The organism is Klebsiella sp. HMSC09D12 (genome assembly GCF_001808475.1).
Classification (GTDB): Bacteria; Pseudomonadota; Gammaproteobacteria; order Enterobacterales; family Enterobacteriaceae; genus Klebsiella; species Klebsiella oxytoca.
Window position 1 is genome coordinate 173,469 of record NZ_KV793511.1, and the last position, 57,284, is coordinate 230,752.

At 43.7% G+C, this 57,284-nt stretch carries 56 protein-coding genes, 3 tRNA genes and 1 pseudogene (1 of these 60 only partly in view); 17 read left to right on the forward strand and 43 right to left on the reverse strand.

All coding sequences use genetic code 11. From position 1 onward, the window contains the following. The 4 genes from HMPREF3178_RS27785 to uvrY all read right to left on the reverse strand — a co-directional run. Window positions 1-33: transfer RNA gene (locus HMPREF3178_RS27785), tRNA-OTHER, on the reverse strand; it reaches 54 nt to the left of the window's first position. Window positions 34-184: 151 nt separating this feature from the next. After that, the gene (pgsA, locus tag HMPREF3178_RS27790) at window positions 185-733 is read right to left on the reverse strand and encodes a CDP-diacylglycerol--glycerol-3-phosphate 3-phosphatidyltransferase (protein ID WP_004113831.1); all 549 of its coding nucleotides are present in this window, start codon (window positions 731-733) and stop codon (window positions 185-187) included. A 57-nt stretch (window positions 734-790) separates the two neighbouring features. Next, window positions 791-2,623: an excinuclease ABC subunit UvrC gene (uvrC, locus tag HMPREF3178_RS27795; RefSeq protein WP_017145624.1), complete on the reverse strand. Its 1,833-nt coding sequence runs from the start codon at window positions 2,621-2,623 to the stop codon at window positions 791-793. After that, window positions 2,620-3,276 carry a UvrY/SirA/GacA family response regulator transcription factor gene (uvrY, locus tag HMPREF3178_RS27800; RefSeq protein ID WP_004122102.1) on the reverse strand — a complete coding sequence of 219 codons (657 nt, stop codon included), beginning with the start codon at window positions 3,274-3,276 and terminating at the stop codon, window positions 2,620-2,622. The genes uvrC and uvrY overlap by 4 nt, the downstream gene beginning before the upstream one ends. A gap of 463 nt (window positions 3,277-3,739) precedes the next feature. On the opposite strand from uvrY, the gene HMPREF3178_RS27805 reads away from it, so the two are divergent. Further along, the gene (locus HMPREF3178_RS27805) at window positions 3,740-3,964 is read left to right on the forward strand and encodes a DUF2594 family protein (RefSeq protein WP_004103455.1); all 225 of its coding nucleotides are present in this window, start codon (window positions 3,740-3,742) and stop codon (window positions 3,962-3,964) included. Between the two features lie 67 nt (window positions 3,965-4,031). Here the strand turns inward: HMPREF3178_RS27805 and sdiA are convergent, their stop codons facing one another. The 5 genes from sdiA to tcyJ form a co-directional block, all read right to left on the reverse strand. Then, the gene (gene sdiA / locus HMPREF3178_RS27810; RefSeq protein ID WP_004113835.1) at window positions 4,032-4,754 is read right to left on the reverse strand and encodes a transcriptional regulator SdiA; all 723 of its coding nucleotides are present in this window, start codon (window positions 4,752-4,754) and stop codon (window positions 4,032-4,034) included. Window positions 4,755-5,046: 292 nt separating this feature from the next. Next, the gene (tcyN, locus tag HMPREF3178_RS27815; RefSeq protein ID WP_004113836.1) at window positions 5,047-5,799 is read right to left on the reverse strand and encodes an L-cystine ABC transporter ATP-binding protein TcyN; all 753 of its coding nucleotides are present in this window, start codon (window positions 5,797-5,799) and stop codon (window positions 5,047-5,049) included. Further along, window positions 5,796-6,464 carry a cystine ABC transporter permease gene (gene tcyL / locus HMPREF3178_RS27820; protein WP_004103458.1) on the reverse strand — a complete coding sequence of 223 codons (669 nt, stop codon included), beginning with the start codon at window positions 6,462-6,464 and terminating at the stop codon, window positions 5,796-5,798. The genes tcyN and tcyL overlap by 4 nt, the downstream gene beginning before the upstream one ends. A gap of 15 nt (window positions 6,465-6,479) precedes the next feature. Then, entirely contained in the window at window positions 6,480-7,466 is a 987-nt protein-coding gene (gene dcyD, locus HMPREF3178_RS27825; RefSeq protein ID WP_017145623.1) for a D-cysteine desulfhydrase, read from the reverse strand. Window positions 7,467-7,561: 95 nt separating this feature from the next. Beyond that, on the reverse strand, window positions 7,562-8,362 hold the full coding sequence (tcyJ, locus tag HMPREF3178_RS27830) for a cystine ABC transporter substrate-binding protein (RefSeq protein ID WP_017145622.1): 801 nt from the start codon (window positions 8,360-8,362) through the stop codon (window positions 7,562-7,564). 202 nt (window positions 8,363-8,564) lie between these two features. Between tcyJ and amyA the strand changes: the two genes are divergently transcribed. Then, window positions 8,565-10,052: an alpha-amylase gene (amyA, locus tag HMPREF3178_RS27835; RefSeq protein WP_017145621.1), complete on the forward strand. Its 1,488-nt coding sequence runs from the start codon at window positions 8,565-8,567 to the stop codon at window positions 10,050-10,052. Window positions 10,053-10,090: 38 nt separating this feature from the next. Here amyA and yedD read toward each other — a convergent pair whose 3' ends face one another. Beyond that, entirely contained in the window at window positions 10,091-10,507 is a 417-nt protein-coding gene (gene yedD, locus HMPREF3178_RS27840; RefSeq protein ID WP_160885925.1) for a lipoprotein YedD, read from the reverse strand. A 456-nt stretch (window positions 10,508-10,963) separates the two neighbouring features. On the opposite strand from yedD, the gene rcsA reads away from it, so the two are divergent. Further along, window positions 10,964-11,587 (forward strand): transcriptional regulator RcsA, encoded by a 624-nt coding sequence (gene rcsA / locus HMPREF3178_RS27845; protein ID WP_004103465.1) that lies wholly within the window; start codon window positions 10,964-10,966, stop codon window positions 11,585-11,587. Between the two features lie 41 nt (window positions 11,588-11,628). On the opposite strand, the gene dsrB is transcribed toward rcsA, so the two are convergent. Beyond that, window positions 11,629-11,817 carry a protein DsrB gene (dsrB, locus tag HMPREF3178_RS27850; protein ID WP_004103466.1) on the reverse strand — a complete coding sequence of 63 codons (189 nt, stop codon included), beginning with the start codon at window positions 11,815-11,817 and terminating at the stop codon, window positions 11,629-11,631. Window positions 11,818-11,949: 132 nt separating this feature from the next. On the opposite strand from dsrB, the gene yodD reads away from it, so the two are divergent. Further along, entirely contained in the window at window positions 11,950-12,165 is a 216-nt protein-coding gene (gene yodD, locus HMPREF3178_RS27855; protein WP_004103467.1) for a YodD family peroxide/acid resistance protein, read from the forward strand. Between the two features lie 329 nt (window positions 12,166-12,494). Here the strand turns inward: yodD and dgcQ are convergent, their stop codons facing one another. From dgcQ to HMPREF3178_RS27870, 3 genes are all read right to left on the reverse strand, one after another. Continuing rightward, window positions 12,495-14,162 (reverse strand): cellulose biosynthesis regulator diguanylate cyclase DgcQ, encoded by a 1,668-nt coding sequence (gene dgcQ, locus HMPREF3178_RS27860; protein ID WP_017145620.1) that lies wholly within the window; start codon window positions 14,160-14,162, stop codon window positions 12,495-12,497. A 107-nt stretch (window positions 14,163-14,269) separates the two neighbouring features. Next, window positions 14,270-14,449, reverse strand: a complete 180-nt coding sequence (locus HMPREF3178_RS27865; RefSeq protein WP_017145619.1) for a YodC family protein — start codon at window positions 14,447-14,449, stop codon at window positions 14,270-14,272. A 75-nt stretch (window positions 14,450-14,524) separates the two neighbouring features. Then, complete coding sequence (locus HMPREF3178_RS27870; RefSeq protein WP_017145618.1) at window positions 14,525-15,436, reverse strand: DUF808 domain-containing protein; 912 nt, start codon at window positions 15,434-15,436, stop codon at window positions 14,525-14,527. A 183-nt stretch (window positions 15,437-15,619) separates the two neighbouring features. Here HMPREF3178_RS27870 and yedA point away from each other — a divergent pair, with 183 nt between their 5' ends. Further along, window positions 15,620-16,531, forward strand: a complete 912-nt coding sequence (gene yedA, locus HMPREF3178_RS27875; RefSeq protein ID WP_017145617.1) for a drug/metabolite exporter YedA — start codon at window positions 15,620-15,622, stop codon at window positions 16,529-16,531. On the opposite strand, the gene HMPREF3178_RS27880 is transcribed toward yedA, so the two are convergent. From HMPREF3178_RS27880 to drpB, 4 genes are read right to left on the reverse strand one after another with little or no spacing between them, the layout of a single operon-like run. Beyond that, on the reverse strand, window positions 16,506-17,000 hold the full coding sequence (locus tag HMPREF3178_RS27880) for a very short patch repair endonuclease (protein WP_016808328.1): 495 nt from the start codon (window positions 16,998-17,000) through the stop codon (window positions 16,506-16,508). The two genes, yedA and HMPREF3178_RS27880, sit on opposite strands and share 26 nt — an antisense overlap. Next, the gene (locus HMPREF3178_RS27885; RefSeq protein WP_017145616.1) at window positions 16,981-18,414 is read right to left on the reverse strand and encodes a DNA cytosine methyltransferase; all 1,434 of its coding nucleotides are present in this window, start codon (window positions 18,412-18,414) and stop codon (window positions 16,981-16,983) included. Before HMPREF3178_RS27885 ends, HMPREF3178_RS27880 begins: the two co-directional genes overlap by 20 nt. A gap of 56 nt (window positions 18,415-18,470) precedes the next feature. After that, complete coding sequence (locus tag HMPREF3178_RS27890; protein ID WP_017145615.1) at window positions 18,471-19,166, reverse strand: phosphohydrolase; 696 nt, start codon at window positions 19,164-19,166, stop codon at window positions 18,471-18,473. 42 nt (window positions 19,167-19,208) lie between these two features. Next, the gene (gene drpB, locus HMPREF3178_RS27895) at window positions 19,209-19,490 is read right to left on the reverse strand and encodes a cell division protein DrpB (RefSeq protein WP_017145614.1); all 282 of its coding nucleotides are present in this window, start codon (window positions 19,488-19,490) and stop codon (window positions 19,209-19,211) included. 638 nt (window positions 19,491-20,128) lie between these two features. Between drpB and HMPREF3178_RS27900 the strand changes: the two genes are divergently transcribed. Further along, entirely contained in the window at window positions 20,129-21,184 is a 1,056-nt protein-coding gene (locus HMPREF3178_RS27900) for a porin (RefSeq protein ID WP_004103512.1), read from the forward strand. A 229-nt stretch (window positions 21,185-21,413) separates the two neighbouring features. On the opposite strand, the gene HMPREF3178_RS27905 is transcribed toward HMPREF3178_RS27900, so the two are convergent. Next, window positions 21,414-21,503: transfer RNA gene (locus HMPREF3178_RS27905), tRNA-Ser, on the reverse strand. Window positions 21,504-21,593: 90 nt separating this feature from the next. Between HMPREF3178_RS27905 and mtfA the strand changes: the two genes are divergently transcribed. The 3 genes from mtfA (at window position 21,594) to HMPREF3178_RS27920 (ending at window position 24,025) form a co-directional block, all read left to right on the forward strand. Next, entirely contained in the window at window positions 21,594-22,394 is an 801-nt protein-coding gene (gene mtfA / locus HMPREF3178_RS27910; protein WP_160885917.1) for a DgsA anti-repressor MtfA, read from the forward strand. A gap of 100 nt (window positions 22,395-22,494) precedes the next feature. Beyond that, window positions 22,495-22,570: transfer RNA gene (locus HMPREF3178_RS27915), tRNA-Asn, on the forward strand. Window positions 22,571-22,750: 180 nt separating this feature from the next. Next, entirely contained in the window at window positions 22,751-24,025 is a 1,275-nt protein-coding gene (locus HMPREF3178_RS27920) for a tyrosine-type recombinase/integrase (protein WP_001554195.1), read from the forward strand. A 46-nt stretch (window positions 24,026-24,071) separates the two neighbouring features. Here the strand turns inward: HMPREF3178_RS27920 and HMPREF3178_RS27925 are convergent, their stop codons facing one another. After that, window positions 24,072-25,460 carry a SpnT protein gene (locus HMPREF3178_RS27925; protein WP_070585631.1) on the reverse strand — a complete coding sequence of 463 codons (1,389 nt, stop codon included), beginning with the start codon at window positions 25,458-25,460 and terminating at the stop codon, window positions 24,072-24,074. A gap of 194 nt (window positions 25,461-25,654) precedes the next feature. On the opposite strand from HMPREF3178_RS27925, the gene HMPREF3178_RS27930 reads away from it, so the two are divergent. After that, window positions 25,655-27,631 carry a site-specific DNA-methyltransferase gene (locus HMPREF3178_RS27930; protein ID WP_070585633.1) on the forward strand — a complete coding sequence of 659 codons (1,977 nt, stop codon included), beginning with the start codon at window positions 25,655-25,657 and terminating at the stop codon, window positions 27,629-27,631. 9 nt (window positions 27,632-27,640) lie between these two features. After that, entirely contained in the window at window positions 27,641-30,601 is a 2,961-nt protein-coding gene (locus tag HMPREF3178_RS27935) for a type III restriction-modification system endonuclease (protein WP_070585635.1), read from the forward strand. A 419-nt stretch (window positions 30,602-31,020) separates the two neighbouring features. Here HMPREF3178_RS27935 and HMPREF3178_RS30585 read toward each other — a convergent pair whose 3' ends face one another. From HMPREF3178_RS30585 to HMPREF3178_RS30595, 5 genes are all read right to left on the reverse strand, one after another. Beyond that, the gene (locus HMPREF3178_RS30585) at window positions 31,021-32,556 is read right to left on the reverse strand and encodes a prepilin-type N-terminal cleavage/methylation domain-containing protein (RefSeq protein ID WP_077270138.1); all 1,536 of its coding nucleotides are present in this window, start codon (window positions 32,554-32,556) and stop codon (window positions 31,021-31,023) included. 253 nt (window positions 32,557-32,809) lie between these two features. After that, window positions 32,810-33,379 (reverse strand): type 4 pilus major pilin, encoded by a 570-nt coding sequence (locus HMPREF3178_RS30590; protein ID WP_077270139.1) that lies wholly within the window; start codon window positions 33,377-33,379, stop codon window positions 32,810-32,812. A gap of 337 nt (window positions 33,380-33,716) precedes the next feature. Continuing rightward, window positions 33,717-34,040, reverse strand: coding sequence for a conjugal transfer protein TraD (locus HMPREF3178_RS27940; RefSeq protein ID WP_070585637.1), 324 nt, complete (start codon window positions 34,038-34,040; stop codon window positions 33,717-33,719). Window positions 34,041-34,123: 83 nt separating this feature from the next. Further along, window positions 34,124-34,639: a hypothetical protein gene (locus tag HMPREF3178_RS27945; protein WP_070585639.1), complete on the reverse strand. Its 516-nt coding sequence runs from the start codon at window positions 34,637-34,639 to the stop codon at window positions 34,124-34,126. A 46-nt stretch (window positions 34,640-34,685) separates the two neighbouring features. Next, complete coding sequence (locus HMPREF3178_RS30595; RefSeq protein WP_077270140.1) at window positions 34,686-35,195, reverse strand: hypothetical protein; 510 nt, start codon at window positions 35,193-35,195, stop codon at window positions 34,686-34,688. A 1,656-nt stretch (window positions 35,196-36,851) separates the two neighbouring features. Between HMPREF3178_RS30595 and mobQ the strand changes: the two genes are divergently transcribed. Continuing rightward, window positions 36,852-38,354: a MobQ family relaxase gene (gene mobQ / locus HMPREF3178_RS27955; protein ID WP_070585641.1), complete on the forward strand. Its 1,503-nt coding sequence runs from the start codon at window positions 36,852-36,854 to the stop codon at window positions 38,352-38,354. A 76-nt stretch (window positions 38,355-38,430) separates the two neighbouring features. Here mobQ and HMPREF3178_RS27960 read toward each other — a convergent pair whose 3' ends face one another. The 5 genes from HMPREF3178_RS27960 to HMPREF3178_RS27975 form a co-directional block, all read right to left on the reverse strand. Further along, the gene (locus tag HMPREF3178_RS27960) at window positions 38,431-39,531 is read right to left on the reverse strand and encodes a reverse transcriptase family protein (protein ID WP_070585643.1); all 1,101 of its coding nucleotides are present in this window, start codon (window positions 39,529-39,531) and stop codon (window positions 38,431-38,433) included. Further along, entirely contained in the window at window positions 39,524-39,805 is a 282-nt protein-coding gene (locus tag HMPREF3178_RS30600) for a helix-turn-helix domain-containing protein (RefSeq protein ID WP_000884144.1), read from the reverse strand. Before HMPREF3178_RS30600 ends, HMPREF3178_RS27960 begins: the two co-directional genes overlap by 8 nt. 90 nt (window positions 39,806-39,895) lie before the next feature. Further along, window positions 39,896-40,111 carry a hypothetical protein gene (locus HMPREF3178_RS27965; RefSeq protein WP_000655891.1) on the reverse strand — a complete coding sequence of 72 codons (216 nt, stop codon included), beginning with the start codon at window positions 40,109-40,111 and terminating at the stop codon, window positions 39,896-39,898. A gap of 454 nt (window positions 40,112-40,565) precedes the next feature. Then, window positions 40,566-40,841: a hypothetical protein gene (locus tag HMPREF3178_RS27970; RefSeq protein ID WP_001515492.1), complete on the reverse strand. Its 276-nt coding sequence runs from the start codon at window positions 40,839-40,841 to the stop codon at window positions 40,566-40,568. 9 nt (window positions 40,842-40,850) lie between these two features. Further along, a complete protein-coding gene (locus HMPREF3178_RS27975) occupies window positions 40,851-41,402 on the reverse strand; it encodes a lipoprotein (protein ID WP_070585661.1) in 552 nt (183 codons plus the stop codon). Window positions 41,403-42,037: 635 nt separating this feature from the next. Between HMPREF3178_RS27975 and HMPREF3178_RS27980 the strand changes: the two genes are divergently transcribed. Then, window positions 42,038-42,415, forward strand: a complete 378-nt coding sequence (locus HMPREF3178_RS27980) for a hypothetical protein (RefSeq protein ID WP_004864346.1) — start codon at window positions 42,038-42,040, stop codon at window positions 42,413-42,415. 82 nt (window positions 42,416-42,497) lie between these two features. Here HMPREF3178_RS27980 and HMPREF3178_RS27985 read toward each other — a convergent pair whose 3' ends face one another. The 4 genes from HMPREF3178_RS27985 to HMPREF3178_RS28000 form a co-directional block, all read right to left on the reverse strand. Beyond that, window positions 42,498-44,126 carry an endonuclease NucS domain-containing protein gene (locus HMPREF3178_RS27985; protein WP_004864347.1) on the reverse strand — a complete coding sequence of 543 codons (1,629 nt, stop codon included), beginning with the start codon at window positions 44,124-44,126 and terminating at the stop codon, window positions 42,498-42,500. Between the two features lie 63 nt (window positions 44,127-44,189). Then, on the reverse strand, window positions 44,190-44,501 hold the full coding sequence (locus HMPREF3178_RS27990) for a hypothetical protein (protein ID WP_004864349.1): 312 nt from the start codon (window positions 44,499-44,501) through the stop codon (window positions 44,190-44,192). Window positions 44,502-44,594: 93 nt separating this feature from the next. After that, entirely contained in the window at window positions 44,595-44,864 is a 270-nt protein-coding gene (locus HMPREF3178_RS27995) for a hypothetical protein (RefSeq protein WP_049100094.1), read from the reverse strand. A 162-nt stretch (window positions 44,865-45,026) separates the two neighbouring features. Further along, window positions 45,027-45,791, reverse strand: a complete 765-nt coding sequence (locus HMPREF3178_RS28000; RefSeq protein ID WP_070585644.1) for a hypothetical protein — start codon at window positions 45,789-45,791, stop codon at window positions 45,027-45,029. A 1,297-nt stretch (window positions 45,792-47,088) separates the two neighbouring features. On the opposite strand from HMPREF3178_RS28000, the gene HMPREF3178_RS28010 reads away from it, so the two are divergent. Further along, window positions 47,089-47,637 (forward strand): replication/maintenance protein RepL, encoded by a 549-nt coding sequence (locus HMPREF3178_RS28010; RefSeq protein WP_004864357.1) that lies wholly within the window; start codon window positions 47,089-47,091, stop codon window positions 47,635-47,637. A 104-nt stretch (window positions 47,638-47,741) separates the two neighbouring features. Here HMPREF3178_RS28010 and HMPREF3178_RS31985 read toward each other — a convergent pair. Beyond that, window positions 47,742-48,197: pseudogene (locus HMPREF3178_RS31985) on the reverse strand (DDE-type integrase/transposase/recombinase); the annotation flags it as partial. 158 nt (window positions 48,198-48,355) lie between these two features. On the opposite strand from HMPREF3178_RS31985, the gene HMPREF3178_RS28015 reads away from it, so the two are divergent. Both HMPREF3178_RS28015 and HMPREF3178_RS30615 read left to right on the forward strand, forming a co-directional pair. Beyond that, on the forward strand, window positions 48,356-50,338 hold the full coding sequence (locus tag HMPREF3178_RS28015; protein ID WP_004864359.1) for a DEAD/DEAH box helicase: 1,983 nt from the start codon (window positions 48,356-48,358) through the stop codon (window positions 50,336-50,338). Next, complete coding sequence (locus tag HMPREF3178_RS30615; RefSeq protein WP_004864361.1) at window positions 50,335-50,973, forward strand: hypothetical protein; 639 nt, start codon at window positions 50,335-50,337, stop codon at window positions 50,971-50,973. The genes HMPREF3178_RS28015 and HMPREF3178_RS30615 overlap by 4 nt, the downstream gene beginning before the upstream one ends. 256 nt (window positions 50,974-51,229) lie before the next feature. Here the strand turns inward: HMPREF3178_RS30615 and HMPREF3178_RS28020 are convergent, their stop codons facing one another. The 7 genes from HMPREF3178_RS28020 to HMPREF3178_RS28050 all read right to left on the reverse strand — a co-directional run bounded on the left by HMPREF3178_RS28020 (window position 51,230) and on the right by HMPREF3178_RS28050 (window position 55,317). After that, a complete protein-coding gene (locus HMPREF3178_RS28020) occupies window positions 51,230-51,472 on the reverse strand; it encodes an H-NS family histone-like protein (protein WP_004864362.1) in 243 nt (80 codons plus the stop codon). A gap of 62 nt (window positions 51,473-51,534) precedes the next feature. Next, entirely contained in the window at window positions 51,535-51,831 is a 297-nt protein-coding gene (locus HMPREF3178_RS28025) for a hypothetical protein (RefSeq protein WP_004864365.1), read from the reverse strand. A gap of 70 nt (window positions 51,832-51,901) precedes the next feature. Continuing rightward, on the reverse strand, window positions 51,902-52,138 hold the full coding sequence (locus tag HMPREF3178_RS28030) for a hypothetical protein (RefSeq protein ID WP_049100099.1): 237 nt from the start codon (window positions 52,136-52,138) through the stop codon (window positions 51,902-51,904). A 65-nt stretch (window positions 52,139-52,203) separates the two neighbouring features. Continuing rightward, window positions 52,204-52,521: a hypothetical protein gene (locus tag HMPREF3178_RS28035; RefSeq protein ID WP_000030115.1), complete on the reverse strand. Its 318-nt coding sequence runs from the start codon at window positions 52,519-52,521 to the stop codon at window positions 52,204-52,206. 139 nt (window positions 52,522-52,660) lie between these two features. After that, window positions 52,661-52,879 (reverse strand): helix-turn-helix transcriptional regulator, encoded by a 219-nt coding sequence (locus tag HMPREF3178_RS28040; protein ID WP_032737122.1) that lies wholly within the window; start codon window positions 52,877-52,879, stop codon window positions 52,661-52,663. Between the two features lie 187 nt (window positions 52,880-53,066). Beyond that, window positions 53,067-53,930 (reverse strand): DUF6387 family protein, encoded by an 864-nt coding sequence (locus HMPREF3178_RS28045; RefSeq protein WP_004864372.1) that lies wholly within the window; start codon window positions 53,928-53,930, stop codon window positions 53,067-53,069. A gap of 460 nt (window positions 53,931-54,390) precedes the next feature. After that, on the reverse strand, window positions 54,391-55,317 hold the full coding sequence (locus HMPREF3178_RS28050) for a LysR family transcriptional regulator (protein ID WP_017145611.1): 927 nt from the start codon (window positions 55,315-55,317) through the stop codon (window positions 54,391-54,393). Window positions 55,318-55,444: 127 nt separating this feature from the next. Between HMPREF3178_RS28050 and HMPREF3178_RS28055 the strand changes: the two genes are divergently transcribed. Beyond that, on the forward strand, window positions 55,445-55,852 hold the full coding sequence (locus tag HMPREF3178_RS28055; RefSeq protein WP_017145610.1) for a cupin domain-containing protein: 408 nt from the start codon (window positions 55,445-55,447) through the stop codon (window positions 55,850-55,852). Window positions 55,853-56,189: 337 nt separating this feature from the next. Here the strand turns inward: HMPREF3178_RS28055 and HMPREF3178_RS28060 are convergent, their stop codons facing one another. Beyond that, a complete protein-coding gene (locus tag HMPREF3178_RS28060; RefSeq protein WP_004113863.1) occupies window positions 56,190-57,152 on the reverse strand; it encodes an alpha/beta hydrolase in 963 nt (320 codons plus the stop codon). Between the last annotated feature and the right edge of the window lie 132 nt (window positions 57,153-57,284).

Here is a 57,284-nt window from a genome sequence, read left to right on the forward strand (position 1 = left end):
AAGGTCGTGCTCTACCAACTGAGCTATTCCCGCATCATCAAGCTAATTTGCTAATTAGTTGATTTTGTTATCGTCTGCCAGACTGTGCTGCCGTTCGATGCGATGCATTCTACTTACCTGGCGCAATGAGTCAACGATATTTTTCAAAACCTTGTGTTGTTTGCTGAAAATTGCGCCGAAACGATCACTGATCAAGCAAATCCCCGCGCGCGGCGTTCAGATATTGCAGCATCGACCACAGCGTCAGCACCGCCGCCACGAGGAATAGCCCAATCCCCGCCCATTCAACCCAGATATTTGGCCGCCACAGCATCCACACCAGCGCCGCCATCTGGGCCGTGGTTTTTACTTTACCAATCCATGATACCGCTACGCTGCTGCGCTTACCCAGTTCCGCCATCCACTCGCGCAGCGCGGAGATGATGATTTCGCGCGCGATCATCGTAGCGGCCGGTAACGTTACCCACCAGGTATGATAATGCTCGGCCACCAGCACCATCGCAATCGCCACCATGACTTTGTCCGCAACCGGATCAAGGAAAGCGCCGAAACGAGTGCTCTGATTCCAGCGACGCGCCAGGTAGCCATCAAACCAGTCGGTCACCGCCGCGATGAAGAAAATCAGGGCGCAGGCAAAAGGAGCCCAGCTAAACGGGAGATAAAACGCCAGTACAAAGAATGGAATAAGAATGACGCGAAACAGAGTAAGCAACGTAGGGATATTAAATTGCATGGTAACGGGTAACTATCTGTTGTAAGTAAAAATTAGCCCTATGTTGCTACAGAGCCCCTAATGTTTCAACGAGTAGAAGATCTTTTCTGCCAGACCGTGAGATATACCCGGTACTTTCGCAATCTCTTCGACGCTGGCCTTCTGCAGTCCCTGCAGACCACCCATATATTTCAGCAGCATCTGTCGGCGTTTTGGCCCCACCCCTTCGATGGTTTCCAGCGTGCTGGTGCTTTTTACTTTTGCCCGTTTTTTACGGTGGCCGGTAATGGCGTGATCGTGCGACTCGTCGCGAATATGCTGTATGACATGCAGCGCGGGGGAATCCGGCGGCAGGCTAAAGCCCTCGCCTTCCGGTTCGAAGAACAACGTCTCCAGGCCCGCTTTGCGATCGCTGCCTTTTGCCACGCCTAATAACAGCGGATGACTTTTATCCCACGGCACGTCCAGCTCGGCAAAGACCGTTTTCGCCTGGCCAAGCTGGCCTTTACCGCCGTCGATCAAGATGACATCGGGGATCTTACTCTCTTCTATTGCCTTGCCGTAGCGACGACGAAGCACCTGATTCATTGCCGCATAATCGTCCCCGGGCGTGATGCCAGTGATATTGTAGCGGCGATATTCCGCACGCAGCGGTCCGTTGCTATCGAAAACCACGCACGACGCGACGGTCTGTTCGCCCATCGTATGGCTGATATCAAAACATTCCATCCGATTGACGGCGGGGAGTTTGAGTAGCGTCGCGAGCGCCTGCAGGCGCTGAGTTATCGTTGAATGCTGAGAAAGCCTGGTGGTCAGCGCCGTCGCGGCGTTAGTCCGCGCCAGTTTCAGATAGCGGGCGCGATCGCCGCGAGGTTTGGTCTGTACGTTAACCCGGCGTCCGGCCAGTTCTGAGAGCGAATCTGCCAGCAGGGTTTTGTCGCCGAGGTTGAAATCCAGCAGGATCTCGCTCGGCAGCGTCCGCATCTGGCTGCCCTGTAAATAGAACTGCCCGACAAACGTTTCCACCACTTCACCCAGTTCGGTACCATTCGGCACTTTGGGGAAATAGCTGCGGCTGCCAAGGACTTTTCCCTGGCGTATAAACAGCACGTGGACGCATGCCATTCCGGCATCAAACGACACGCCGATAACATCGAGATCGTCCCCGGTATTGGAGACGAACTGCTTCTCCGTTACCCGACGGACGGCTTGAATCTGGTCGCGGATCCGCGCAGCCTCTTCAAACTCCAGCGCCTGGCTGGCTTTTTCCATGCGGGCAATCAGCTGAGTCAGTACCTGATCGTCTTTACCCGCCAGGAACAGGCGTACGTAGTCGACCTGCTGAGCATACTCTTCCTCACTCACCAGCCCGGCAACGCATGGCCCGAGACAACGGCCAATTTGGTACTGCAGGCACGGCCGCGAGCGGTTGCGATAAACGCTGTTTTCGCACTGGCGGACAGGAAAGATCTTTTGCAGCAGCGCTAACGTCTCGCGAACGGCGTAGCCGTTGGGGAACGGACCGAAATATTCGCCTTTCGCATGCTTGGCTCCACGATGCGTCGCCAGGCGGGGATGCGTATCGCCGCTAAGAAAAATAAAGGGGTAGGATTTATCATCGCGCAGCAGCACGTTGTAGCGCGGCTGATAAAGCTTAATATAGTTATGCTCAAGCAGCAGCGCTTCCGTTTCGGTGTGGGTCACGGTAACGTCAATCTGGGCAATAAGCGCCACCAGCGCTTCGGTTTTACGCGAAGCCAGGTTGCTGCGAAAATAGCTGCTAAGCCGCTTTTTCAGATCTTTTGCTTTGCCTACATAGATAACAGTACCGCCAGCATCATACATACGATAGACGCCCGGCTGGCTGGTTACGGTTTTCAGGAAAGCTTTTGCATCAAAAACATCATTCACTGACTTGCTAACGACTCCGCATTGCACAGGCCATGGCGAATTGCCAGGTGCGTCAGCTCCACATCGCCGTGAATGTTCAATTTACTGAACATGCGATAGCGGTAGCTGTTCACGGTCTTGGGACTCAGATTTAACTGCTCTGAGATCTCGTTGACCTTCTGACCTTTAGTAATCATTAGCATAATCTGCAATTCTCGCTCAGACAAACTGGCAAACGGCGATTCGGCCTTTTCCGGTTCAATCTGGCTGAGCGCCATCTGCTGAGCGATATCGGATGCGATATAACGCTGACCCGAAGCCACGCAGCGAATCGCATTGACTACCTCCTGCGGCGCAGCGCCTTTACTGAGGTAGCCAGCGGCGCCGGCCTGCATGACTTTCGCCGGCAGCGGATTTTCCGTATGCACGGTCAGCATAATCACTTTGGCATCAGCAACGGAACGGGCAATTTTTCGCGTAGCCTCAAGGCCGCCGATTCCCGGCATGTTCATATCCATCAGGACTACATCAACGGGATTTGCGCGGCACCATTTCACGGCATCCTCACCGCAGCAGGCCTCGCCGGCAACTTTAATCCCTTTTATATCTTCCAGAATGCGTCGTATCCCTGCGCGCACTAGTTCGTGGTCATCAACAAGAAGGACGTTGATCAAAGGAATATTCTCCAGAATTAGGGATAACGCCACTGATAGCTTATCTCCTACATATTACCGGGTTTTAGCGTAACTTTAAAAGTCAAAAAATGTCCTGGAAAAGATTTCTTAGGCAATTATGGAAATCTGCCTGCACACCTGCTGGAAAGCCATACTTAACATAGAGTTGCGAAACGGTTGTTTTTTAACATTCATCACACAGATTACGTAAAAACACAACACTCTGCGTAGATGAGAAATACGCGCCTGAATATGTAACAAATATTAACAGTGAAACGGCGTCATGGAAAAAATTAAGCTGCTTACATCTCATGATTACGTATTATTCAGCCAATTAAAACATTCACCATTCAAATGAGAGAACGAAAACCAAGCACTCCTTTTTTTTCCTTTGCTTGTGGTATACTGCGCCGCCTTCACTTTTAGACATGCGCATTTGCGCAGAAAGCAAACGAGGATATCGATGAGCACACCAGATTTTTCCACTGCGGAAAATAATCAAGAACTGGCACAGGAAGTTTCGTGCCTGAAAGCGATGATGACGCTGATGCTGCAGGCCATGGGTCAGGCGGATGCAGGCCGAGTGATTATTAAAATGGAAAAGCAAATTGCGCAGATGGAAGATGTGGCTCAGGCTGCCGTATTCTCCAGCACCGTTAAGCAAATTAAGCAGGCATATCGTCAGTAATGATTCACCGGCTGAAGGTATGACTAACAGCCGGTCTTACGTCTGGCACGCAGAACAACCTATAAGATCAAATTAATCCCGTCGCTACCGCGTAGCAGGCAATTTGCGTTTTGTTTGGCGCATTGAATTTTCGCTGCATATTCTTCTGATGAAAATTGACGGTATTTTCTGAGATAGACAGAATCATTGCGACCTCAGCCGAGGTTTTGCCTTCCGCTGTCCATTTCAAAATCTCCAGTTCACGTCGACTAAATTTCATTTCCGGCGGCATAACCATTTCGTCCTCCAGCCGCAAGAGCGTCAGCAGACTCAGTTCGGTCAGGGTTCTTAAGCGCATCTCCAGTTCATCTTCCTCAAAGGGCCCCTGGCTGTGGCTGGTTCCTGAGACGGATAAGAATCCGTGTGCATGGTTAGGCAGCGTCAGGCACTGCGTTACCCCCTTTCGTAAGCCATGATCGCGCGCACCGTCCCATAATTCAGGGGTGTCGTGGAATAGCTTATCGTTCCAGGGTAGATGCCCGCGAAGGAAATTCTCCTTGCGCAGTACCGGGTCAATCGCGAAATAATTCTCGGCTTGATAATGCGACATCCAGGCCGGAGGATAGGTCGATTGCAGGGTTACCCTGGGGCGAGTGAAAGGCACGGGATGCCGTACGCAGAGCGCGAAGTAGTCATATTCCAGCGCTTGTGCCTGCTGCTGGAGTAGATGAAAAACTCCTTCGCCTGCAGAAGCTGACTGAAATTGTTGCAGCATTTCCCGCCGCCAGCTGAAAAAATCATTGTCCCTCATAACTGACCAAATAACTCCTGAGTGATAATCATTATTATAAATACATAAAACTAACACATAAATCCTGCTTATATGTATAAAATATGGTAGCCATCGCATTTATTAGATGGCGACTGGCAACAGCGCCTGATGCGTGAAAAGTATGCCCGCAGTTGTGGCACAAAACCTTGACAGATATATCGGCGTTGATTATGTCCTGAGGCTGGACTTTTAACTTTTACCGAAACTCGGTTAAGCGTCGTTTAGCAGGCCGCTCCCCTCAGCCTTAGCGGAAGCGGCCTGGGCACTGAGATTATTGCATCAGAAATTTTTCGAGGAACTGGCGGGTACGCGCCTGCTGAGGATTGGCAAAAAGAGATTTCGCGTCTCCCTGTTCAACGATACGCCCTTGATCCATAAAAATAGCGCGGTCCGCTACGTCGCGGGCAAAGCTCATCTCATGGGTAACGATAACCATCGTACGCTTCTCCTGCGCCAGCTGACGTATGGTGTTCAGCACCTCCCCCACCAGCTCGGGATCCAATGCCGAGGTTGGTTCATCAAACAGGATGACATCGGGGCGCATCGCCAGCGCGCGAGCAATTGCCACGCGCTGCTGCTGCCCGCCGGACAAACGACGCGGGTAGCTGTTTTCTTTACCGGTAAGCCCCACCTTGGCCAGCAGCTCACGCGCCCGGGCGATGGATTCATTTTTATCCTCCCCTTTGACGATCACCGGCCCTTCAATGATGTTCTCCATCACCGTACGGTGGGGAAAAAGATTAAAGTTCTGAAACACGAAGCCCACATGCTGACGCAAACGGCGGATGTCCGCTTTTTGCTGACCGAGGCTGCGCGCGGTATCGATGGTCACGTCGCCGACGCGAATGGTACCGTTTTCCGGCTGTTCCAGCAGATTAATACTGCGCAGCAGCGTGGTTTTCCCTGAACCACTGGGTCCGATAATCGCCACCACTTCGCCCTGTTGAACCTCAAGGTCGATACCGTGAAGCACCGTTTGGCCATGGAATTTTTTCACCAGGTTTTTTACTTCAATCGCACTCATTTTGGATCACGCTCCTGGCGGTTCAGCTGATTTTCAAAATAGTTTTGCAGCGTAGAAAGCACCGTTGCCATTACCCAGTAAATCAGCGAAGCAGCCAGGTACATGGTGAAAACTTCCAGCGTGCGCGAGGTGATTAGCTGAGCCTGGCGGAACAGCTCCGGCACCTGGATAGTCGCGGCCAAAGAGGTATCTTTGACCAGGCTGATAAAGCTGTTGGAAAGCGGCGGCAGCGCCACCCGCGCGGCCTGCGGAAGAATCGCGCGGCGCATCGCCTGCCAGCGCGTCATACCAATACTCGCCGCCGCCTCCCACTGCCCTTTATCAATGGAGGCGATCGCCGCGCGCAGCGTTTCTGCCGCGTAGGCCGCGGTGTTTAAAGACAGGCCAATCATCGCTGCGGGAATAGGATCCAACTCAATACCGAACTGCGGCAAGCCGTAATAGATCATAAACAGCTGCGCAATCAGCGGCGTTCCGCGAAAGATGGAAATATACATCCGCGCCAGCCATTTAATCGGCCAGACGGGTGACATGCGCATCAGCGCCAGGATAAACCCCAGCACCAGGCCAAAAAACATGCCGCCGATGCTGAGCTGTAGCGTAAATACCGCGCCCTTAAGCAAAAAAGGCGCGGAATCGATAACCAGTTGGATACTCTCTTGCATTCTATGTGTTCTGCATCAGATATGAGGATGATAGGCGAACAGCGCAGGCGCGCCGCCGGTATGAACAAACAGGATTGGGCCTTCATCCTTAAAGCGCTTCTGGCTGATACCGTCAATCAGTCCGGCCATTGCCTTTCCGGTATAGACCGGATCCAGCAGGATACCTTCCAGCTGCGCCAGCAGCTTGACCGCCGCCATTCCTTCGTCGTTCGGTATCCCGTAACCCGGCGCAAAGTAATCATCCCATAGCTGGATACCGGCCTTTGCTTCCAGCTCCAGGCTATTTGCCACCGCCTGCTGCAGCGCGGCGACTTTTGGCAGCTGGTCGGCTACTTTGCGCGACACCGTTACGCCGATAAGCTCGACATTTGGCATCAGCTGTTCAAGTCCCACCGCAAGACCGGCATGCGTACCGGCGCTGCCGGATGCGACGACCACGGAGGAAAGCTCAACCGCCCCTTCGCACTGCTGGGCAATTTCCAGCGCGCTCTCCACATAGCCCAACGCGCCCAGCGCGTTCGAACCGCCCACCGGGATCACGTAGGGACGATAGCCCTGAGCTTCAATGCGGGTCGCCAGCTCTTCCAGCTGAGCATCAGGATCGGTCAGCGCGTCGCACATTTCGACCTGGGTATTGAACAGATCAAGCAGCAATCGGTTACCGTTAGTCAGATAGTTCTCAGCCCGGGTACCCATTGGGTTTTCCAGCAGCGCCACGCAGTGCAGGCCAAGTTTTGCCGCCACCGCTGCCGTCTGACGGACATGGTTCGACTGGATGGCTCCGGCGGTAATCAGCGTATCCGCACCTTCCCGCAGCGCATCAGCCGCGAGAAACTCAAGCTTGCGCAGCTTATTACCACCCATTGCAAGCGGGGTGACGTCATCACGCTTGATGAAGATTTCACGACCGAGATAATCGGAAAGGCGCGGCAGATATTCAAGCGGCGTCGGCGCGCCGATCAGCTCCAGACGCGGGAAAAGGGTTAAATTTTGCAGTGACATAAAACCTCCTGACTGAATTATCCTTAATTATGCACGCTGTGAGGCGCGAAATAAAAAAAGGCGCTATCAGGAGCGCCTTTTTTCACCGCCGACCGTTACTTCGTGACGTCAGCGCCAAACCATTTTTCCGATAGCGCCTTCAGGCTGCCATCTTTTTGCATCTCTGCAATGGCGCCATCAACCGCTTTCAGCAGGTCTTCGTTACCTTTACGCAGCGCGACGCCGGACTCCTGGCGGGAGAAGGCTTCACCAGTGACAGCAAGGGTATTGCCGGTTTTCTTCACCAGATCCAGCGCCGCCAGGCGGTCAACCAGGATGGCGTCGATACGGCCCACGCGCAGATCCTGATATTTCGTCGGGTCATCATCATAAGTACGAATGTCGACGCCCTGGACGTTCTGACGCAGCCACTCTTCATAGTTAGTGCCCAGACCCACGCCAACTTTCTTACCTTTCAGGTCAGCGGCGGTTTTAATCACGCCCTCGTTCCCTTTTTTCACCAGCGCCTGAATCCCTGAAACAGTATAGGGCGTCGAGAAATCATATTTTTTCTTACGTTGATCGGAAATGGTAACCTGGTTTATCACGACATCGATACGTTTAGAATCCAGCGAAGCCAGCATGCCGTCCCACTTGGTGGGCTTAAGGTCAGCCTTTACGCCCAGATGTTTCGCCAGTTCGTTGGCAAAATCCACCTCGAAACCAGTCAGCTTACCGTCATCTCCCTGATAGCTGAACGGCGGGTAAGTCCCTTCCAGACCCACGCGTAAAGTACCACGCTCTTTGACCTGATTAAGCAGGTTTTCAGCCGCAAAGGTTTTTGCGCTGACGCCAGCCATTAAAACGACGGCCATTGCGCCCATCAGCGCCTGACGACCCAGAAGTGCTAATTTCATTAGATACCCCTAACAGAGTGATATTTTGCTGCAGTGTAAGGCGTTTAGCCTCAGTCACCAACATCGATATGCTACATCTTATTCCGAATTATTATATATGGTGCCGTTTAGGGCATAGCGAAAACGTATCGAAAACATCTCCGTTTTGCTGGATATCTCTCATACTGCAATGGTCAGCTTGATGACGTCTGGAGCAAGGAAGATGAAAAACCCCACGTTACTGCAGTGCTTTCACTGGTACTACCCAACCGGCGGCGAATTATGGCGTGAAGTCGAAGCCCTCGCGCCAAACCTTAACGAAATCGGCATCAACATGGTTTGGTTGCCTCCTGCCTACAAGGGCGCCTCCGGCGGCTACTCTGTCGGCTATGATTGCTACGACCTGTTTGACCTCGGCGAGTTTGACCAAAAAGGTTCAGTCGCCACCAAATATGGCGATAAAGACCAGCTCCTTGCCGCAATCTCCGCGCTGCGCCAGCACGATATCGCCGTGCTGCTTGACGTTGTGGTTAACCACAAAATGGGGGCCGATGAAAAAGAGCCGGTACGCATTCAGCGCGTTGATCAAAACGATCGTACGCAAATCTCTGATGAGATTATTGAGTGCGAGGCCTGGACGCGTTACACCTTCCCCGCCCGCGCCGGTAAATACTCTGAATTCATCTGGGACTATAAGTGCTTCAGCGGGATCGATCATATAGAGAATCCTGATGAAGATGGCGTGTTTAAACTCGTCAATGACTACACCGGCGACGGATGGAACGATCAGGTCGATGATGAAATGGGCAACTTCGACTATCTGATGGGCGAAAATATCGATTTTCGCAATCGGGCGGTTACCGAGGAGATTAAATACTGGGCGCGCTGGGTAATGGAGCAGACCGGGTGCGATGGCTTCCGCCTTGATGCGGTTAAACATATCCCCGCCTGGTTTTATAAAGAGTGGATCGAACACGTCCAGGAGGTGGCGACAAAACCGCTGTTTATCGTCGCGGAATACTGGTCGCACGAAGTTGATAAGCTTCAGCAGTATATCGCCATGGTTGACGGCAAGACGATGCTGTTCGACGCCCCTCTGCAGATGAAATTTCATGAAGCTTCGCGGCAGGGTCGCGATTACGACATGAGCCAGATTTTCAGCGGCACGCTGGTTGAAGCCGACCCATTCCACGCCGTCACCCTGGTGACCAACCATGATACTCAGCCGCTGCAGGCGCTCGAGGCGCCGGTTGAGGCCTGGTTCAAGCCGCTGGCGTATGCGCTGATTCTGCTGCGTGAAAACGGCGTTCCCTCGGTCTTTTATGCCGATCTCTTCGGCGCCAGCTATGAAGATACCGGTGGCGATGGCGAGAGCTACGCTATTGAGATGCCGGTAATCGAACAACTACACGAACTGATCGACGCCCGCCAGCGTTTTGCCCACGGTGTACAAACGCTCTGGTTCGATCATCCGAACTGTATTGCCTTCAGCCGGAGCGGCACCGAGGATGATCCGGGCTGCGTGGTCGTACTATCCAACGGCGACGATGGGGAAAAAACGCTCCCTCTGGGCGAAAATTACCGCAATAAACGCTGGCGAGATTTTCTCGGCAACCGCGATGAGGTTATTGAAACCGACGATGAAGGAGACGGGACTTTCACCTGTAATGGCGGCAGCGTAAGCGTGTGGGTGATTGAGGAAGCACTATAAAACTTCGCGGGCTGAGAAGGATTCAGCCCGCATCAAGCTTACCGTCCGCTTTTATCAGCCGACGCTTTTTTCCACGCCAGTTCACACTCCGGAGTGAGGCGATCCACCCGTTTAAGCGTCATACGATCGTAGCGCAGCGTATTGCCTTCACGCTCAAGCGGATAGACATCTAACGCGGAGGTAACGTTATAGATCACATCATCACGCTTCATTAATTTCCCCGGCAGGACGATCACCCGTTGCCACTGTCGACAGTCAAGCGTATCACCCTCTTTGGTCACGATAAGGCTCGCTATCGCGTCAGGACTCATCATTTCACTCTGCGGGCCTGCCGATTGCCAGTATCCCTCCAGCCCTGCAGGCGCCGGCGCTTTAACAACATCGCTGTAGCTATCAACCTGCACGCACCCGGTCAGGGCTAGCAGCGCGCCAGCCAGTACCATCTTTTTCATCATTCATCCCACAAACCGATAAAAAAAGCATTGTGGCATTAAAGCGGTAAGCCCGCCACTCTTCCGGGATCGAGTACAGGCTAAGCAGAGCGCCCGCCTGCACCGCGTTATATGGCAAAAAATAGCCATGGAATGTTAAGTTATTCTCATCCATCCCATTAATGCCATTAATTCGAAGACGTTATTTTAACCACTCAATATAAGGATAATCCTATTTTAAAAAAGCGTAAAAATGGCAAACTTATATATGACGGGTATTTAATGTTTTTATTTCCTCCACATAGCCTTTTGTAGTCTTTACTTTGAGAATATTCCTGGCAAATTAGGGGCATATTAAGGAATAGTTCAGGCTGCCTAATGGTTCCACGGCAGCGGTCGTTTTAATTGCTAACAAAATGGACTTCATCGCGCTTGTCGGCGAGGGATAAATTATCGTTACGTGTTGATTGAGGATGGGTCATGTCAACGATTATCATGGATTTATGCAGCTTCACCCGGCTGGGATTAACCGGGTACCTGACAAGCAGGGGGGTAAAGAAGCGTGAGATCGCAGAAGTACAGAGTGCGTCAAACCTGAAGGCAATGTGTGAGGCCAGCCGCCCTGCCGTAGTATTTATCAATGAAGATTGTTTTATTCATCATGAAGAGAGCAACCAGCTTGTCCGACAAATCATCAGCCAGTATCCCGCCACGCTATTCATTATCTTTATGTCGCTGGCCAATATTCATTTCGACCATTACCTGCTGGTGCGCAAAAACTTACTCGTGTGCTCGAAATCGCTGACCGAAAAAGACCTTGATGACATTCTCGCCAACCGTCTTAAATATGAGAACTATCGTGCTGCCCGGATTAATATTCCCACGCTGACCTTAAGCCAGACCGAATCAAATATGCTTCAGATGTGGATGGCCGGACACGGAACCTCGCACATATCAGCGCAGATGAACATTAAGGCCAAGACCGTGTCCTCGCACAAGGGCAATATTAAAAAGAAGATTCAAACCCACAATAAACAGGTGATTTATCACATCGTCCGCCTGACCGAAAACATCACATCCGGAATTCACGTCAACCTGCGTTGAAAAACGCTGGCGGCCGCTGCCGCCAGTTCACTCGCGGCGAATCACTCTTCCCGCTCAACGAATATACCGTCAGGATGGCCGTGCTCGTTAAAAAACCAGATCCCCAGCGGATAATCCTCCAGCGAAACCAGATACATGACCCCTTCGCTAAACGACTCTATTGCCAGCACAACGCCCGACCGACGTGGGCCACCATCGGTCTTCACCGTGACACGATCGTTTACCTGCATAACTCATCTCCTCTATTTTTGAGCCAGTGTAGAACAAAACTGCCGATCGCGCAGTGTCCGGCCGGGCAACTGCTGTTTTTGTAGACCGTCTATACTTAAGGAGCCCTGTCTGAGTTAAGCGAGGTAGCCGAAATGAAAATCGCCAAAGAGCACAAAGGCACGGGAAGCGTTGATGTTGACGCCCTGCTGGCGGCGATTAATGAAATCAGCGAAAGTGAAGTCCAGCGAACGCAAGACGATCCTCATCACGTCAGCATTGATGGCCGGGGTTACCATACCTGGCGCGAGCTGGCCGAGGCCTTTGAACTCGATATCCATGACTTTAGCGTTACCGAAGCTAATCGCTGATCGTTGCGTGAAAAAAATCCCGACTCGCAGGAGTCGGGATGAAACTTGCTAATGCAAGAAGCACTTGAAAATTCGTTACACCAGGATATCCGATGCGCTACAAACATTACCCTCAATTATTTTGCATGACAACAAACATTCATGGAGTAAATTATTGAAAAATGGGGTCAAGAAAGCCGCCTGCGCTGGCAACGCTCGCCAGGCAAGGACTCTCGCTATTTATTCTTCCACGAACGTTTGCGCATCGCTCAATGTTTTTAAGAATAATCTCACTAAAATAGCCAAAACGGATGATTTAAATTCATTTTATTCACACGATAAATGATACATCACCCGTCCGCACATACCTGATTGCGCCCGTTTTGCTTGGCAAGATACAAACGATGATCGGCAACCGACTGCAGGTTCTCAAAGCTGTAGTCGCTGGAATCCTCACTGCAGCTCACTCCAAACGACGCGGTGATACGTAAAGAGGCGCTGTTGCCGAGTAAAATTTCACGACTATTGACCCGTATACGGATCCGTTCTGCAATGGCCGTCGCCTCTTTTAGTCTGGTATCAGGCAGGACGATGCAGAATTCTTCTCCGCCAACCCTCCCTGCAAAATCGCCTTCGCGAATATGGCTGGCGATAGTACTGGCCACCAGCGTCAGCACGCGATCCCCCGCATGATGCCCGTACCGATCGTTAACGCTTTTAAAGTAATCAAGATCGAGTTGAATCACCGCCACTGGACGCTTCAGGCGTTCGCTCTGGCGAGCAGCTGCCGTGGCGCGTTCAAATAACGCCCCCCGATTTAACAGGCGGGTCAACGCATCATGCCAGGCCTGCCATTCGAGGGAGGTCTGCAGCATACTCATATTGCGCACCATTCGCCGAATAACGAACCACGAGATCATCAACATCAGGGTGAACATTAACCACATCAGCATCAGGGCAATAGTGATGCTGCCAAAGTCGCCGCGTACCCCCTCCTGAATAGTGTGAATACGGATTAGCACCCCATCAAAATTGCGGATCTTCTCCCAGCTGATATAACGGGTAACCAGGCGAATCCCCCCCTGATTCTCACCAGCAAAAGCGCGCTTCAGCATCTCCTGTTCATGCGCAGACAGCAGCGTCAGCACGTTGCCCGGCGCAGAAGAAGCTATCAAATTAAGTTGATTATCATAAAGCTGATACTCGCCTTCCTCACCCGTCTTTATCGCATTGACCAGAAACGCCTTCATCTCCTGTACCGAGAAGTCCATCGCCAGGACACCGAGCCAGAAACGCTGGAAATCAAGCGGAATAGACGCCGTTATCACCGGTATTTCACGCGGCGATTCATCGCCGGGAAACGTTTGCCATACGATACCGCGAGCAGGGTTATTACGCTGCGTTTGGCGGGTAAACCAGGCATCGCTCGTAGCCTGAGAATAGAGCGCCAGCGCCTGCGTCGAATTTTTCAGCGGCTCAGTGGTGATAAAAAAGCCGCTGCGCGACACGTACAGCATACGCTTAGCGAAACCCCGGTTGTTATTGGCCAGGCGCAGCATATAACCGAGTTCAAGGGTAGCCATCAGCTCGTTCCCGGAAAAGGGAGTGTCGCGGGAAAGAAGTTCGTTGCCGTCGATAAAGGCATCGGCAACACCGTAGACCGGCAGCGTTCGTCGATTGTGAATCTCAACTGACCAGATCGGATCGTGTCGCTTCGCTAAATAACTCTCTTCGGCCTTGCGCAGCACGGCAAAATCTAACGGCGTCTCCAGCGCGGAATGCATGCCGTTACGAAAAAAAATCATTCTGTCGATATTAAATTGCAGCAGGCTGTCAAATTCATGTGCCACGTTTTCAAGGTTGTTGCGCTGGTTAGCGACGTAGGCTTCTTCCAGAACCTTGATCTCACGCCATATCAACAGCGTAGAGAAGCAGAAGACGATAAAAAAACAGAGGTTAACCACATATCCGGGGCTTAAAATCTGGCGCAGCTTTTTCACCCACATCAGCTTATCCATCGTTTTCTCGCAGCACGGTTAAAGAAGCAAACTTCATCCACGCTCCCTGTTGGTAAAATAATTCACAATATGAAAACGCCCGACGGATGCCGGGCGCTGATGGAGGGTCAGGTGCGGCTCAGCTTCCCTCCTCCTCCACGGATAAGTTCATCCTCACGAAATGCCTCGCGCTTTACGCCGTAACCGTCATACCAACGACATTCCACCATGCCGCTGGCGAATCCGGTAACGACCATGCGGGGGCCGCCGTTTTTGCGTCTCACTTCATCACTGACCAACAAGACCATTTTTGCCTCCGGTATCAGGAAGAAACAGATTTACCTTAGACGAAGGTGAACCACTTTGCATGATAGATAGCACATTTACTTCGTAGAACCGCGAAGAGCGGCTATCGCTTTCACCACGGCCAGCACGATGGCGCCAATAATGAATCCCAGCACCAGATTTGCAGCCGTTGGCAGCAGCGAGGCAATGACGCCATTCTGCCCCTGAGCCAGATTTTCAATGGCATGGTGCAGCGGCGTGAGACCGTGGACCACAATGCCGCCGCCGACCAGGAACATCGCCAGGGTGCCGACGATGGACAGCACCTTCATCAGACGAGGCGCAATCGCCAGTAAAGCTTTCCCCGTCCACTGCGCCAGCGCACTGCTTTTCTCCGCCAGCCAGTAGCCCATATCATCAAGCTTGACGATAATCCCCACCAGACCGTACACCCCCACCGTCACCAGCAGCGCAATGCCGGACAAAATCAGAATCTGATTTAATAACGGCGCTTCAGCTACAATCCCGAGGGTAATCGCGACAATTTCCGCAGACAGAATAAAATCTGTGCGCACCGCGCCTTTTACCTTATCTCGTTCAAACGCCATCGGGTCCTGATTGGCCAGGGCTTCAAGCCGCTGCTGGCGAACCTGCGGATCCTCTTTATGTTTACGCGCCTGCAGAGTGTGCACCACCTTCTCGACGCCTTCAAAGCACAAGAAGGCGCCACCCAGCATCAGCAGTGGCGTAATCGCCCACGGGATAAAAGCGCTAATCAACAGCGCCAGCGGCACCAGAATCACTTTATTGATCAATGAGCCTTTAGCTACGCCCCATACCACCGGCAATTCACGGTTGGCCCGCACGCCGGTTACCTGCTGAGCATTAAGCGATAAATCATCACCCAATACGCCTGCCGTTTTTTTTGCCGCCAGTTTCCCCATGACCGAAATATCATCGAGTAAAGTGGCAATATCATCCAATAAGGTTAATAGACTACTTCCCGCCAAAATTGCATTCCTTCATTTATGATTGTTCCTCATGAAGTATGAAGCAAAAGCGCTTTTTCGCCCACTGGCGTCCTTAGTCAACATAAATTTAACCGCGGCAGGCTAACTAAAGCGCTCGCCAGCACGATAGTTTTCACGTTTACTATACGTCTCCTTTCTATCTCTGCACCGTCGTGAGGAAGTATGTCTACCCGTCAGCTGTTGCCGCTCATCGGGGCGTTGTTTGCGCTGTATATCATCTGGGGTTCCACCTATTTCGCTATCGCCGTTGGCGTCGCCAGCTGGCCTCCGCTGATGATGGCTGGCGTGCGCTTTCTTTCCGCTGGCGCGGTGCTGCTCGCCTGGTTGCTGGCCACGGGCCATAAGCTCCCGTCGCGCAAACCGCTGCTCAACGCGGCGCTGATCGGCGTTTTGCTGCTGGCCGTAGGCAATGGTTTTGTGACGCTTGCCGAACACCAGCACGTCCCCTCAGGTATTGCGGCAGTCATGGTCGCGACGGTACCGTTGTTTACCCTATGTTTTAGCCGTTTTTTTGGTATAGCGACCCGCAAGCTTGAGTGGTTAGGGATCGCGATAGGTCTGGCAGGTATTGTTCTGCTTAACAGCGGCGGCAACCTGAATGGTAACCCCTGGGGAGCGCTGCTGATTCTGATCGGCTCGATGAGCTGGGCCTTTGGTTCGGTCTACGGTTCGCGGATTGAGCTCCCCACCGGTATGATGGCGGGCGCGGTTGAAATGCTGGCGGCAGGGATTGTGCTGATGATTGCCTCCGCGCTGAGCGGTGAAAAGTTAACTCAGATACCCTCGTGGTCCGGCATTTTTGCCGTCGCCTATCTGGCTATCTTCGGATCGCTTATCGCCATCAACGCCTATATGTATTTAATTCGTAACGTGACGCCAGCCGTGGCGACCAGCTATGCCTACGTCAACCCGGTAGTCGCCGTCCTGCTGGGCACCTGTTTTGCCGGGGAAAGCTTATCTCCCGTAGAGTGGCTGGCGCTCGGCATCATAATTTTTGCGGTCATTCTGGTGACGCTCGGCAAATACCTGTTCCCGGTTCGTCGCGAAATTACGTCCTGTAAGGCGCAGAAGTAACGTCTATCAGACCTATGCCTTGAGTATCGATCTGCGCGCACCGATCGCCGCCGCAGATCCACTCTTCCAGTCGTTCGCCCAGCGCTTCGTCGTTAAGCTTCTTTCGCCCGCGCAGCGCGCATTCCCAGACCACCAGCACCCGCCATCCCTGCTCCACCAGTCGCCCGATATCCCGGCGATCGCGCGCCACGTTTTTGGCTATCTTGTCGAGCCAGAATTCGGTTCTCGTCGCGGGCACCTTAAACAGATAGCAGTCGTGATGGTGCCAAAAGCAGCCGTGAGTAAAGATTACGCACTGATAGTCTGATACCACAAAATCCGGACGGCCAGGGAGCGCGGCGTCCTGTACGGTAAAGGAAAAACCGGCACGCGCCAGCAGCCCCGCCAGCCGTTTCTCAATTGCCGTATCGCGGGTGCCGATCGCGCGCATGTTTTTACTGCGGGTGGCTTTATCGTGGACGTCGGCCATGGTTGATCTCTTGCTCACGCATGGCTACCGCTTTTTCGATTCGCGGTGCCAGCAGCTTCGCTACCGCAGCAAATACCGGCACCACGACCGAGTTGCCGAACTGGCGATAGGCCTGAGTGTCCGAGACCGGGATACGAAAACGATACCCCTGCGGCGTCTCAAAACCCATCAGACGCGCGCACTCCCGCGGCGTCAGCCTGCGCGGACGACGCAACTGATTCTCCGGGTCATCAAAATATTTTTCGCCTAATGGCCGATCCCAGCCGCGATCGATGAGGATTTCCGCGCCATCTTTGTAATAGCGGGCAGAGAGCGTGCGCGCCACGCTGTGCGGATTCGTTGGATCAACCAGCCCGTAGCCAAAACCGTTCCCTCGCTCCTGATGCTTACGCGCATAGCGATAGAGATACTTCCACAGCACCCTGGTGAGGATAAACTTGTCGTCAACCGTGGGTTCCAGCAGCTCGCCAAAAGTAGGTCTGCTGGCAGGATAGAGGTGGGCAATATCGCGCAGGGTAAAACCCTCATGGAGCTGGAGGTCGCGCCGGAAACCCACCAGCACAATCCGTTCCCGATGCTGAGGTAAAAAATGGCGTCCATCAATCACCTTAGGATCGTCCGCGCCGGTATGCGCCGCATCGGCAACCTCGTAACCCAGCTCATCGAGCGTTTGCATAATGATACGAAAGGTCCGCCCCTTGTCGTGGCTCTTCAGGTTTTTGACGTTCTCCAGCACAAAAATTGGCGGCTGGCGGGCGGTGATGATCCTTACCACGTCAAAGAACAGCGTTCCCTGGGTTTCACAGGCAAAACCATGAGCGCGTCCAAGGGCATTTTTCTTTGAGACGCCGGCCAGTGAAAAAGGCTGGCAGGGGAAGCCGGCCAGCAGTACGTCATGCTGCGGGATTGCCTGGCGTATATGCTGCGCGGCTTCTTCATCGCTCACCTCAGGGAGATGGCTCAGCGTGACGTCGCGGATATCTTCATTAAAGCGATGCTGCTCAGGATCGCAGTACCAGTTGGCTTTATAGGTGCGCACCGCATGTTTATTCCATTCGCTGGTAAACACGCATTGCCCGCCAATCGCCTCAAAACCGTGACGAATACCACCGATGCCGGCGAACAGGTCGACGAAGCGGAATCCATAGTGGGGATGATGCGCTGGAGGCTGCGGCAGGAGCGAACGAAGATGTGCCTGCTCCTGCGCGCTTATGCGCCCTGCCGCGCGCGATACCGTCGCAACGCGTTTGAGGATAGCCGGGCTCCAATGCTGCTCACCGACGGCAACCAGCTGCGCCACCAGCGTTTTAACGTCATAAATTGCCATTAGCTGGCGCAATAACGTCTGCGCGTCTTCTTCGGTATGCTCAACCTTAAAAGACGGGGGATTTTCCTTGGATAAATTTTGCGCCATAACCTCAACCAGCCCGACTATTTTTGCAGAGGTTACCATAAATAGCGCGGGCAGTTTTATGCTAGTGGATCAAAGCGCTGCAAAACCTTGTCATCAAGGGACATCGAGTCTCCGCGAAGTTCGGCGCTGAGCTTGGCCATATACTGAACCAGAAAGCGCGCATTGTGCAGCGCCATCGCCCTACCCTTTTCTGTCTGCATCGTTTCCGGTAAACGCAGCAGCTTGCACTGGAAGTGATCCAGCGCGTATTTTTTATCATCCAGTTCACGCCGATCGGCAAAGGGATCGTCGGCATCAAACAAGATATTGTTCAGCGCACCGGATACCGCGAATACGCGCGCCAGGCCAATCGCCCCCAAAGCCTCCAGCCGATCGGCATCCTGGACAATTTTCGCTTCTTCACTGCGGGGAGCCATCCCCGCGCTAAAACTATGCGCTTCAATGGCGTGCAGAACCGCCGCATAGCGCTCCGGCGGAAAATCGGGAAAATCTGACTGCAGGATAGTCAGCGTTTGTTCCGCAGCCATCGCCGAAGAGCGGCTACGCTCAGGATGGTTCTTCGCCAGGCTGACAATATCGTGAAAATAGCAGGCGGTGAGGATCACCAGCCGGTCAGCATCACTCTCTTCGGCCAGCCGCTGCGCGGTGGCCCATACCCGGCGGAAGTGTGAAATATCGTGAGCGGCATCCCCTTGCGAGTGATGTTCACTTAGCCAGGCTTCAAATCGTTGCTGCCATTGATAAAGATCCATGCGCGCTCCTTTGAGATCAGGTCAGCAACGAGCATAGCAACTTTATTCGTGATGTTCATACATCTGCGGGTCAGGACGCGTATACCAGGCAATTGCGCCGAGAATAGCGCCGACAATGCCCAATACCAGAAATCCCAGCAGCGCGCCGATCCATTTCCCTGTCGTTGAGCCGAGCTCACCGTCAATCGTCGCGCCGGGTACGCTTTGGATCTGCCCGACAACCCACCAGTAACGCGCCATCGCCCACAGGAAATAGCCGCAAAAAGCGTAAAACGCCCATAGTGCCAGCTTCCCGCCAGGGCTTCTTTTCGCTTTCTCTTCCATTAATTTGTTCTCCATATATTCAACAACCAACATCACAGACGCAGTGAAAAATAGTGATATTCATCACATTATATAATGAAAATTCTTGCAAGGTAGCAGATCTTACTGACCGGGACGCCCGAGTGCGTGAGTTTTGTTCAATACCAGAGAGGCCGCCATATATACTTAATCAATTCGTTGCCGTTTGAAATAATACAAAATAATGATAAAAAATATATTCTCGCGGTCATTTTTGCCGGCATCAGCATTGCATTTACAATATTTAATTTTATTAAACCGCGTACATGAAAACGCCTTCTCGTTGCACGAAATTGCTCCTTGCGAGTCATTTAAATAATACATTAAATATATAAATACAAAAAAAACAATCATAGCCCTCACGCAACTTATTTGTAACAAGAATAATTCAACCAAAACACATAAGCTATTGTTATTGATAAGCATAAAAACAAAATATAAGTCATCACAAAATGATAGAATTTAAATATAATGAATATAACAGAAACATTTTGTAATATTAGATATAATTTACTTACATATTTCACTTAAAGAAAAATGAACTTAATCGCTAGTATCAAATAGTCAACCCGGAGGGAGTGACACAATTCATATTAATTATGATTAAAAGGGAATATATAATGAAAAGAAAAGTACTGGCAATTCTGGTTCCAGCTTTATTAGTCGCTGGCGCGGCTAATGCAGCAGAAATCTATAATAAGAACGGCAACAAACTCGATTTCTACGGCAAAATGGTTGGCGAGCACATCATGACCCATGATGGCGACAACAACAACTCCGACGATACCTCCTATGCGCGTTTCGGTATTAAAGGCGAAACCCAGATCAGCAGCGAACTGACCGGTTACGGCCAGTTTGAATACAATATCAAAGCAGACAAACCAGAAGGCCAGCAGGCTGATGATACCCGTCTGGCGTTTGCTGGTCTGAAATTCAGCGACTACGGCTCATTTGACTATGGTCGTAACTACGGCGTGGTTTATGACGCGGCAGGTTACACCGACATGCTGGTTGAATGGGGTGGCGATGGTTTGATCGCAACTGACAATTTCATGACTCAGCGTACCAACGGCGTAGCAACCTATCGCAACACCGATTTCTTCGGCATGGTAGATGGCCTGAACTTTGCTCTGCAGTATCAGGGTAAAAACAACGACACTGACCGCGCTAAAGCCAACGGCGACGGCTTCGGTTTCTCCGTTAACTATAACATCGACGGCTTCGGTTTCGTTGGCGCATACAGCAACTCTGACCGTACTGATGAACAGGCTGCGGACCGCAGAGGCGAAAACGCTGAAGTCTGGAGCCTCGCCACTAAATATGATGCTAATAACGTCTACGCATCTGTCATGTACGGTGAGTCCCATAACATGACTCACATGGAGTATGGTGGCTTTGCTAACAAGACTCAGAATATTGAAGCCGTTGTTCAGTATCAGTTTGACTTTGGCCTGCGTCCGTCCCTGGGCTACGTCTATGCCAAAGGCAAAGATCTGAACGGTAACCGTGATGCCGATATCATGAACTACGTTGAACTGGGTACCTGGTACTACTTCAACAAGAACTTCAACGTTTACACCGCATACAAATTCAACCTGGTGGATGACGAAGATTCTTATATCACTGGCGCATCAACTGACGATCAGTTCGCTGTAGGTATCACCTACCAGTTCTAAGATTGTTTAGTGCATTTATCTCAAGCCCGCCTCGTGCGGGTTTTTTGTTTTTTAACGGCGAACCTCATCTGTAAACCGTTGGCATCGCGACGAGTCAAACACACAATGTTGCGATCTCTAACGATTGCCAGAGCAGTAAACCAGGAAGATGATGATTGTATCCTTAAAAAGGCACAATACCATTTGTGACGGGAGTCGTTGAAAGGAAATCACGTAAGTGTTTGAATAGTGGCGGAGAGAGGGGGATTTGAACCCCCGGTAGAGTTGCCCCTACTCCGGTTTTCGAGACCGGTCCGTTCAGCCGCTCCGGCATCTCTCCGCTGTTGAGGTTGCTATAATGCCAGGTTCTTTGGCATTTTAATAGTTCCTGTCTCTTTAAATCAGTTCAAGTGACGACTTTGCGAGCAATATGATGTTTAAATGGCCCTGGAAAGTAGATGAAGAGTCCGGCAACGCGGAAATCCCCTGGGAAAAGGCGCTTGCCATCCCTGTGTTAGCCAACCTCTCCGACCATGAGCAGCAGCAGCTCGTGCAAATGGCTTCCCGCTTTTTGCAGCAAAAGCGTCTGGTTGCATTACAGGGGCTTGAGCTCACTCACCTGCAGAGCGCGCGTATTGCGCTACTGTTTTGCCTGCCGGTTCTCGAACTGGGGATCGAGTGGTTAGATGGTTTTCACGAGGTGCTCATCTACCCTGCTCCGTTCGTTGTCGACGACGAATGGGAAGATGATATCGGCCTGGTGCATAGCCAGCGAATCGTACAATCAGGGCAAAGCTGGCAACAAGGGCCGATCGTTCTCAACTGGTTGGATATTCAGGACTCCTTCGACGCTTCTGGCTTCAATCTGATTATCCATGAAGTGGCGCATAAGCTGGATACCCGCAATGGCGATCGCGCAAGCGGCGTCCCCTTCATTCCGCTACGCGAAGTCGCTGGCTGGGAACACGATCTCCATGCAGCAATGAACAATATTCAGGATGAGATCGATCTGGTCGGCGAAAGCGCCGCCAGTATTGACGCTTACGCGGCCAGCGACCCTGCCGAATGTTTTGCGGTGCTCTCTGAATATTTCTTCAGCGCCCCTGAGCTGTTTGCCCCACGCTTTCCCGCGCTTTGGCAGCGTTTCTGCCATTTCTATCGCCAGGATCCGCTGGAGAGATTACGCGAGAATAGCCCGCAGGAGGATGGCGATAGCCCTGCAGTACACTAAAACAACGACCTGCACTAAATTTAGCCATTTGAATCAGCAAGTTAAATTTAGTGTTGACACAAAAATACGAGACCAGTAGTATTCGCCTCGTTCACACGATTCCTCTGTAGTTCAGTCGGTAGAACGGCGGACTGTTAATCCGTATGTCACTGGTTCGAGTCCAGTCAGAGGAGCCAATTTAAGGGAAGCAGACGTTCACTGACGTCTGCTTTCTGCGTTTCTATCAATTGGTTATCCCTCTTCAGTAGTTCACCCTCGTTCACTAAAAACCACTCGAAGCCATATCATTTTGATGGTAAAAATGCTGGTAATGCTGGTTCGATTTCCCTTTTACCAACAAACGAGGGGATATTTTCATGTCACTGACTGATATCAAAGCAAAAAATGCAAAACCCCTTGAGAAGGAATACAAGCTGACTGATGGCTTTGGTATGTTCCTTCGCGTTACCCCGAAGGGTTCCAAATACTGGCAAATGGCTTACCGCTTCGAAGGGAAACAAAAACTCTTCTCTATTGGTGTTTACCCTGCAGTTTCTCTTTCTGACGCAAGACAACGCCGTGACGAGGCCAGAAGGCTTCTGGCTCAGGGTATTGACCCTAATGCAAAGAAACAGGCAGAGGTTAAAGAGCTTAAAGCCAAACGTGATAATACACGCTCCTTCAGAACAGTAGCCAAAGCGTGGTTCTCCACGAAAACAAAATGGTCTGATGATTATGGTGATGCCGTATGGAAGCGCCTTGAAACTTATGTCTTCCCGGTAATCGGTGACAAAGATGTTGCCGAACTGGATACGGGTGATCTGCTGGTTCCGGTGAAAAAAGTTGAGGCTCTTGGTTATCTTGAAGTTGCCATGCGCATTCAACAATACATTACCGCGATCCTACGTCATGCCGTCCAGCAAAAGCTGATACGCCATAACCCAGCCTATGATATGGAAGGTGCAGTTCAGAAACCACAAACTGAACACCGCCCTGCACTTGAGCTGGAAGAAATACCCCAGCTACTGAACAAAATTGCCGAATACAAAGGCCGCAGGTTAACCATACTGGCAATACAGCTCAATCTGATGATTTTCATTCGTTCCAGTGAGCTTCGTTTCGCTCGCTGGTCTGAAATTGATTTCAAAAGTAAGTTATGGGTGATACCCGAACAGCGTGAAGCAATTGAAAACGTCAAACATTCGACTCGTGGTGCCAAAATGAAGCGTAAGCACTTCGTTCCCCTTTGTAAGCAAGCTATGAGGATACTAAAAGAGATCCGACAACTTACTTATGAAGAAGGCCATGATGATGGATTAATCTTCACTGGCTGTTATGACTCGTTTAAACCCATGAGTGAAAACACCATCAACAAAGCCCTGCGTAATATGGGATATAACACGAAGCAGGACATCTGTGGACACGGTTTCCGCACTCTGGCCTGTAGTGCCTTAATTGAGTCCGGCCTATGGTCAGAAGACGCTGTAGAGCTTCAAATGAGCCATAAGGAAAGCAACAGCGTCCGTGCTGCTTATACCCACAAGGCAAAACATCTTGAGCAGCGTCGCCTGATGCTCCAATGGTGGGCTGACTACCTTGATGCAAGCAGAAACGGTATGGTAAGGCCGTTTGAGTTTGCTACAAATAAATAAAGGGAAAGGCCGTTCGCGGCCTTTCAACTTCATACTTAATTACAGTCTATGCTGAATATGATACTGAATCTTTTTCTATCGCTAAACCAGCGATTTTTTCCAGCATTATTTCCCAGAGTGCGTATTTTCTTTTGTGCTCAATAAACAGAGATTTTAAATACTCTTCTGTTGAAGGGATTTTTTCAGTCCATGCAATATCTTTACTGTAATCAATGCTTTTTTTCATATCAGATGCCGCATAGGTGTAGTATTTACTCTGAGAACGACTGATACTGTCCTCTGCCAGCACTCTACGGAGCAGAGTTGCAGAACATGCATAACCATGCCTGTAAAGCTCACTCGATAAGGTACGAACAAAAGAACCGCGTAATAAAGACATCATCTCTGCGATTTCATTTTCACTCGCATTCATGACTTCAGAATCAAGTTTTCCATAACTATCTGTCCCGGACAAGAAAAGAATAACAAACGGAAAGCCTTTTTTCTTTGCTATGCCAGAGAACAAATCCAGTGAGTCATTATTTTTCTCTACCCGATTATAGATATTATAAAAAATAACATCACACCTGTTCTTAAATCCGTCTATACAAATTGTTTTTGCCTGCTGAATCTCGCCTTCTTCAATCAACGCCAGAGCCAACACCTCAGTCCATTTATCACGAAGCCCTGCCTGATCAACTGATTTATCTTCTTTGATTTTATTGAGAACCTGAATGGCTTCCTCAGTGCACAGTTCATCAACCAGCAACTCAGCAAACTTAATGATGTATTCTGGCTGGTTCAGTTTTCTTTTCTCAAAGCATTGCCTGATGAAATCAACATCCCTGATATACAGACTTAACTCAACAGCATAATTAACATCACCTGTCTTAAGAAGACTTTCCCTTAAAGCACGAATAACATTGTATCCAAGCTCTTTTTTATACTTATCAAAAATATCAAAGTTAAAATATACATCACCTTTAAGCACGGAAAGTATTTTATCCGCTATAACATCAATGCTTTTGTCTTTTTGTAGGGACAGGGATTTTAACCATATTTCGACAGCACCATTATAATAGTCCATCCATGATCCATCTGATGTATCTGCAATTTCGCTGACTTTATCAAATGAGAGCAGTAAATCATGGCAAAACGCCTCGGTTTTTTCAGGCAGCGTTGATACCGTCTTTTCAAGTGGAAATATGACATTCCTGTATAGCCCCTCAAAAAAAATCGCTGCTTCATAATAATCATAAAAGCGTTTTGTTTTAATTACCCTTTTGTATTCAGCCTCAGCCTTTTTCAGTGATTCTTCTGGAGTTAACAGATATTTATTAATAAGAAAGGATTTTGCCTGACCATTATCCTCTGCAATATCACAAATTATTTGCATGAGTTGATCAGCAGGTATTTCTTTGAGTAAAGCAAGTTGTTTCTTGTTCAGTTTAGCCATCATCACATCCTGATAATGTTTGGTAGACGCAGAAAAGCTAATTGTACTAACACGAGGACAGAACATTCAATAAAAGCATTAACATAATGATTTAAAAAGAAATCTGTAGCACGCTGTTCATTGATGAAATGCACTATTTACCGTAAAATATCCCCCATCACACAGTAACCTGATACAGATACGTGGAATGGTCAATGAACAAACTTTCGCCTGAAATGCCCGAACTGCAATCAATGAATATCACTGCTGATAACATCACCAAGCTTAAATCATTGTTTCCTGAAGCTTTTAATGAAGACAGTGTTGATTTTGAGGTTTTAAAGCAGCTTTTGGGTGAGAATGTAGACGACAAAGAAGAACGCTATGGCCTGAACTGGCATGGTAAGCGTCAGGCTCGCCAGCTTGCTCTCACCCCTTCCCGTGGCACCTTACGTCCATGTAAAGGTGAAAGTGTTGATTGGGATAACACCAAAAACCTAATGATTGAAGGTGATAACCTTGAAGTATTGAAGCTTCTTCAAAAAAGTTATGCCGGGAAAGTTAAGCTTATTTATATCGATCCGCCTTACAATACCGGTAAAGATTTTGTTTATCCTGATAACTTCCAAGATAACATGAAAAATTATCTTGAAATGACAGGACAAACAGAAGATGGGGTACGAATCACCACAAACGCAGAAACCAGTGGGCGTTATCACACAGACTGGTTGAATATGATTTATCCACGTTTAAAACTTGCTAAAAATTTATTAAGTGAAGATGGCATTATTTTTGTTTCAATAGATGATATTGAAGCATCGAAACTTAAAATTATAATGGACGAAATATTTGGCGAGGAAAATTTCTTAGCACAATTTGTATGGCGTACAGATGGCAATTTTGATAACCAAGCTAAAATAAAAAACTGCCATGAGTATATATTACTATATGCAAAAAAAGAAGTTAATTTTTCATACCCTCCTGTAGTTGATCCTAACATACCAAAAGGGAGCAAATTATTTAAATCAGAGATTAGAAATACCATTGTAAAGAATGGGCCTAAAAACCCACCAAGTAAGATAACGCTACCTAGTGGATTCCCCTGCGATATTATAAGTGGAAGGCTTAACTGCGCTAAGAATACGTGGCCAGTTTACCATTCAGAAGCAGAAATTAGTGATAACAAATTAACAAAGCCATTAGTTATCGAAAGTGGATGGAGTTCGAAAGAACTACTTTTGGATTTTATAAAAAATAATTGTAATCCGATCAATGATAGTAAAGGACAAGAAACCAGTTTTGTACTAAGTCAAACTGGAACTATTGAAGTTGTGAAAAAACGCTCCGATTCACAAAGCCATGTAGTTTCCGTTCTAAATGGATTTGGTGGTACTCAAAAGGCAACAGCGCAACTTGATGAGATAGGAGCTTGCTTTGCCGGTTATCCGAAACCTCTTGATTTAATAAGTTACATTATTCAGATGATAGCTAAGGGTGACGATATTATTCTTGACTTTTTTGCAGGCTCAGGTCCAACTGGTCATGCAGTCATGTTACAAAATGCGAAAGATCGCTGCCACCGTAAATATATTTTAGTACAAATTCCAGAAGCACTGTCAGCCGAAAAGGAAACTCAAAAAACCGCAGTAGAATATTGTAGAAAAAATAATTTAAAACATAATGTTGCCGAACTAACAAAAGAACGCCTCCGCCGCGCGGGTAAAAAGGTTCGTGAAGACAATCCAGAATGGAATGGTGATGTCGGTTTTCGTGTGTTTAAACTCGATACATCTAACATTCGTCCGTGGGAAGCCTCTGCCGAAACACTTTCACAACAGCTTGATGCTTATGTAAGCCCAATCCTTGAAGGTCGTAGTGAAGAAGACTTGCTGACTGAACTGATGCTTAAGCGTGGTATTGATCTGAGTGTAAACGTTGAAACCCGTCAGTTTGATGAATTAACTGTTTCTTGTGTTGATGGTGGCAAATTGTTTACCTGCTTTACCAGTCAAATCCCTGCATCTTCAGTCGAAGAACTGACCAAGGGGATCCTTGACTGGCATAAGAGTCTGAAAGCTGGCAAAGATACTGTCTGCTATTTCCTTGATGACGCATTTGAAAATAATATTGCTAAAACTAATCTTTGCGCCATTCTGGAACAACACGGCCTGACTAACCTGCATAGCCTTTAAGGGATTGAGATGAAACTACATTTTGAATCTGACCTTAAATATCAACACAACGCTATAACATCAGTCTGCGATCTGTTTGAAGGGCAGGAAAAATGGGAGAGCGAAATGACTGTGCTGGCCCCAGCTCAGGGTGCACTCTCATTTGAAGGCGCAACAGGTTCAATGCCTGTTAACCCACAAATACCCGAAGATGATGTTCTCCTGAAAAACCTAAACAATGTTCAGTTGAAAAATCAGCTTCCTCCCTCGCCCATTCTCGATAGCCATGATTTTACTGTCGAGATGGAAACAGGGACTGGTAAGACGTATGTTTATCTTCGCACCATGCTTGAGTTGAATAAACGTTATGGCATGAGCAAATTTATCATCGTAGTTCCTTCCGTTGCCATCAAGGAAGGCGTTTATAAAACACTACAGATCACGGAAGAGCATTTCAAAAGCCTGTATGCGGGTATTCCATACGAATACTACCTATATGATTCTGCAAAACCTGCTGATGTGCGAAATTTTGCGACCAGTTCTGTTATGCAGATCATGGTAATGACGGTGGGTGCGATCAACAAAAAAGACGTTAACAAGCTATATCAGTCCAGTGAAAAAACAACTGTGGACGATCTGGATAAGCCCATTGATTTAATCCGTGCTACACGTCCAATTATTATTGTCGATGAACCGCAAAGTGTTGATGGTGGCTTGAACGGTGCGGGTAAAACCGCACTTGATGCTATGCACCCCATGTTCACCTTACGCTATTCAGCAACACATATTCATAAACACCATATGGTGTACCGCCTTGATGCCATTGATGCTTACAACCAAAAACTGGTCAAACAGATCGAGGTTGCCGGGCTTGAAGTCCAGAATGCAAGTAATAGCCCCTATGTAAAACTGGTCAGTATTAACAATAAGAAGAATAGCATTAGCGCGACTGTTATTGTTGATATAGCCGATAAAAAAGGGGGCGTAAATCGTTCTGAAATTACCGTGCATGACGGTATGACACTTGATGACGAAACGGGGCGTGATATTTATCAGGGATACAGGATAAGTGAGATCCGCACGGGCAAAGAATGCTATCTGACACTGGAAACGCCTTCTAATACATATTATATGAAAGTAGGTGATGTCGTAGGTGATATTGACCCAATGCTTATCCAGCGGCATATGATTAGACGTACAATCCGTGAACATCTGGATAAAGAGCTTCGCCTTAATCCTCAGCAAATCAAGGTTCTTACCCTATTTTTCATTGATAAGGTTGATTTCTATCGCCAGAATAACGAAGAAGGGCTTCGTGAACCGGGTGAATATGCTCGTATATTTGAAGAAGAATATCTCAAAGCGATCAAAAGCCCAGCATATAAAGATTTGCTCCCTTCTCATCCAGAACATGCTAAAGATATTCATGATGGTTATTTCTCTATTGATAAAAAAGGCGGATGGGCTGAAACAACCGAAAGCAATAATGCAGGCCGCGAAAATGCGGAACGCGGTTATAACCTCATCATGAAAAATAAAGAGAAGCTTTTGAGTTTCTCGAATCCGGTGAGGTTTATTTTTTCACACTCTGCTTTGAAAGAAGGCTGGGATAACCCCAATGTATTCCAGATCTGTACCCTTCGAGAGATGGGAAGTGAACGAGAACGTCGTCAAACATTAGGCCGTGGTCTTCGCCTGTGCGTTAACCAAGAGGGGGAACGTGTTCGTGATGACAGCATTAACATTCTGACTGTCGTTGCCAGTGAAAATTATGAAGCCTATGCCGAACGACTACAGAGCGAAATTGAGAACGAAACAGGCATCCGTTTTGGTATCATCGAAAAAGATGCGTTTGCCCATCTGATCTTCTCTGATTCCTCACAAGCTGTGGGTATTGCCGGTTCACATGAGATTTGGGCTGAACTACAGACCGAAGGATATCTGGAAAAATCGGGGAAAATCACAAAAGCCCTGAAAAACGTGTTATTCGAAGACACTTTTGTTGTTAGTGAGAAGTATGCGTCACTACAGGAACAAATTGAAACTATCCTGCGTAAATCAGCAGGGCGACTCAATATAAACAATGCTGATGAGCGTAAAACAATCAAATACCGGAAAGAAGTCTTAAACAGCCCTGAATTCGAAGCGTTATGGCAGCGCATTTGTCAAAAAACGCTGTACCGACTGGCATTTGATGAAGAAGAATTGATTAAATCCTGTACGAAATCACTTTCTGAAATGCAGCCTGTAGCAAAAGCAATGGTCAGTTTCAGCAAAGCAACAATCAAACAAAGTCAGTCAGGTCTTGATGTTAAAGTGCAGTCTAATGGTACAACAAGTTCTGTTATTGATGTTGAAGAACAGCCACTGCCAGATGTTCTTGGTGTTCTACAGGAAAAAACAGGCCTGACAAGACGCAGTTTATGCACCATCCTTAAAGAGAGTGAAAAACTTGCTGATTTTGCTAAAAACCCACAGCAGTTTATCAGTGACGCTATAGGCCGAATCAACTACTGCAAACGCCTGTCAATTGTGGACGGTATTAAATATTATCCACTAAAAGGAGAGGTGTATGCGCAAAGCCTCTTTATGGATAAGGAGCTAACAGGATATGCCCGCAATCTTTTCGAAACCTCGTCTAAGTCAGTTTACGAATATGTTCCTAAAGATTCTGAAGTCGAAAGTCGTTTCGCTCAGGAACTCGAAGAACAGGATGAAGTTAAGCTTTATGTGAAGCTGCCCGGTTGGTTTAAAATTCCGACTCCACTGGGAACCTACAATCCTGACTGGGCCTTAGTTATTGAAGACAATGGTGAAGAACATATTTACTTTGTTGTAGAAACAAAAAGTAAACACATTGGTCTTGGTAATGAAGAAGATGCGAAAATTACTTGTGGTAATGCTCACTTTATCTCACTCAAAGATCAGATGAGTAATCCTGCGAGATATATGCGTGCTACAAATATAAATGAAGTTTTAAGTGGCAAATAAAAGAGAAAAGGGCCAAAAGGCCCTTTCTTTTACCGTTAAGGGAACTACACATTGGGTAGAGTACATATCCCATATATGAAGCATATCAGACAATTCATGAAGTAAATATTCGAAAGTATATTTTACTGGATGTAATATTAAACATTGATCATCAAATATCTTATTCATATAAATAAAAATATCATCATAGTTACTCACCCTAAATAAATTTAATCCTCCACAACAGCCTGTCTGGAGGATCAAATCAAGTTCCTGACGCCTTGTAATACCATACAAAAGGATAGTTATATTTTTGAATGTCATGACAAGGTATATAACGACCTTACATCTATGTGAGAAAAATTAAAAAATCTGACAACCAACTTAATGACAAGTTAATTACAGATACTTATAAGAGCAGTTATTAACATGTCAAATCATTATTGTGTTTTTAATGCAAAGCATCTTACATTATCAATTGTACAGTATTCTTCATCTTCCGTACATGCATCAGAACCTGATGCAACCCATCCAAGAGCGGTATAACCATTGTTATCAAGGTATTTTTGACAGATATCCCCATAGTTCTTTGTTTCACCAGAAATCATAAATACCATACGTTTTAGAGATGTGGTATTAGTCCATACACCATTCACACATGAAAGTAGCTGCCCTGCTGATGTTCTGCCCTGTAATCCATTAGGTGAACATCCTCCCCCGACGCTGGCCTGACCATTTATATAAGCATATTCACCAACATTAAGTCGGCCATCAGCATCAATATTTCCATTTGAATGAATGTAATTAGAGTTCAGATTGCCTGATGCCCAGACATATTGAGTGTTGACCTGATGTCCTACGTTAATATCATTTGATGCATAAATATTACCACTACTATTCATATAAGCATTTACAGTTCCTCCCGAACCTGTTCCTACTGTTCCAGCAGCATAGACATCATTGGTTCTAAGACCACCACTCCAGCCTGAAGGCAAATCATTAGGATCAAGATCATTAGTCGCAAGGCGTTGCTGTATTTTTGCGTTTTTCCACACTTGTAATACTGTTGTATAATTCGCAGCGTTAGGAGAATAAATACTTAATGGCCTTACCCCATTACTTAATCTTATTTCATAATCATTACCAGCAGAATCGCCCCCTAAAGTGATAGTATCTCCATAACCATTATGTGCGATAACTTCTTTAGCTGCATTAATATTTCCTCCAGAGGTGATATTGCCACCAAAACTACCGGTACCAGACGCAGTAATATTTTTTGCATTGTTAATATTGTTACCTCCCATATTTAAATCACCTGTCATGGGGAGAGTTCCATCACGGCGTAAATATATGGAATATAATGCACTATTAAAACCAGTTCTGAATCCAAGTAAACCACTACCCGTAATATTACTGAAATTAGAAGAAGACTCCTGCCATTGCCCCTGCATCCCGGAAATAACTGTTGTACTCTGAGTCATACCACTATCCACTCCAGCAGTTTGCATTGCTTTTCCAAGCAGATCGTAGCGTGTTTTTCCACCCTCTTTCCATGCCGTAGTAGCTACAACCAAACCATTAATCACATAGTTTGGTGCAGTTCCTCCTCGCTTAAGCAAAATTTTATAAGGTGATTTATAGATATTAATGCCGGAATAAGAAACAGGCAAAAGCCCTTCATTTATTAGTGTCTGGTAGGTTATTTCACACTCCGACGCATTACACGTTCTTGGCCCCGGATCATTACTCTGACTACTACTCGATGTTAACGTAGAAAGTTTATCGTAGCGTAAGTTAATGTATCCATTAACAGCTTCACCAATTTGCCTGATCTGTTCTCCGGCTGTTTTTGCCGTAAAGTCCTCTTGCGATGCCTTCATATCCTGAAACTTCAACAAGGCCATTGCACTACCAATACCTAATGCCAATATAAGTTCCAACAGAGAAAACCCTCTTTTTACATTAATCATATTCATTTTTCACCTTAATTTATTGCTCTTAAATATTACAATTATCAAAATGATTAAATAAATCAAGATATCAAAGAGCAAAAACATGGAACAAATTTAATAATAGATAGACGGATTACCAGAGAATGCGTTGTCTTTTTATTGTATACAAAAACAGAAAAACTAAAGATGGCACTAACCATCTTTAATTATATGAAAGACTATAGAGGTAAATCATAACCATATTGCAAGGTGGAACACTATGGCTATGATGCTACTTTTATAAAGAAGTAAATATCAATGTATTACTATTCCCACCACTTTGGCACTGCGTCGCGGTTTTAGCAACATCTAATACTTCACCTGCGGCTTTGACATTACCTGCAGTTCCTACACCTGCTGTATAGAAATTCCCTGCGGCTGCAGTGATAATCTTGGTACATTCTGCTGCTGGCACATTTGAATAGGTTATTGTAAATGAGGAGCCTGTTGCTGCGGAAGGCCCTGTATTTGCCGATGCCACGACAACGTTTCCTTTGAATGCATTAATAGGTGTTGCTGAAGAACCAGAACCACTTAACATGTTATCTGGGAATATTTTCGCCTGAACAGCAACAGTATTTGTCAATCCGGTAAAACTGGATGCTGAAGTATAAAGCGCTTTAACACCAGCTTGGATTGTTGCTATGTTATTGCTTTCAGCCTGTGCACGTTGAGACGCTTGCACTTTAGGATATACGATAAATGCTGCTACCACTAACGCTGCGATAATACCAAGAACAAGTAATAGTTCTAAAAGTGAGAAACCTTTTTTACTTTTTATGTTTTTAATTAATACTGTTTTTTTCATTTCCTTTATATCTCCTTTGTTAATTGGAAAGATATAAAACAAATAGTAAATATAAAAGAAAAGGCAATGATGAAAACGATATTATATGTAACATTACTGATGAACGGATTACTTTTGAGAAAATAAAAAGACCGGGAAAGAACCCGGCCTTTTTATCGGGGGGATCCCCCCATGACTTTATTAAACACCACCACAGCTTACAAGATTTGAATATGGAGTTATTCATCCGTAGTGATAAAAACAAGATATAATTAACATGCGGCAATGTCAAATTTAATTAAATAGAAGTTAAACTTTACAGAAAATTCTTTATTTATGCAGTGAATTCTATATTCCATTAAGTTTTTCGGCCTTTCATACTAGCCAGAAATAACATTCCGCTTGTTTTAAATCTTTCTTTATCATCTGGATGTAGGTGGGGTATCTCTAGTAGCATACCTAAAACAAGATCCTTATCCACCGTAAAAACATCACAATCAAGAGCCTTGGCAACTTCAGCCCCTAAAATTATTTTCTGACGTGTTTCTATCTGTTTAGCTTCTTTCTTAGACTTATATTGCAAACGATTTAAACGCATCTGAGCAGATGCTAATTGCTGCTCCAGTGTCTTTTTTATTCGTGGTTTCTTTCTGGTTTGCTCTTTATCTGAAATATCACTCATTTTCTATCCTCTTATAGTTCCATGATACATATATATTTCTTATATATATGTTAGTCAATGAGGATATTTGAAAAATTGGATTATTATTTCTTTTTATACGATGGGAGCTTTTCTTTTAACATATTAAAGCAGTTGATAACATTCTCATGCTCTACTGAAAAATGATCTATACTCCTTTTCAGAAGATCATTGGCAACATCAAAGATAAATTGACTTCTTTCACTATGATTATAGACAGTAAATACATCAGCTATCCAATGATAGCAGCAAAGCGTCAACAAAATACAATAGTCTTGATATTCTTTAATACCTGATAAAAAAGTATATCCGTTATAATCTACTTGCCTTGTTCTTCTATAATATTGTCTAAGCGTGGGTTTCATTATTATTAAATTGTTTTTAACTATATCATAGTGAATGTCATCCTGAACGTAGTCGTTTTTAAGAAAGAAGTTATTGCTATGAACATATAATGCATAGGCAATTGTTTCAGTACAGATTCCATATTCCTCGCATAAAGCCTTTGAGACAACAGGATTGTTTTCTATATATCTTATAAACTCACTTTCTTTCAAGTTTTTTGTTTTCAATTTTTTCATGTATTACCTCTTATAATAAATTATAATATCATCATTAATGAATGCTTTAACGACGAAATGGCACTGGTTTTCTCCATTCAAACTCTGCCTCAAACCTTTCTTTATTTCTTTCATTTTTGATCTGACAAGATATACGATTGTTGAGGATCTTTTTTCGAGCAATTTTTAAAACTTCTTTCATTTCACATTTTACAAGCTTTCTACCTTTAATTTTCATTTCTTCATATATGGCATTATTGATAAAATCTCTTTCTTTAGCTGATAGTATCTTTAATCTTCCTTGCTCATCCGCATTATTTGAAATGGTATTAATTGTTTCATCTTCTTTTTCTTCCTTATCAACTCTACTCTTCTTTTGTTTTTTTGATTTTTGCTCTTTTCTAATCGAGCGGACTTGATCACGAGCAATAAATTTGACAGTTTGTTTTTCTTTTTTATTTAGTGCTTTACCTTTTAACTTAGCGGCTTCTTCCAGAAAATCATCTATTATCTTTTTTTCATTCTCAGTAAGATTTTGTATCCATCCCATTCTTAGTTTTTTTGTTTTACTTTCCATATCATTACCTTTTTATTTATATTTTTTAATTAATACAATTAAAAAACAAAAAACTCAAATTAATCCATGCACCATATTTAATTTATAAGCCTACTTATCTTTCGTTAGTGCCTTGATGAAATGGCACCTACCTACTGATATTTTTAAAATTATTTTTTTGTACTAGTAGTACTAGAATTTTATTAGATTAGGTTCTGGGGTTTTAGATAGCGACTTTCAGTCGTAGTAGTTTTCCGTCAGGAAAACTTAGTTTTTCTGCAAGCTTCACCCCCCTAACCCCCCGTAAAAAAATACTATTGTAATATTTTTTTTAGGTTCGCAGGTTGGCGATTCTCACCGTAGCTATTGAGTTCCAGCACGTTTCCATTACTGGGACACCCCATCGGACTCCTACGGATACATCATGATCATTTAAAGCATTTTCTCGTTTTACTAAAGAAAATTATACTACCGCTTTATAGATTTTAGATGAACGCTTCAAGTTGGTGGCTACCGACTTCCCCCCGTTTATATGCCACCTACAATAACCTAAGAACAAAACAGTTTTTAACACATGATGTCCAAAGATTCTTAGACCTGATACACAGGTTTAACGTTATTGCTTTTGAAGACTAAAATGTTTTTGGAAATGGTATTTGAAAGGCTTGTAAAAAGTTGAGATTTAGATTTGACAAATATGAAAAGATTATTTAATACTTTATTATATTTGTAATCACGTTATTCCTCTAACTGATTACAAGGCTTCAAAAGTCGGCAAAACTTTTTTAGTCCTTAAAAAGTCAACTTTGAAAGTTGGCTTTTTTTGTATCTTTATTTTATTTACAACACAACATTTTACTTGTCAAATAAAACAACCTAACTTTATTAAAAATAAAAAAGACCAGACAAACTTAAATATATTTCGTCAAAAAACACATTTAACATATGATCTCATGGATTTTTATTTGATTTTTACTATTTAATCAGCAATAACTAAAATGGTTATGATACAAAAGGTGATAACAAAAATGGTGTTTACAAGACTCTGCACAAAAATGCAACAAGCTCTATATGTAATCATGCAACATATACAATCAAAATCATTAACCTAAATCATCTAATATTCCCCACGTTACTTGACTCTCTTTCCTTATGGTTTATTTTTCACCCTTTGCTTTTTCACTCTTATTTTAAGTCCGAACCTACACCATCCATTTTTTTAAAAAAACTGTCGTTATAAGTCTGTTTTAGTGCATTTGGCTTTTCCCGCCTTACGGCGGGAGGGAAATTAACTCTTTTGCCCTTACGGGCGCTCTCTAAAACCATAATCATTAAGATTCGTGTAATACCTCAGCCGTTCATCCGAATCTAGCCCCGTTAATTTCACAGACATTAAAACTAGCGTTATTATTTAACTATAGAAAAGCTTTATACATTGTCGTTATTTTTAGCTCCTTTAGGAGATATAAAAATAAAGCAATGCCCACCTATACACTGCTACGCAGTGTGTGGGGTCTACCGACGGTTGCCTGCCGCAGGCTAACACCGTTTCCTTCGGAAACAAGGTCAACGTCAACACCAGAGTTTTTCTTGCGAAAAACTAAAACCAGCATAGTCGCATTGGAGATTTATATTTTGGTTTGTTATTTAAAATTATATTGAGGTTCTTTTTATTGTATGGCTATTTTTCATCTTGATTTTAAAATTGTGAAACGTTCAGAAGGCAGGTCTTCCGTTGCGAAGGCTGCCTATCATGCTCGTACACGTATAACAGATGAAAGAACAGGTGATACGTATGATTACAGTCGCCGTACTGATTTATATGGGCATTTCATATTAGCTCCAGCTAACGCACCAGAACACATCGTAAAAGACTCTACAGCATTGTGGAATGAAGTTGAAAGAGTTGAGCGCCAGAACAATGGTCAAACATCCCGTTATTTCGATGTTGCTATTCCTGCCGAGTTAAACAATGACGACAAGAAAAGACTTGTCCTTGAGTATTGTCAGAAAAATTTCGTTGATAAAGGCATGATTGCTGACATCGCTTTCCATGATCTTGATAGTGATAACCCTCATGCTCACGTTATGTTAACCTTAAAAACCATAGGCCCGGAAGGTTTTGGCAAAAAGGAAAGAAGCTGGAACGACAGAAAAATGTCTATTTTTTGGCGTGAATCATGGGCATCTATGGCTAACAGCTTCCTCGCTGCTGCTGGTTCATCAGAACGTATCGATCATCGTTCTCTCCAAGTCCAGCACGAGGAAGCGTTAGAAAAAGCAGCAGTAGCTTTAGACAATGAAGAACAAGCGCTATGGCTTGCCAAGGCCGCTGAAACAAATCGCCCTGCGATGAAACGTATCCACAGTGCCAAATGGCGTAGTAAGGCTGCTCAGGAGCAAAGAGCCGCAGAACAGGCTGTTCGTGATGTAGCGAAGCAGGAAGCAGTTGAAGTCTACAAAACATTCAGTGAACTTGACCTTGAAATCGTCGTTGATGTCAGAAGCTTTACGATTACACATCTTGCTGAACCAGAAGAAATTGTTTTACCTGAAACGCGATCCAGCTCTTCTACAAATGACGAACAAAGACCTTTACTGGTAGCACCAGCTCCTCATACTCGTATGCGTGGCGTTAAATCCTATCGTGATAAATCCAAAGTCAGTAAGGTTGTTGCTTGTATTCCGCCATCAATCAGTATTTCTGATTCTGGTACAAATACTATTCTGAAAACATCCACCTCTCAAAACCCAAACAGGGCATCCAGAAGCGCCCCTGAACGTGTTAAGAGGAAACAGACTACTCCACTTCAGGATAATATTTTTAAACGCTTCACAACTCTTGTCATAGATTTTTTCAAGCAGAAGTTTGTATGGGCTAAAGCAAACAAATCCCAAAATGATCTTATCAGTGAAGAACATGATAAACGTATTGCTGAAAACTATGTCTTTGATGAGGTATTAGGCCGTCATATCTCTCGCACTGAATATGAGAAAAAATCCAAGTTTAACCAAGATGATTATAAACCAACACCGGATGAGATCAACCGTTTCCCAAGTCGTCAGAATAGCGAGCACAACAATGCCAATAGGGACATGGTTCTCAATCCGTCGATACATGAAAACAAAAAAAACAATTCACCACAACTGAGACCATCCAGTTATCGTGTTAATAAATAATTTTATTACACATTAATCGTAATCCGTAATAAATCGATGACAATCCAGTATGATTTACCCGTAACTTCTCAATCAGTTAGTTATTAATTTTACATTTACATGTTTTATATTCAACATCCAAAATAGCAGAAACACTTTTAGATGTATACCCTAATGGTTTTAACTTTGAATATAACGATCTTAATTTCCTGATATCTTTAACCTTTCTCATTTTCCTGATTGATTTTATTGCCTCCTTTTTATCAACACCAGCTACTAACTGATTAGCTTGTTTTATATACTCTGCATGATTCTTATCACCTTGCTGCTTTAATGTATTTATTAATCCTCTAATTTTAAAATACAACGTAAGGACATCCATAACACTTTCTTTTTCAATCACTTTTTTCTTCAAATTAAAAAGACACACCCTTATATTATCTTTTCTTTTTTGTGTTGGTCTAAGCTCTTTGATTACTTTTACACCATGTACAATTTTAGACTGACCATTCCTCAAAACCCTTGATTTCTTCCTATTTAATCTAACCCCACTTTTGAGCGCCATTGACAATATCACTAATTTTATTTTTGAAATATCATCATTATTAACTTCAGATTCGAAACTAATAGTTATGTCATCGACATATCTCGTGTAAATTCCACCTAATTTTCTAACTTCCTCACTGAGGAGAGCCTCTTCTTCTAAAAATATTAAGTTGGCAATGTCAGTACTTAACTTAGTCCCTTGAACAAGTGAGCCTTCAAGTGTTGACAGATTCGCTATTAATAACGAAACTTCAGGAGAGAAGTTCATGTAATATTGAAAAGCTTTAGCTATCAGATCTTCTTTTATAGAAGGAAAGAAATCCTTCATATCTTCTTGAATGATAATTGACTTATTAAGATGGGATTTACAATCATCAATATAGCTGACTCCTTTCCTACCTCCAGTAATATACTCTGGGAGTGATATCTTAGAAAAAATACGCTGTTTAATAAGCTCATGTACCTTTAATAATTCACCAACCACTTTATACGTCGTTCTTTTTTTACCTTTTCTTATTACCGGCACCGTTTTGAAATATTTTCTTTTGTTTTTTAAAAGATAAGTGAGCCTCTCTTCATTTGTTTCCAGCATTTTGAATAGTGACTCTAAATTAGCAAGTGGTTTATTTGAATAATTCCAATTTTTATGCATTAACTAATGTATCCATTATAGTTTTTTTGAGCATATTATTGATGTCAGAAAACTCATCATTTGTCTCTTCACTTTCAGAAAGAAGGATGATTATATTTAGAGGGATATGTAGCGCTAATGATATTCTTTCTAACGCTGTAATAGTAGGATCTCTTTGATTGTTCTCTATACGAGATAGATAAGATTTCGTTAAATCCGTTCTATCTGAAAGTTCTTGTAAGGTGAGCTTACGTGCTTCACGGCATAGTTTAATGGTTGAACCAATATCTAACATAGTGCACCTCAGATAATGGGATTGACATGGCTGGCTGCTCGTTCAAAAAATGAAGATGGATACATAACAAATCCCCTTAGTAGGTAGATATCAATGAAAATCAGAATCACCGCTCAGAAGTTTAATTAAAGCAAAGATCTTCGCGATATAAGAAAGATAATCTAAGGCTGTGTGGCCTTTAGAATTCTCCTCGATTCTCTTTTCAAGGGTCAGAATCGCATCATCCAGTTTTTTCAAAGAGCTATTGTCTACAGTGTGTTTGCTCTTTTCACGCACTTGGCGCAAAGTGTCTAAAACATCTTTCATAAAAACCTCTCATTTTAACAACACGATGCAACTTGCATCCCCGCCAAAATGTCTTGTGGATCGTGTTGCACACCGTAGACAAAGCCAGCCAACACCCATCCAACACAACTGATTGGATACCCCGCCATTTCAGCATTAAACAATGCCGTATCGTAGATAGACGATTGCAATATACATTTCGCATTAAGTTACGATCACAATGAAGAGGGACATGGGCCACGTCTCGTATTGGAGAAATGGTTGACTGAAAGTTTCACTCAGTCCTTTACCGATCCTAGAGGTTTTTAAAGAGCAAAGACAAACGAGTTCGTTCGTCCATGATTTGATAATAGATAGTTGTTGCCTGACAGGCAACATGTTTTATATGTTTTTTTGGAATATAAAATACTTTGTTATGCAAAAAAACCACACTTAGTTCAACAGATATGGTTTCTTTGCATTTACGGTAAGGGTTTTACATCTTTCGCCTAAACACAACATTATCAGAGAAAATTGCCTTACCTGCGACAAACCCAACAGCCGCAATTATTGGTAGGCTGATAGTAGCTCCCGCCATTCCTGTAGACATTCCGATCAGTATAGACAGGCCGAAGGTCAATAATATAACCACGAAAGCATACCAGCCGGGGTAGGTTCCATACAGAACCGTCGCCATGCAGCCGGTGCAGACATGGACACCCCTTTGGCTTTCTTTCAGGCAAAATGGACACTTGATGGTATTGTTTTCCATGATAGCCCCTTAGATCGCTTTCCAGCCATTGCTGGTTTTAACAAGATTAATCATGCCGTCTTCAGGTTCATTCATACCCTTGACGCTGGAGAACGCTTTTTTGTCCGCCCATGAAGGAACATCCGCCAATTTCCATGTATAAGACACGCGAACAACTTTCTGATTACCGTTTCCCGGTTCGGTCCATTCCTTTATCTCAGCAACAGCACGATGACCAACACAGGCACCTTTCTCACGGTCCCAAAACTCAACGTCTTGGCCTTTATCTGTTACTTCCAGAACATCAACACTACTAAAGCCATTTACCTGTTGTGAAACAGTGAGCAGCCCTTGTTCAGCAAGTCCTTTAAGGATTTCATCACTGGCACTGTATCCGGCAGAACGGTAGCCACGGTTAACCTTAATTGGAAAACCTTTGTTGAATACAATGTCGTTGTCCTGCAGGGAGTAGCACAGCTTTGATTGTGATATTTTCACGTTGATCGCTTTCTCAAAATCGCCTTTTTCACCGCATCCCGCCAGAACAAGAGCTGCAGAGGCAGCGAGTAAAATCTTCTTCATCTTCCTATCCATCCTGATAATCAAAAATGCTGTTATGTAGAGGTAGTCTGCAGCGCCTCTTTTGTCGTTAAGGCTTGTTCTTACTGGCATAACGCAACAGAACCACCTGATTAACCAATTGATAGGATTCAATTATTTTTGTTGGCCGTCATATCGTTTGTAACGATCAAAATCAAAACAACGATAGTTATAATCTATCATATTTTGTTATTCGATCGATTAAATCAATTAAATCACCGATCGATAAATCGCCTTTAATCGTTATAATCTATCAATAAAGCCATATCGATCTTTAATACCGATCATTTTCTTGCTAGAGGAATCGTTAATGAGTAAAGTAAACCAGAGGACCACCAGACAGTTTACGAGCTGATTCAAGTGGATAGAGCGTTGAACCATGAGACAAGCGGTTAATGTCGATTTATGGCCTTTAGATAGCTTTGATTAATGCAACATCAGGGAAAACAACTACGAAGGATGCCGTTAGCTGATTAGATAAAAAGACTCACAGGCCTTTGATAAGCGGCTTTCTTCACCACTAATTAACACGACCTATTTAAATGGGTAGCAGCAGTGCAATGCTTCCCCGGCTTTTTCACGCCTATCTTTACGTTTACTGTTTATATGGAGTTAACATGAAAAAACTGTTTATCGCTGCGTTGGTGATCCTGCCTCTTACCGCTTGCACCACCTATGGCAACAAATCCCTTAAAGACGAATCCCAACAAAGCGTAAAAGCCAAAATCGTTAAAGGGAAAACTACCCAGCAGGATGTTATTAACGCATTCGGGGAACCGCAGACACGAGCTACTAATGATGGTCAGGAAATGTGGTCCTACTCCAGCATGTCAGGCGAAAGCCAGATCTCGAACTACATCCCCGGTCTGGCCCTGCTGAAAAACAGCAACACAGCCCATATGAATTCTCTTGAGATCTGGTTCAAGGGGAATGTTGTTGAGCGATATAATTTCAGCCAGACAGCGAGTAAAGTTTCGCGTGGGTTGTTGGATTAGTTATCAATATAAACATCATGCGCGAAATAACCCTGACAGATAATTTTTTTAAGAGTTCTGTCAGGGAATTAACAATGCTAAACTATTCATGGTCTGACAAATCGACCATCCCATTAGAAAAAAGTCTTCGCTCAAAGAGATCATTTAACTCATCCATAAAATCACCCTCAGATAATACAAATTTAATTATATCATCATTCAATTTAAGAGAATCAATCTTTTCATATTCAAAGCCGGTGAAGAAAAAATACTCAGTTATATTTTTTAAATTATCATGAGTTATTTTAAAATTGGCATATTCAAGCCCAACTTCCTTTGACTCATTTACATCGCCATGATTATATCCGGTACTTAAAAAAGTATAAAAATACATATGTTCCATGCCATTATAAAAATTCAAAAAATAATCTTTAAGGTTTAATCTTTTTTTATTATCCTTCAACATCCCAACATACATATGCTCTTTAGTTACTCCTTTTGAATATAACTTATATTCTGGAATCCACTGGTGAGCATTTTTCAATCCTTGATCAGAAGGCAATGCCCAGAACTCAGCATAGACGTGATGCAAGCTTCTCAATATATTCATTGGGTTATATATTCCAATCTGACACGTCTGCAATACAGAATCATGATATATCTCATCTAGAGCATGTAAAATGCCTTTTTGCCATATTTTATTATCAATCAAACATCCTTTTATTTCATTTCTAACAACCTCAAATGAAGATTTATTTTTACTAACCACATTTCTTACATATCTAGTTTTATTTTCTCCACTATCTCCTTTCAACTCATTAATTATCATATCATCAGTTAACAACTCATTATTTTTTAATTTTCCATACTTTATAACCTTTTCTATATTCCAACCTTCATCACCTAATATAGTATGGTTAAACTTAGATGGATAACCAATAGCCAAATAATCAAAATAAACATAAGGCTTACAATCATCGACTGCAAAACCATGTAATATATTACGATGTTCATCATCAGATAGAGTATCCTGAACGTTTATCAGATCTTTATGTTCATTATACAGTTCTTTATCTTTTCTTAGTATATGGATATATTCCTCAACTTCCATCTCTTGGACTGATACATAAATCATATAATCAAAACCATTTGTTACACTTTGATTTTTATTTGAAAGCAGCACAATAACATAATCATCTATCTCTTTTTCAACAAATGCATTCTCGAATGATTTTATACCAGTCTCTCTATTCTTGGAGGAAGTGTAATAACACACTTTGCATCGATTACTTAGTCTTCTATTATTATTTATCTTGATCGGTTCGATTTTTCTTAAGCATATCGGATTATTTTCTGCATCTATCTCTAGAAGATAACCTTCAACATTAAAACTCACATCGTTGACAAATCTAGAAAATGGAACTCGCAATTCTTTCCATTCTGTTGATACAATATAAACAATAACCTCATCATCTTTTAAACTTTTTACCTCTTTTATACCTTCGAAATACTTTATAACTTCATGTAATGCCTCTCGCGATGCAGCATTGCTTCTTTTTAATTCAATTAATACAAAACGATTTAAATTATCTTTAGCCAATAAGTCAACAAAACCCTTAGTCCCTTTACGGTTCTTCAAATACGTTTCCGTACTAATAAGAGATAAATCATTTTCAAATAAATTTAATTTTTCTGCTAATTTATCCCTAATAATATCTTCAACTCGATTCATTTTATCCTCACATCGATACAATAACTCAGGAGAATGCACAATAAAATAAATAAAAACAATATGTTATAGAGTTTCACACAACACAACAGCGATCTTAAGCCTATCAACAGCCTGAGAGAACGTTTCATAGAGATCGCCCTCCATCTCATGACCGAACTCACCGTTCCTGAACATTACCACATAGCCATTGGTCAGATCTCGCATAGAGGCAAAGTTTATCGGCTCAATAGCTATTCTGATATCAGAATGTAAATATTCAGCTACTGGATATCCCATATCAGTGTGAAGCACGATACCGCCAGATGTTTCCAGTTCAGATAAGAAGATATCTTCGGCTTTGGCCTCATGCAGTTCCTGCAGACTAAGCGCACTCATCAGTGTGGACTCATCTGGAGCTTTGGCTTTTACCCTGCCACAATGATAATAATCATCCAGAACACTAACGGGGCGTGTTAGGATGGTTTTGGTTTACGGCATCAGTGCTCTTACTGTTTCTTCGCTGAGTTGGCTAAGTTCAGAAATCAATTTCCTATATACATTAACCATTCTTTCCTTGTCGCAATCATCCGCTGATTCAGACAGAAAAAATGAATCGTAATCTTTAACATCGATGTTATTGTCGTTTTCAAGGGTAAGCTTTATTCCGTGTTCATTCTCTTCAACATCTTTAACTATGCAGGTCAAAAATGGTATGTTTTCATTGGCGTTAAAGAGCGTAATGATTTTAATATTATTCATTGTTTTATTGTCCTTTTTGTTTCATTTTTAATACCATGTTTATTTTAGGAAAATCAAATTTAACTTAGGCTGTATAAATAACATTTCATACGATATTTATATATTTAGCATTCTCGCTCATCTTATTTACTTAATCACGAAACATCATCTTTGTAAATATCTTTAAATATTATCCCAATCTAATGGTTCTTCTGGTGGTAAAAGAGATGCTGCCTCAACAGTGCTACATCTTCCCATGCTTTTACTCATCATCGCTCCTTGGTGCTTTTTAGCCTGTAATCTTGCGATTAACAAATCTATATCTTCTTGGCTATTTACGTCTTCTATGACTGCCTCAATAGTTATACCTTCTTCTTTAATATTTTTATTTCTTCGTTCAGTACTGGCAACGCTTTCGGGTTGTTCTTCCATTACTTCTTTCTTTTTTATAATCTCTGAAACAAAGCGAGCACGATCCCCATTAAACACAATAGCAGGGTTTATAAAATACCAGTTTTTTTCATTGGTTTTAGCAATAATACGTTTTTCAATGAGTTCTTTTATGCCTCTGTAAAAAATAGATTCAGACAGGATGAAGTGATCTATCTTTTCTGCAAGCGACATCGCTTTTTTACAACTTAGGTAGAAGTGATCTTTTCCTATCGCATCCTGATAGATACGGAGAAATATGAAAAAGACTTTGTACGCTGTTTTCGTTAAATCAAAATACGCTTTTATCTGGGAGGTGTAGAGCTTAATGAACTCTTCTTTGTCTACCTCTTGTGTATGTACTATATTGGCAAAATAGGTTTTGCTGGTATCCTTCCTTTCAATAAGTTCTGTCCCCCTTGAAACAGTCAGATTTCTTTTTCTTGTTTCAATCTTTATCTCTGTTTCAAAGCAAAAAGGATTCAAGCCTAAATCTAAATCAACTTCTATTTCATTCATCACGACATTACCTCTTATTGTTTTATTTCTAATTAAATACCATGCACAAAATAGATATCAAGTTTTTTTGCATATTTTTCTGCGAAAATATTTTAAAAAACGCAAGCATTCCAGTGACTATATTTTAAAGCACTGTCATTTTTAATCTATAAAATGACATAGAAACTGACTGCAAAGTCAGGAAAGCTCACCGTACAGTCAGGAATACTGACTATAGAGTCAGGAACACTGACCGTACAGTCAGTCGCAAATTTTCGTCATAAGCCTTATACCGCAAGGGCTACAGGTCGATTTTTCATGAATTTAATTTTGCAAGAAGTAAGAGATAATACTTAAGAGGATTAAAAGAAACCGGGCGATTTTTATGATCGCCGTATGGGGTTTCAACGTTAAAGTGATTAGCCATTTCCGAGTACGATTTTTATTTTTTATTGCAAAGTTTTCCTTTTTACTTCATTAAAATCCTTATTTGAAAATCACCACCATCTATGAGCTGAAGCTCATGTGCTGACGCACGGCTACGCCCTAACTCAGAAATATGTATTTTTATCTTGATGAGGTGTCTTATTAATATTGATAGAAAAAAGAGGAAAGATCTTTTCCAGATCATTTCATCACAAAAAACAAAATTGATCCTATATTTGAACATAGCATTACCGCAATAACGTATAGCATTTTCCCTTAAACGAATAGGAAAATTATATTTTCAGTAGCAGCACTTAGTGATTGTTCAAGACAATCACATTGCTGGAACAGGGTTCATCCCTGTTAATGATGGATTTATCCAAAAAAATCGCGTCGTAGACGCATATAAAGTTGAAGTAAAATCAATCAAACATTCCCAATAACAGCAGCGCTTAGTGATTGTTTAAAACAATCACTTCGCTGAAATATAAAACCCAGAAAAATGATAGCAACTTATAAAACAGGTTCATTGTAGAAAAGAAACCAATGCAATAAAAAGTAAAACTGTACCCCTAAAATACCTCTACATAGTTGTTCTCAGCTTCGCTAATTGAATAATGAAGAAGAAAAATGTTTTCAGGCCAGCTATAGCTTAAAACCAAGTACCGACATCCGGGAGTTAAAGTCCCGAATCCCGGTACTTAAGTTGATAAGTATTCTCAAATAAAAATGATAAAGTGTTATTTATATATACTCTGTAGCACTACAAGTTCCATAAGTAAAAACATAAAGTGTTAGTTATTTTTAAAAATATAAACTTTAAGTATTGACTTGCACACAAAATATAGTATTTACTTAAATGTATAACTAAAAAAACAAAGGAGTAAATACCATGATAGAAAATAAGATACAAACTGAAGTAAAGAAATCAAGAAGAGGTCTCCCACGTCATCTTAAAAACCCATTTCTTAATGATACGAGTCTACATACAAAAACTGGCGTCAGACGTATTACAACAGGAAAAGATCGATTAGCATTAGTGAATGAAAATACGGGAGAGCAAGTTGGTAATGGCGGTTTTTTTCAGGCTATGGAGGTAGATAAGACACAGTTCGTGAAACTTTATGTTGACGGAGTATCTGCTATTGAAGGACTGTCTTCATCGGGTAAAAAAGTTTTCAAGATCCTTTATCTTGCTATCAGAGATAATAAGGATACTGACACTATCTTGATGTCATACGATATTGTTGATCAAGATGTCGTAAAAATATCCAGAACAACATATTTCAAAGGCATGAAAGAACTTGCTGACAAGAAGTTTATCGCAGAGACCATGATACAGAACTATTACTTTATTAACCCGGACTATATGTTTAATGGTGATCGCTTGACCTTTATGAAGACATACTATTTAAAAGATAAAACCACAAAAATAAAATAAATAATGAAAGCCACATAAAGTCAATGCTAGATGAGGTTGTAAGGTGATTTAGTGTTGTTGTATGCCCTGCCTTTTGGATAACTGATAGCAAATATTAATGTGGTTTATCTCCACAGTTTGATCCTATCAACGTTATATAGACACGGTCCTAAGCGAAGTAATTGTTCAGGACTGAGGTCACTACAGGCACTGTGTCTACGCCAGCGATTGTTATCACCCACGAGGTAACTAAACACTGTCGCTCGCATCATATCCCAGCTCGTAAAGCGTAAACCGTGGATACATTCCGCCTTCAACGAGTATAAGAAGTTTTCCGCACAGTCATTATGGTAGCAGCAACCTCTGTCCACGTAGATTACGCCATTTCAGCAGTGCACGATAATCCGCAGAGCTGTACTGTCCACCACGGTCCGCTTTTCCGGGCGCTTACGTCGCCACAGTGCCATTTACAGAGCATCACACGCCAGTCGTGTCGTCATTCACGACAACATCAACTAGCCTATAACCACCCGCGAACTCAGGTCGATGAGCACCGCCAGCCTCCATCGGGATTCACTCCTTTGCCGCCTTCCTGTAACTCGAAAGATGTAAGGTATAGATACTTAGATTAAACTATGAAAAGATATAAACTATTCGTATTTAAATGTTGTTTTTTACAAGTCTGCCATTGATTCGACATGAAACAGTGGTGATATGAGTAACTTCAAGCAGGTGGACTATGTCAAATTACTGTTACTATGCAGATGATGCCCTTGAGCTAGTCGAAAAATCTGAATTAAAGAAAATTATAGATGAATATGCTGAGCATAATACAAAGCAAACATTTGTCCTTCGCAGACCACTGTCTAAAGATGATTCACATTATGACTATAACAATGCAATCGTCATCTTCTCTGCTGGCATCAAACCTTGCTTCATAAATCTAGATGACGATGAAGAAAACTTTGAAGAATATATCGACGAATTTTTGGAAGATGTAGCCTATTTATCTGAAAAATTTAAATATCGAGAAAAAATAGGTAGAAAGAAGAAATGGCAAGATCTTTTCATATCTGTGAATGAAAATGATTTTTCTTTCGATGATTTAACCCTTGATACAAAAGAGTCTCGGATTGTTGATTTAATCATATCACTTATTGTTGGTAGCATTAATGATATGTCTCGCATTGATCTAAATGCAAATAACATCCTTGACTCAGTTAAGTCAAAAATAATACTTTTCGATACAGATCAAACTAGTTTTGTATTTAAATCCGGCATAGGAAAAAAATTCGTAATACAAGGGCTTGCAGGCTCTGGTAAAACAGAACTATTATTGCACAAACTCAAAGAAGTTTACTCAAAGAATAGCGAAGCAAGAATTGCTTTTACTTGTTTCAATAAAATACTTGCTTCGTCAATGAAAAGCAGAATCCCCGATTTTTTTGACTTCATGAGGGTAGAAAGACAAATAGATTGGAATAATAAATTATTTTGTTTTCACTCTTGGGGTAGTAGTAGAGATCCATTTTCAGGAATGTATCGTTATATATGCCACTATTACAACCTCGCTTTCGGGACATATTCATCAGGCACTTTTGAAGGGCTTTGCAAAAGAGCAATTGAAGAAATTAAAAAATCAAACTGGGAAAAGAAAAAAGCATTTGATTATATTTTTGTGGATGAAAGCCAAGATTTCCCACAGAGCTTTATTGAATTATGTGAATTGGTTACAGAAAAGAAAGTATTTGTCGCTGGGGATGTTTTCCAAAATATTTTCATGCCTATCGCCGAGAATGTTAACCGCGCAGATATGGTACTCAAAAAATGTTATAGGACAGACCCAAAAAACTTAATGTTCTCGCATGCATTAGGAATGGGACTATACGAAACACCAGTTCTTCGTTGGTTAAAAAATCCAGAGTGGGATTCTTGCGGTTACACATATCAAGAAAAGAATGATCGTGTGCTATTATCAAGAGATCCACTTAGGAGATTTGAAGATATTCCTGTAGATTATGAAAGCACCTCGCTTCACTTAATTGACAGTGGGAATAATATTTCTGATAAAATAATAGACTTAATTCATAATATTAAGCGCAGACATCCCACACTTCAGCAAGGAGATATTGCGGTAATATTCCTTGATAGAGGAGGATATATTTATGACGAAATTGATAGGCTTGTGCCTAAAATTGAGTCCACTTTCGGTTGGGAGACAAACGTATCTTTTGAGAGCAAAGCTCGGGATGCAAATAAGTTCTTCATATCTAATATAAATAATGCAAAAGGTTTAGAATTTCCATTTGTCATCTGCTTCGCAAAGGCATTAACTCGTAACTCATCATTTAGAAATGCCCTATATACTATGATGGCTCGCTCATTTATTGAAAGTCATTTAATTTTGAATGAATCCGCTGATTCGCCAGTAATTAATAGTATTACACAAGGGTTAGATTACCTTATAAAAAATAATAAAATGGATGTTAGAAAGCCTTCTCAAGAAGAAATCGAAAAACAAAATGATTTTATAGTCCTTGATGAAGCAGTATCTGTAGAAGGCTTAGTCAAGAGTTTTTGTAAGAGCCGGGGTGCCACACCAAGACATATTGCAAAACTTATTGGTAGAGTTAAAAGCATGTTGAGCGAAGATGAGGATTATGACGCAGAATATATTAATGGTCTTATAGAATTAGAGTACCCAAGGACTAAAAAGCTATGACAACTTTTTACTATAAAGATGTACCCAATTATCTTATAAATAGTTTTGTAGCCGTAAGAGATTCATTTAGTAATCTAGAAAATTTATTATGTGTAGTAAATATCATAAATCATTGTCAAGTTCATCGGGAGAGCAATGGACTGGATTTTGATATTGCCATTTTGACCTCTGGTATAAACCGTATTTTAGTAAAAAAAAATGACGGTTTTTTTACTATGAGTTTTCCATTTCAACTTATAGATTATGGATATAATTTATCCGCACATCTTGATGATTATGGTATTACAATTGATGCTGCGTTCATTTCTTATATGAAGAATGCTCTTGAAACAGCCACATCAAATGTTTACTGTCATGATGATATTGCTTTATCATTGAATAATAGTTTTGGCTTGGAGGGATTGGATTGCACTATATATGCCGACATTTTTTCACATCTATTATTAAAAGATCATGGTTATTTTAGATTTGACGATGATCCTGTCAATGAAAATGCAAGGATACACCCACGGTACCATTTTGATTTTTTTTGTACAAATTCTTCAAGCGTCAAGCTTGGTCATCCTAATTTAATAAATTCGGACTTCTTTTTTGACTTGTTTGATGTAAATAAAGATCGTCCATATTTAACTTAACTTTTTTCTAAAACTGAAAGAGCTGGATTTCACATGGCTAGTATCTTGAATCCAGCTCTCCATACGACGTATAGCAAAGAAGGAGCGTAATTACTATGCTATATATTCTTGCCTTCCATAATAGCAATGATGGTGCGTTCTTTTTTAGTTTCAAAGCTCACACAGTTTTACTTCACTCACCTAACTATCGATAAAAATCACAATAGACAATAAAGATTATCTTTTTTATGTATGTGTATCAAAAAAACTCAAATAGTCATTCCTGTAGATCTTCTGGAGAAACCCGGTTACACGCCATTTTCTCAAGCAACTTTTGTAATCTCTTAGCCCTCAAATTCTGAGCCTTTTTCTCACCAATCTCCTGATAGTATTCTTCCCGGCGCTCCGCAACAACTTTGCGGAACTTATTCAAAAACCGTTCCAGTGTTTTCATATCTGTTGCCGCAGCTTCGGCTTGGATTTTTTTATACATATACAACACATGAAATTCATCAATCATTTTTAGCTCCTGTTTTTATTTACTGTTTTTTAGTTAGCCCCTCGCGGGGCAACTTTTAGAACTCATTTCCTGAATCGTTCTGAATGGCACACCAACACAACAGCAATCTGCTCGAAGTTAACTTCATTAATACTCCCACTATCACCTTCTTGGGTTGTAAATCTCTCAAAGTTATTCTGAATATGGTCAATGATGTTCATAATAAATGGACTCATGAAATCAGGATCATCAAGATAGTCATTAGCGTCTCCATCTCCATTCACTTCCTGAAAAAGCTTCCAGCTTGCCTCCAATGATCTTATAGCAAGATCAAGGAACAGCTGTGTAGACTTATTTGTTACTACAGTTTCTTTAGGCATAATTAATCCTCATTTTTACATGTTTGTTTGATTTTTTATATTCATTCCCGGAATGGGGATAAACAGACAACTATTTTTTATAAACCAGATTAATAATCACTGATCCGTACTTTAAATCCATTTCACTTACCAGTTCGTTATTAACATAACTGTTCAACGTATCTGTCAGGTTTTCATCATCCATTACTTCCTCGGCTGAATACCCGCATAGCGCAATGAACGTACTGACGCTTGCTTGGATGGTGCAGAGTATTTCAGGTGTTTGCTCACATAGCAGACTTACTGATATTGCAATATTATCATTCATTTAAATGTTCCTTTATTGAGTTGATTATTAGCCCCTTGCGGGGCCATATACTGATCACATGACCATTAGTTTGAGTTAAAAATAACGTTGTGCATATGCCTCAGATTCACTTTGACCTCATCGAATAAAACATCTCTGAGAGAGCCTGAGCTTTTACACTCCTTAAGAAACTTATTAAATCCTTCCTTACTGTTTTCTATTACCTTGTCAAAAACATCATCCATATATATTCTGTCTTCAACCATTTTAACAAATCTATCGCCCATGTATTCCTGCATATTACTGATATAAAGCTCATAGCAATAAAATGACTTCACAAGGAATAATCTGGTTGATTCATTGTAGACTTTGATTTCGTGGACTTCTGTTATCGCTTTACTCATTTTTATTTCCTTCTTTATTTTTAAGTGAACGCCCCCCTACAGAAATCTGTATGATTTTGGTAAGGGATATTATTTACAACAGTTTTATTTTCTTATGTTTACATAAAACCTCCTTAGATCATTACATGGATGATATTTGTTAAACTGCTTGTTTTCGTGATGCCTGAATAGCCCGTTCAATCCACGCATCTACCTCACTTTCAATAAAGGCGATTGCTCTTACACCTGTTTTTATCTGTGCGGGAAAGCAACCTGTTTTAATAAGCTCATATATCCATGTTTTCCCGAATCCAGTTCTATTCATTACCTCAGGTAAACGAATAAGCTTGGGATGTTTATCTGTTTTGATTTGAACCATATTTATCTCCTGTTTTTTTTACGTAATATCTTGGATATTTCGTTTTTTAGTATGTTGTTCGATGGAGATAATTCTAGGATTTTGGCTGGTTATAAACTAGGGACGTTCGCTAACCGTGAGTTTCGCGGAAATTTTTGGCGGGATACTCTTTATAGGGACGTTCGCAGATTGTGAACATCCCTTGTGTTTACTTTTTGTTTTTATCCATAACTTTATCGTTAAATGTAATAATTTCAGAGATCTTCCAATCCTTTAACATATTGTTTTTAATATAGAAATCATTTAAAACCTTAAAGTACTCATCCTTATCGAGATAACTTTTCGCGTAATCATAATCAGTATCTTTGATGTTATCACGGCTGCGAACCCCACCAGTACCATGTAGAATGTCAGCTAAGATGTTGAAAGGTATGTTCTTACCTTCGTTATAGAGCTGTTCCCATGAGATTAAATCCATCAAAGGGATGACTTTGTAATCAAGTATCCTTTCAAAGGTCTTATGACCAAACCGAAACCTTCGTTTAGGTGGCTTAGGCGTTTTTAGGTGCTTTTGCCATAGAGCAATCAGTACTTTCAGATGTTCTGCAAGATCGTCACTGCTGGCTTCTTCCAAGTCAATTTCAATCAGCATCTTGTTAGCCGGGTTCATCCCTCCCTGTTTCAGATACTCAGAGATGTAGTCCGAACTCACTGCAACAGGGTCTGTTTGCTCTGAAGTCTCCAGCCGATACATAGCCCGCCCATAGTTGAACAATGCGCCTCTGGTCATCGGCCTGACAGCATAGCTATGTGACAGTCTGTGATTGTCTGAAATCCAGTCCGATGTAAGTATCACATCACCGCATCGGATTTTGGCATCATGGTATATCGCTTGCATTTGATTACTTTTGCCTGCTGTTTCCCATTGTTGCCTCGTTTTGTAAGCAAGCATCCGTCTTTCAAGCTCAGCATAGATTTGTTCTAGGGTGAGGTCTTTCAGGCCATCATATCGGCGTACATCAAACCAAGATAACGCAGTCCTGATTTCTTCCATTTCCTTTTGTGTAGTCATTGTTCTACCAATTGCTTTTATGTTTCATAAAAGTTAACCCATTCAACATGATAGAGAAAGTGAAAAAGAGGGGCGGGTTTTCAAAATGGTGGGAGAGCAGAGAAGTGTTCTTGGATGTAAGAGCGTTCATCTTGACTAAACATTATTTCTTTAATAAAAAATAAATAATTGTTTTATATCAATTAATTTAATAAAAATAACGACAACATTATGTTGATAATTATAATCAAACAAGGTTCGTATAGTTAGATGGTTATGGCAACAACAAATTGATTTTAATTGACATTTTATTGATAAGAAAGCAATAATGATGGTAAATATGTTGGTAAAAATATATTTAATTTAAACAAAGCCAGTAATAACAGGAGATACAGATGAAGTTCGAGTCCAGTCAGAGGAGCCAAATTCTAAAAAGCCTGCTTTCAAGCAGGCTTTTTGCTTTTCTGGCAATAACCCCGTCTTACTTCACCCTTTTGCTGCGCAATTTACCCTCTGCGTGCCAGCGCAGGGCGTCAACCACCAGCGTAAACGCCGTCGGAAGATGATTCCGGCCAGAATAATAAAGATAGTACCCCGGGAAAACCGGGCACCAATCGGCCAGCAGCGGCACCAGTTGTCGGTTAGCGATATATTTTGCCGCCAGGTCGTGAGGAACATAGGCAATCCCTGCCCCGTCCAAAGCGGCCTGAATCATCAAAAAGGTATTATTAAAAACGGTTTGCCCTTCGACGCGAACGCTGGTTTTTTGGCTGCCCTTTGCAAACTCCCAGGCGTAAAGCGCGCCGTGGGTGGGCAAACGCAAATTGATGCAGTTGTGTGCCATCAGATCTTCAGGCCTTGCCACCGCCGCTTTGCCGGAAAGATAGCCGGGCGCGGCAACCACCGCCATCTGCACATCGGGCGTAATGCGCACCGCAATCATATCTTTGTCCACCTGATCGCCCATCCGCACGCCGGCATCGAAGCGCCCGGCGGCAATATCGGTCAGCTCATAGCCAACGCTGAACTCAATATGGATATCCGGATATCGATTTAATAATGGATGCAGGCGGGGCCACAGCACGGTGACAATGGCATGATCGTTGGCGGTGATGCGTACCGTGCCGGCGGGTTTATCCCGTGAAGCGCGCAGCGAAGCCAGTTCATTTTCTATTTCATTCAGCCGCGGCGCCAGTACGGCCAGCAGGCGATTTCCGGCATCGGTGGGCGACACGCTACGCGTGGTGCGGATTAACAACCGCACCCCCAGACGCTCTTCCAGACCCAGCAGCGTATGGCTCAATGCCGAGCGGGAAACCCCCAGCATTGCAGCCGCCCGGGTAAAACTTCGCTCCTGAGCTACGGTGACAAAGGCCTGCAGATCGTTGAGTTTTTCTTTGCTCATCATTGGTGAATTTTTTGCACCAGTGTATTCATATTTGACCATCTTATCATTTAATCAAACCTTCTCTACACTTTGTTCTGCCAGTCCAGATGGGCTGCTTAAACGCCCGAAACTGAAATGTGGAGACACCATGAACGAACAATTTGACGGTAACGGCATTTTTCCCAAAGGGGAGAAAAATGAGGCCTATGCGCAGTATTTTCAGGGCACCAGCTACCTGAATATGCTCTCCACGGAAGGGGTCAATATCGGTAACGTGGTCTTTGAGCCCGGCTGCCGTAACCACTGGCATATTCACCATAAAGGCGGGCAGATCCTGTTGGTGACGGGCGGACGCGGCTGGTATCAGGAGTGGAATCAACCGGCGCGAGAACTAACCGCGGGCGATATTGTGAATATTCCCGCAGGCGTCAAGCATTGGCACGGCGCGGCCGCCGACAGCTGGTTTGCCCATATTGCCGTTGCCGTCCCTGCCGAAGGCGCATCTAACGAATGGCTGGAGCCGGTGACCGACGAAGCCTACCGCCAACTGCCTTAAGCAACGAAACTGTAGAGTTTGCCTATTCATGACTAAACTCTGCTGGTTCGCTCGGGTAAATTTCCTCCGCTAATTAAATAAAGCCTCAGCGCTATTCCAGGTTGGCGGCGCTACCACCGGCGTGGTAAGCGCGGCCAATAACAGCAGCAGTGGGATGTGCGCAAAGCTGGCGGCCTATCGTCACAACCCGGTAAGCCTAAGTTGGCGATGTGAATCGACAGATGATAGCGAATCCGCAGATTTGCGAGATTGAGCCCATGGTGAAATTGCCGGTTTTCGTAAGCCGGTTAAGTCGCCACCCGGCAGATGTGTGGCCTGAATAGCTCAAACAGGTTTGTCATCTCTGCTCAACAGCAGGCTGTTTTATCTGCAGTAACGCCTGGTTATTCTCGGTCCCGCTTATCGTCAGCAGCGCGCTTTGCAACGAGGCACTGAACATTGCCCCGTGCGACAGGCCGGGATAAGGCCACCAGTTGACCGCAACGCCATTTTTCCTGAGCCGGGAAACCGTCTGCTGAACTTTACTGCGCGTATCCACTGCCCCGGCGGAAGAACCGCGCTGCGTCGCAACCGCGCCCTCCATCAGGAATAAGGCGTTCCGATTAAACGCCTCGCCTTTTGCTCCGGCCATTCTGTCTAACAGCGCGGCTTGGCCTCTTCCCAGAGAAGGACTGGCAGAGAAATAGAGCTGAAAGCGGGATGACGTCAGCCAGGCATCAATAACAAATAATCCACCGTAGGAGTGCCCCCAGATAGCCCGTCGCTGAGGGTTGATAGCGATCCCACGCTCAACTTTTTCCATAATGGTATCCTCTAAGAGGCGGCGAAACGCCCCGCTACCGCCGCTTTTCCGCCGATCCCAGCGGTTATCGGCGGGATCCTCTTCGACTTTCGGCCGATAGTCATAGGCTCGGGCAGTTTGATCGAAGGGCAAATTCGTTTGATAGCCAATGGCCACAATGACGGGCGGCGCTTTTTGCGTCAGCTTTTCGAGCAGCGTGTCGGACAACCGGTCCATCACCGCGTTGCCGTCCAGGGCGTACACAACCGGATACCCCTGCGCGGGCGGCGCCGTATTCGGTATCGCCGTCCAGACCTTATAATGTCGTTCACCATCGGAGGAATCGAAGGTCGTGACGTTGAAATGATAATACGCAGAACCGCGATCGGCGATATTCGGCCCCAGCGGGCTCATATCGGGTTTGGCGTAAGCGTTAAGTGCATACAAGGTGGTAACCAGCGCGGCGATAAAAATCCGCCCTTTCGGCGGATAAGCGAAACAAGAGTTGCGAAGCGACATCGGTTAATTTTTCCGGCACATTATCGTTATTGATAATGATTGCTAATATCAATCTCAATTGCAAGCTACGCGATTAGCCTCGCAGGCGCAGCGTTGTGCCTGCCCGGGATAGCCAGTCATCACATCATCGGG

Coding starts and splice junctions, on each gene's coding strand:
- HMPREF3178_RS27935 (WP_070585635.1), top strand. CDS start 27,641: ATGAAACTACATTTTGAATCTGACCTTAAATATCAACACAACGCTATA.
- drpB (WP_017145614.1), bottom strand. CDS start 19,490: ATGGAAGAGAAAGCGAAAAGAAGCCCTGGCGGGAAGCTGGCACTATGG.
- sdiA (WP_004113835.1), bottom strand. CDS start 4,754: ATGAGGGACAATGATTTTTTCAGCTGGCGGCGGGAAATGCTGCAACAA.
- HMPREF3178_RS27995 (WP_049100094.1), bottom strand. CDS start 44,864: ATGAATAATATTAAAATCATTACGCTCTTTAACGCCAATGAAAACATA.
- amyA (WP_017145621.1), top strand. CDS start 8,565: ATGAAAAACCCCACGTTACTGCAGTGCTTTCACTGGTACTACCCAACC.
- HMPREF3178_RS27945 (WP_070585639.1), bottom strand. CDS start 34,639: ATGAAAAAATTGAAAACAAAAAACTTGAAAGAAAGTGAGTTTATAAGA.
- HMPREF3178_RS27805 (WP_004103455.1), top strand. CDS start 3,740: ATGAGCACACCAGATTTTTCCACTGCGGAAAATAATCAAGAACTGGCA.
- HMPREF3178_RS30595 (WP_077270140.1), bottom strand. CDS start 35,195: ATGGAAAGTAAAACAAAAAAACTAAGAATGGGATGGATACAAAATCTT.
- HMPREF3178_RS28035 (WP_000030115.1), bottom strand. CDS start 52,521: ATGAGTAAAGCGATAACAGAAGTCCACGAAATCAAAGTCTACAATGAA.
- HMPREF3178_RS27880 (WP_016808328.1), bottom strand. CDS start 17,000: ATGGCCGACGTCCACGATAAAGCCACCCGCAGTAAAAACATGCGCGCG.
- HMPREF3178_RS27865 (WP_017145619.1), bottom strand. CDS start 14,449: ATGGTCTTGTTGGTCAGTGATGAAGTGAGACGCAAAAACGGCGGCCCC.
- HMPREF3178_RS27970 (WP_001515492.1), bottom strand. CDS start 40,841: ATGGAAAACAATACCATCAAGTGTCCATTTTGCCTGAAAGAAAGCCAA.
- HMPREF3178_RS27975 (WP_070585661.1), bottom strand. CDS start 41,402: ATGAAGAAGATTTTACTCGCTGCCTCTGCAGCTCTTGTTCTGGCGGGA.
- HMPREF3178_RS28020 (WP_004864362.1), bottom strand. CDS start 51,472: ATGATTGATGAATTTCATGTGTTGTATATGTATAAAAAAATCCAAGCC.
- HMPREF3178_RS28060 (WP_004113863.1), bottom strand. CDS start 57,152: ATGTCGCTTCGCAACTCTTGTTTCGCTTATCCGCCGAAAGGGCGGATT.
- HMPREF3178_RS27930 (WP_070585633.1), top strand. CDS start 25,655: ATGAACAAACTTTCGCCTGAAATGCCCGAACTGCAATCAATGAATATC.
- HMPREF3178_RS28015 (WP_004864359.1), top strand. CDS start 48,356: ATGTCAAATTACTGTTACTATGCAGATGATGCCCTTGAGCTAGTCGAA.
- HMPREF3178_RS28030 (WP_049100099.1), bottom strand. CDS start 52,138: ATGAATGATAATATTGCAATATCAGTAAGTCTGCTATGTGAGCAAACA.
- HMPREF3178_RS28055 (WP_017145610.1), top strand. CDS start 55,445: ATGAACGAACAATTTGACGGTAACGGCATTTTTCCCAAAGGGGAGAAA.
- tcyL (WP_004103458.1), bottom strand. CDS start 6,464: ATGCAAGAGAGTATCCAACTGGTTATCGATTCCGCGCCTTTTTTGCTT.
- dgcQ (WP_017145620.1), bottom strand. CDS start 14,162: ATGGATAAGCTGATGTGGGTGAAAAAGCTGCGCCAGATTTTAAGCCCC.
- HMPREF3178_RS28045 (WP_004864372.1), bottom strand. CDS start 53,930: ATGACTACACAAAAGGAAATGGAAGAAATCAGGACTGCGTTATCTTGG.
- yedD (WP_160885925.1), bottom strand. CDS start 10,507: ATGATGAAAAAGATGGTACTGGCTGGCGCGCTGCTAGCCCTGACCGGG.
- yodD (WP_004103467.1), top strand. CDS start 11,950: ATGAAAATCGCCAAAGAGCACAAAGGCACGGGAAGCGTTGATGTTGAC.
- mobQ (WP_070585641.1), top strand. CDS start 36,852: ATGGCTATTTTTCATCTTGATTTTAAAATTGTGAAACGTTCAGAAGGC.
- HMPREF3178_RS28050 (WP_017145611.1), bottom strand. CDS start 55,317: ATGATGAGCAAAGAAAAACTCAACGATCTGCAGGCCTTTGTCACCGTA.
- HMPREF3178_RS27965 (WP_000655891.1), bottom strand. CDS start 40,111: ATGAAAGATGTTTTAGACACTTTGCGCCAAGTGCGTGAAAAGAGCAAA.
- HMPREF3178_RS27990 (WP_004864349.1), bottom strand. CDS start 44,501: ATGAGTGCGCTTAGTCTGCAGGAACTGCATGAGGCCAAAGCCGAAGAT.
- tcyJ (WP_017145622.1), bottom strand. CDS start 8,362: ATGAAATTAGCACTTCTGGGTCGTCAGGCGCTGATGGGCGCAATGGCC.
- HMPREF3178_RS27900 (WP_004103512.1), top strand. CDS start 20,129: ATGAAAAGAAAAGTACTGGCAATTCTGGTTCCAGCTTTATTAGTCGCT.
- HMPREF3178_RS30600 (WP_000884144.1), bottom strand. CDS start 39,805: ATGTTAGATATTGGTTCAACCATTAAACTATGCCGTGAAGCACGTAAG.
- HMPREF3178_RS27985 (WP_004864347.1), bottom strand. CDS start 44,126: ATGAATCGAGTTGAAGATATTATTAGGGATAAATTAGCAGAAAAATTA.
- dcyD (WP_017145623.1), bottom strand. CDS start 7,466: ATGTCACTGCAAAATTTAACCCTTTTCCCGCGTCTGGAGCTGATCGGC.
- rcsA (WP_004103465.1), top strand. CDS start 10,964: ATGTCAACGATTATCATGGATTTATGCAGCTTCACCCGGCTGGGATTA.
- HMPREF3178_RS28010 (WP_004864357.1), top strand. CDS start 47,089: ATGATAGAAAATAAGATACAAACTGAAGTAAAGAAATCAAGAAGAGGT.
- HMPREF3178_RS30615 (WP_004864361.1), top strand. CDS start 50,335: ATGACAACTTTTTACTATAAAGATGTACCCAATTATCTTATAAATAGT.
- HMPREF3178_RS27925 (WP_070585631.1), bottom strand. CDS start 25,460: ATGGCTAAACTGAACAAGAAACAACTTGCTTTACTCAAAGAAATACCT.
- HMPREF3178_RS27885 (WP_017145616.1), bottom strand. CDS start 18,414: ATGGCGCAAAATTTATCCAAGGAAAATCCCCCGTCTTTTAAGGTTGAG.
- mtfA (WP_160885917.1), top strand. CDS start 21,594: ATGATGTTTAAATGGCCCTGGAAAGTAGATGAAGAGTCCGGCAACGCG.
- tcyN (WP_004113836.1), bottom strand. CDS start 5,799: ATGAGTGCGATTGAAGTAAAAAACCTGGTGAAAAAATTCCATGGCCAA.
- HMPREF3178_RS27920 (WP_001554195.1), top strand. CDS start 22,751: ATGTCACTGACTGATATCAAAGCAAAAAATGCAAAACCCCTTGAGAAG.
- HMPREF3178_RS28025 (WP_004864365.1), bottom strand. CDS start 51,831: ATGCCTAAAGAAACTGTAGTAACAAATAAGTCTACACAGCTGTTCCTT.
- dsrB (WP_004103466.1), bottom strand. CDS start 11,817: ATGCAGGTAAACGATCGTGTCACGGTGAAGACCGATGGTGGCCCACGT.
- pgsA (WP_004113831.1), bottom strand. CDS start 733: ATGCAATTTAATATCCCTACGTTGCTTACTCTGTTTCGCGTCATTCTT.
- HMPREF3178_RS27940 (WP_070585637.1), bottom strand. CDS start 34,040: ATGAGTGATATTTCAGATAAAGAGCAAACCAGAAAGAAACCACGAATA.
- HMPREF3178_RS30590 (WP_077270139.1), bottom strand. CDS start 33,379: ATGAAAAAAACAGTATTAATTAAAAACATAAAAAGTAAAAAAGGTTTC.
- yedA (WP_017145617.1), top strand. CDS start 15,620: ATGTCTACCCGTCAGCTGTTGCCGCTCATCGGGGCGTTGTTTGCGCTG.
- HMPREF3178_RS30585 (WP_077270138.1), bottom strand. CDS start 32,556: ATGAATATGATTAATGTAAAAAGAGGGTTTTCTCTGTTGGAACTTATA.
- HMPREF3178_RS27980 (WP_004864346.1), top strand. CDS start 42,038: ATGAAAAAACTGTTTATCGCTGCGTTGGTGATCCTGCCTCTTACCGCT.
- HMPREF3178_RS27960 (WP_070585643.1), bottom strand. CDS start 39,531: ATGCATAAAAATTGGAATTATTCAAATAAACCACTTGCTAATTTAGAG.
- HMPREF3178_RS28040 (WP_032737122.1), bottom strand. CDS start 52,879: ATGGTTCAAATCAAAACAGATAAACATCCCAAGCTTATTCGTTTACCT.
- HMPREF3178_RS27890 (WP_017145615.1), bottom strand. CDS start 19,166: ATGGATCTTTATCAATGGCAGCAACGATTTGAAGCCTGGCTAAGTGAA.
- HMPREF3178_RS28000 (WP_070585644.1), bottom strand. CDS start 45,791: ATGAATGAAATAGAAGTTGATTTAGATTTAGGCTTGAATCCTTTTTGC.